This window comes from Mesorhizobium sp. ISC11, from assembly GCF_037162595.1.
Lineage (GTDB): Bacteria > Pseudomonadota > Alphaproteobacteria > Rhizobiales > Rhizobiaceae > Mesorhizobium > Mesorhizobium ciceri.
Window position 1 is genome coordinate 1,858,002 of record NZ_JAVSPW010000001.1, and the last position, 53,884, is coordinate 1,911,885.

Consider the following 53,884-nt stretch of genomic DNA (forward strand, 5'->3'; position numbering starts at 1 on the left):
GCAAATCGGTGCTCGAAGATCCAAAGGTGCGCGAAGGTGTCACCATGCCGGCAAGCTGGCTCGATGCGGTGGTCGGCTCCGGCAATGTCAGCCGGCTGTCGCTGCCGGTCATCATCCCCGTCACAGAGTTCCGCGACATCTACGGCGTGGCGCTGACCAATTTGATCGCCGGCGCCGATCCCGCCGAGGAGTTGAAGAAGGCTACCGACCAATTCCAGCCGGTCCTCGACAGGAGCGAGCAAGGCTGATGTCCGCCACCACCCCAGAACGCACCGGGGTGACGACGCAAGCCATCGAAGGGAGCCAGACGATCCGGCTGGCTCCCAACTACTGGCCTTTCGTCGTTCCGGCGCTCGTCGTCGTCGGCGCCGTGATCGTCTTTCCCTGGGCCTTCACGCTGTGGATGAGCGTCAACCGCTGGACGCTCGGCCAGTCGCGAAGCTTTGCCGGGATGGAGAATTATCTGCGGCTGGCGTACGACCAACGCTTCTGGGAATCGCTTCTCCATACGTTGAGCTACACCTTCCTTTCGGTTGCCGCGCCGATGTTGCTCGGCACCATCGCCGCCCTGATCTTCGACGCCAGGTTTCCGCTGCGTGGCCTGCTGCGCGGCGTCTTCGTGATGCCTATGATGGCAACGCCCGTCGCCGTGGCGCTGGTCTGGACGATGATGTTCCACCCCCAGCTCGGCGTCCTCAACTATCTTCTGTCGCTGGTCGGCATTCCGGCGCAGGAATGGATCTTCAACGCCAACACGGTCATCCCGTCGCTGGTTGCGGTCGAGACCTGGCAGTGGACGCCGCTGGTGATGCTGATCGTGCTCGGCGGCCTGGCGTCCGTGCCGCGCGAGCCGTTCGAAAGCGCCGAAATCGACGGCGCCAATGCCTGGCAGCAATTCCGCTATCTCACCTTGCCGATGATCGCGCCGTTCCTGATGATCGCGGTGATCATCCGCACCATCGACGCACTGAAGAGTTTCGACATCATCTACGCGATGACCCAGGGCGGGCCGGGCACGGCCTCGGAGACCATCAACATCTATCTCTACAACACCGCCTTCTCCTACTACGACATCGGCTATGGCTCGGCCATGGCCGTGGTGTTCTTCATCGTCATCGTCGCCCTGTCCTTCATCCTCCTGATGTTGCGCCAGCGCTCGCAGTGGATCGGCGTGGAGGGCAAATAGATGAGTTCACGACTGCTCAACCGGATCGGGCTGTTCTTCGCGGCCCTGGTCTTCGTCTCGCCGGCGATCCTGTTCTTCCTCTGGATGATCTCGCTGTCGCTGAAATTCGAGATCGACAACGGCGCCTATCCGCCGATCCTGATCCCCGAACATCTCGCCTGGTCGAACTATGCAAAAGTGTTCGAGGAGAACAATTTCCTGCTCTATCTCTGGAATTCGGTTCTGGTGACCGGCACGGCGACGCTTTTGGCGCTGCTGATCGGCGTGCCGGCCGGCTATGGCATCGCGCGGCTCAAGGCCGAGCGATCGGCGGTGGTCATCATGATCGCCCGCATGACGCCGGGGCTTTCCTATCTCATCCCGCTGTTCCTGCTGTTCCAATGGGTCGGCATTCTCGGCACGCTGTGGCCGCAGATCATCATCCATCTGGTGGTGACCGTGCCGATCGTCGTCTGGGTGATGATCGGCTATTTCGAGACCACCCCGATGGAACTGGAAGAGGCCGCCAACATCGACGGCGCCAGTTCCTGGCAGGTGTTCCGGCTGGTCGCCTTGCCCATCGCCAAGCCGGGCATAGTGGTCGCTTTTATCCTGTCCGTCATCTTCTCATGGAACAATTTCGTCTTCGGCGTGGTGCTCGCCAGCCGTGAGACGCGCACGCTGCCGGTCGCCGTCTACAACATGCTCTCCTACGAGCAAGTGAGCTGGGGGCCGCTCGCCGCCGCGGCCCTGGTGGTGACACTGCCGGTACTGGTCCTGACCATGTTCGCACAAAGGCAGATCGTCGCCGGACTGACCGCGGGCGCCGTCAAGGGCGGCTGAAGGCACGCTACGGCATCGCACTCTTTTTCGAGGAAAACCCAATGGCATCGGTCACAATCAACAACGTGCAAAAGGCTTTCGGAACGGCCAGGATTATCCACGATGTCAGCGTCGATATCGCTGACGGCGAGTTCGTCATCCTGGTCGGCCCGTCGGGCTGCGGGAAGTCGACGCTGCTGCGCATGATTGCCGGACTTGAAACGATCTCGGGCGGCAGGATCGCCATTGGCGATCGCACCGTCAACAATCTGCGGGCGCGCGACCGCAACATCGCCATGGTGTTCCAGAACTACGCGCTCTATCCGCACATGACGGTGGCCGACAATATGGGCTTTGCCCTCAAGATCAAGAAAGCCGATCCGGCCGACACCGCAAGCCGCGTCGGCAGGGCCGCCAGCATCCTGGGCCTCGACAAGCTGCTCGACCGCTATCCGCGCCAGCTCTCCGGCGGCCAGCGCCAGCGCGTCGCCATGGGCCGCGCCATCGTGCGCGACCCGCAAGTCTTCCTGTTCGACGAGCCGCTCAGCAATCTCGACGCCAAATTGCGCGTCCAGATGCGCGGCGAGATCAAGGCGTTGCACCAGCGGCTGGGCACCACCACCATTTACGTCACGCATGATCAGATCGAGGCCATGACCATGGCCGACAAGATCGTCGTGCTGCATGACGGCCTTGTCGAGCAGGTTGGTGCGCCGCTCGACCTTTATGACCGTCCGGCCAATCTGTTCGTTGCCGGCTTCATTGGCTCGCCGGCCATGAACTTCATTGCCGGCCGCGTCGAGGAAGACGTTTTCCGCAGCGCCGGCGGGCTGACCCTACCGCTGCCGGAAGGCATCAACCTGGCAAAAATTCCCGTGGGTGAACTCATCTACGGCATCCGTCCTGAACATATCCGAGCAACGATTTCCCAGGGTATTGCCGGCACGATCGTGCTTCTGGAAGCCACGGGTTCGGAAATCTTCGCCAAGGTCGACTGCGCCGGCGAGGAAATCTCCTGCCTGTTCCGGGAGCGGCTTGCGCTGAAGCAAGGCGCGCAGATGCGCATCGAGATCGACCGCACCTGTGCTCATCTGTTCGACGCCAAGACCGGTCGGCGATTCTAGCGCAAAGGTCTGATATCCCCGCGCAAAGGTCTCAAGCCACGGTTCGCTCTTGCCACTCGCATCGCTTGGCAGCAATCTCGGATCAAAGAGCCGCTCATCGGGTGGATGTCGGCGTCCCGGGGTTTTGCCATGACACGCGATCAGATGCTCGCCCACCTTCGATCCGCCGACGCGGTCGCGCGCGAGGCGGCGGCACATGGGCATCATCCCTTTGGTTGCGTTCTGGTCGGGCCGGATGACCGCGTGCTGATGCGGCAGGGCAATCTCGACACGGTGCGCCATGCCGAGACGGAGCTCGCCCGGCGCGCCGCGGCTGCCTACGCGCCGGAGTTCCTGTGGCAATGCACGCTGGTCTCAACCTTCGAGCCGTGCGCGATGTGCGCCGGCACGATGTATTGGGCCAATATCGGGCGGCTGGTTTACGGGGTCGAGGAGACCGAGCTCCTGGCGCTCACCGGGGATCACGCGGAGAATCCGACGATGAGCCTCTCTTCGCGCACCGTCCTCGACTCCGGCCAGAAAAAGATCGAGGTCTTTGGCCCCTTCCCCGAAATCGCCGATGAGATGCTCGCACCGCACCGCGATTTCTGGAAGCGCTGACGGCTTCGTCCCGGTTGGTAAGGTCGATCAATGGCAGCAGTGACTGTCGGATCGCGGTGGGAGTCGCCGCCGCCGTTCAACAAAATCAAAGACTTGTAGAATCAACGATCCGAAGTGGGACGATCTTGTCATGCGTTGCCCGTGGCGAGATCCTTGAGAAGGGCGTGCAGGCCGTGAAAACTCGGACAGTCGCTGCTTTCTCAAAGACTCAAAGGCCCTAAGTGGCTGATATTTAACGCTAAAACCATGGTGAGCGCGATGGGATTCGAACCCATGACCTACTGATTAAAAGTGCCAAAATCGCGAACAAGGCAGGACAATCGCGAACGCACTGGTATACATAAAGCCGTTCAAAACCAACTGTTTGCATGTAATCGGCCGTTCGGTTATGTTCGGGTGAGTTTGGGTTCTGTGGAACCCTGTCGGAACCCCGGCGTAATTTTCTGTTTTTTCATCAGTAGGTCTGAGCATGCCTCGCAAGAATCTTACGGCCCGGTTTGTCGAGTCGATCAAGGTCGACATCCGTACAGACTTCTTTGACGACGTCGTGCGTGGCCTCGTCCTCCGCGTCTCCCCTACAGGTGTGAAGGCCTGGACCGTCGTTTTCACTCGCGAGAGCGACCACGCGAAGCAACGTGTGACGCTGGGCAAGTTCCCTGCCATCAGTTTGGAGAAGGCGCGTGCCAAGGCGTTGGCGACCGTTACAGCTGTTGCGGAAGGCAAGGACCCATCCGCCGACAAGCGGGCCCGCCGTGAGGCCATGACGGTTGAAGATTTAGGCGACCTCTACATCAAAAAGTACGCGAAGTTGCAAAAGAAGACGTGGGCCGAAGACGAGCGGCTGTTGAAGCGCGAAGTCTACCCGACGATAGGCAGCATGAAGGCCGTTGCCGTGAAGCGCCGCGACATTCTCGACATCATCGAAGCGAAGGCCGATGCGGGGCACGTCGCACAGTCGACGAATATCCTCGCCGTCGTTCGGAAAATGTTCAACTGGGCTGTTGATGGCGTTTACCTTGAGACCTCCCCCGCGACCGGTATCAAGCCGCGGGGAAAGGCTGTGAAGCGTGATCGTGTTCTGTCTGACGAGGAGGTTCGCGACATTTGGAACGCCCTCCCCGGCGCCGCTGTTGCCAAACAGACGGCCGACATTCTCAGGCTCCTATTCCTGACCGGACAGCGAAGCGGTGAGGTGTCTGGCATGCAGCGATGCGAGGTCGACTTAGCGTCTGCCACTTGGACCATCCCCGGCGCCAGAACCAAGAACGGCCTTACTCACGTCGTTCCTCTCTCCCCGGCCGCGCTTGCGATAGTGTCGGCGGCCACGGACAGCGCCGACGAGGACGACCCGGCCGCCCCGCTCTTCACAAAAATAGGTGAACCGATCGAAAGCAATGCCATCGCTCAGGCGGTGCGAAAGAAGCTTCAGGTGGTGAAGCCATGGACACCCCATGACATCCGCCGAACCGTCGCAACCGGCATGGCTGGCTTGGGTGTGCAGCCTTATATCATTGAGGCGGTGCTAAACCACATTTCAGGCTTTCGGGCTGGCGTAGCCGGGGTCTACAACCGCGCCACCTACGAACCCGAGAAGCGCCGCGCGCTGTTGATGTGGGCGGATCACCTTGATTCGGTCGTGACCAAAAAACCGGCCGTTGTTCTGCCGATCACGCAGGCTGTACGCGTATAACCGAAAAAAATTGCGACAAGGCGAAAGTGCCTGCAATCATTGAAGCGTCGACCGATCTGCGGTCGCGGCTTGCCTGTTCATAGAATATTTCGTTGTTTACAGCGCGATTTTTGAGCGTATTTGACCAGTCCGACCAACAACAACAATGGCGGACGAAGAATGCAAATCATAGCAATTAAGGAAGTTTGCAAGCGTGTCGGGATATCCCGCACGACTGTTTGGCAGTTGACGAAAGACGGCAAGTTCCCGCGGCTCGTCAAGATCACTCCAAAGCGGAAGGGCTACGTCGCCGAAGAAATCGATGCCTGGATCAAAGCTCGCATTGATGAGCGTGACGCTGAGGCGGTGTCATGACCGGCGCCGACGAGCTCACCCGCTTGGAGCAACAAGCGTTGAACGCGCGTCTGCGGCTGGAGAACCTTCTGCGGCAGCGTGAAGCCGCACAGGAGGGCTGCGGCCTGGTGCCTAAGCCTGCCGAGATCGACCGAGCCCGCGAGATGGCGGAGACGGCAGAACGGCTTCGCAGAGCCCACGAGCGCACGGTGTCTGCCACTCATGCTCGGTGACCATATGGCCGTGGCCAAGCAGCCTTGGCGGTGGCGAGTGCTGCTGCGCAAGGCTGATCTCCCCGCCAGTGCCTACAAGGTTGGTCTTGCGCTCGTAGACAAGTTTTTGAACAGCGACGACGGCCGATGTTTTCCAAGCGCGACGACGCTCGCTGATGAATGCAGCATTCTTGTCCGGACCGTCTATGACGGCATTGCCGCTCTCAAAGAGGTCGGGCTCTTGGAGACCACAAGGCGATTTGACGGCTCGTTGGACTTCCGTTTTTTGCTACCCCCTTTAACGAAAAAACGTGAAAGCCAATCACGGAAATCCGTGAGTGCCTCTTACGAAAATCCGTTACTTAACTTGACTAAGGAACTTGCCAACCCAACTAGACCAGGCCGTAGCGCCGGCTCGGGTGCGCCTTCGGCGGACCTACGGTCTGCCCCTGCGGGGCCCCTCGCTAGTGATGGGCCTTCAGATGATCTGTTCGAAGAGAGCAAGAGGGGGTGCGCATGACCGGCCACACCGACCTTCCACTTTTTGCCTGGCAACCGAGGTGTACGATGATCGCATTTCCGACAGAACGGCGTGTCGGCAAGATTCGAGACGTCGCGCAAAAATGGCTTGCTCAGCGGACTCCAAGGCTTGCAGACCGGTATGAAAAGCAGATCGATGCCGATTTGCAGAAGCATTTCGATTTGCTCGGGATCCTTCCCGACGATCGAAAGCGCCTGACTTCAGAGTTTTGGAATGCGGTGCGCTCGGAGATTGCCAGGCAGCGGCCAAGCTCGAGGCCGGGAGGCAGCGCGGCCTAAAATTTCTTTTGGCGGCTAACCCTTTGGCTGCGTTATGGTTTCGATAGGCACTAAATATAGTGTTAACAGAAATCTTTTCATCTAGGGGTGGTGTATGTGACCATTGCGAGTCAGTATCGCTGAGAAAGATCGATTTGAATCACCAGCCGAATCAACCCGTCCTGCCTCACCGGGCAGCGGCGGGTTTTCATTTTCGGAACAGGCGGGCGAATGAAGGACCGCGCTCAGTACGAGGCCAAGCGCCGGGCTTCGCAGCCGTGGCGAGCGTGGTATCGAACCAAGGAATGGTTTGTAATTCGAGCTCGCCAGTTGAGGCGGGAGCCGCATTGCGCGTTTTGCGCTCGGGCTGGTGTGAGGACGCCCGCCACTGTTTGCGATCACGTTCAGCGTCATCGAGGCGATCGGTTTCGGTTCTTCGGCGGGCCGTTCCAGTCGCTTTGCAAGGTGTGCCACGACAGCGCCAAGCAGTCAGAGGAGCGCAACGGCTATTCCAGCGACGTCGGCGCCGATGGCCTGCCGCTGGACGCTAGACACCCGTTCAACGCTACGTGACGATCCGGAAGGCGTTTCGGTGATCCTCGCTCATGGCGAGGTTCTTGGGCGGATAGAGGCCTTTCGACCGCAGAGAGACGACGTGCATCCGGTGGCGCGCGGCGCGCGCGTCGTCGTACAGGATCTCCTCATCCGGACAAGCGTCGATCCAGCCAATGAAGGTCTTGGCTGCATCACGCCCATGCGCGGCCGCGAGGCCGATGGCAACTTGACCCGCTATCTGGTTGATCTGGTCTCGATCCATCTTGCCGCCGCTCGCAACGCATTGGTCGGACGATAGCCGGCGCAGCTGGACGAACGCCTTACGAATGGCGATCGCCGCCTCTGTCTCGCGGAAGTCCATCCCGTCGGCTCGGCACTGGCGGCGGAACTTGAGCGCAGCGTCTTCGGCGTTCTCTGGGATCAGGCCGATCACCACCACGATGGCAATCACTGCGAGCACGATCATCGGGCCATATTCAAGCATCGGAGTTGGTCCCCTGGTTCAGGTAACTCGGAGCAGAGTACGTCCCGAACCGTGGTCTCGTCAACTAATAACATGTTGAAAATACACGAGAAATCATCGTCGGCGGCGCCGTCGTTCCGCTCGCCCAAGGGCGGGGGCGGGTCAAAAGTCGCCAGCTTTTTCGCCGCTTAGACCGGCGTGCCTCTCGCGCGCAGAGTTAGTTTTGCCATCGATAGTTCTTTTCACCTCATTGGAGCGCCACTCCAGAGGCCTCTTCGATCAGGCCGCCAACGGAAGTCACCTCCCCGGCGCTCCATGCCCACACGCGGGCTTTGGTGGGGTCAAGGTCGGCGCGATCGAGAGCGGGCGGTCACGGTGCCGTGATCGTCCGCCATAACATCAGTGTGAGGTTTCGGCATGGGGCTGCGCGGACCGGGCGCGGCTCGCCAGCGCCTTGCTAAGGAACAGGCCGCAGAAACCAAGCGGCGCTTACCTTGGAAAAAGAAGGGGCTCTCCCGCTCGAAGCGGATGATCGCTTTCCTTCAGTGGCTCCCTGTCACCAAGGGCATTCGCCGCGGCAAGAAAATGCGGTTGTTGCCGTCACAGCGGGAGTTCATCGAAAACGTCTTTGCGACGGACGGAGCCGGCAAGCGCAAGATATCGCTCGCGATTCTCAGTCAGCCGAAGGGCAACGGCAAAACAGGCCTGATCGCCGGCATCTGCCTAGCAGCGCTGCTTGGACCCGAGTCCGAAGAGCGTGGCGCCGTGTTTTCGGCGTCGATCGACCGCGGCAAGGCTGGACTCATCTTCGACGAGATGAAGGCGACAATCCTTCGCGTCCCCGAATTCGCCGCCCGGGTGAACATCCAAGACTTTCACAAGAAAATCACGGTTTTGGCAGGTGACGGCCTCGATTCAGTTTACGAGGCCCTATCTGCGGACGCCCGCCGCTCACAAGGGTTGGCGCCATCGTTGTGGGCCTATGACGAGCTCGGGGAAGCGCCAGACGGCGCATTGCTCTCCGTCCTGATGGAGAGCGAAGGCAAGCGTGACGAGACGCTTGGAATCGTCCTTTCGACCCAGAACGAAACCGATGATCACCCACTATCCCGCTTGATCGATGACGCACTGACCGGCGCGGAGCCTTCCACCTACCTCCAACTTCACGCCGCGGCTGATGACGCGGATCCGTTCAGTGATGAGACACTGAAGGCCTGCAATCCTGCCTACGGCCATTTCCTCGACCTCAAGGCGCTTCAGAAGTCCCGCGACCGCGCCCGGCGTATGCCGGCGTTCGAAAGCTCGTATCGACGTCTGCGGCTCAATCAGCGCGCCGACGCCAATCCGGAAAGCCGGATCATAACGATAGGTGTCTGGAAACAGAACGCCGGCCCGGTCGATCGGGCAGCGTTGAAGGGTCGCGCCTGTTTCGGCGGGCTCGACTTGAGCGGCAAGAATGATCTCACCGCCCTGGTGCTGGTCTTCCCGTCTGACGATCCGGATCCGACATTCGATGTTTTGCCGCTCTTCTGGACGCCTGAGGGCCAACTCGAGGCGCGCCGCCCCGCCGAACAGGAGCGATTTCGCCGATGGATCGGCGAAGGTCACATGCTCGCTACTCCTGGCCCGACGATCCGCTACAGCTTCGTCGCTGCCGAATTGGCAAAACTCGCCAAGGAATTCGACATCAAATCGATCGGCTTCGACACCTACCGGTGCGACGATTTGAAAGTCGACCTGGCTGACATCGCCTGTGAACTGCCATTGGAGCCTTTCCGGCAGGGCTTCGTCAGCATGGGGCCGGCCTTAGAGCGCTTCGCAGAGCTCGCCCTATCCGGGAAGCTACTACACGGCGGGCACCCTGTCCTGACCGCCGCTGTAGCCGGGGCAATCACTGTTAGTGACGCCGCCGGCAATTTGAAAATCGACAAAGAGAAATCCAACGGCCGCGGACCAGTTCGCGTGGACGGCGCCGTGGCGCTCGCCATGGCGTTGCAAGTCGCCAATCGCTTCGAACCTCCGCCAGTCAAGCCTTCGCTGAAGGGCTTCCTGAACAACCCCGTCATGGTGGTCTAATGAATTTCAAATCTTGGATTGGCCGGACTTTCGGCCTCACCGATACGGCGCCGTGGTCCTACTTCTACGGCGGCGCCAGCGCTGCGGGAAAGGCCGTCACCGACACCACAGCGATGCAACTCGCAACTGTGTGGTCGTGTGTTCGCCTCAACTCTGAGGCCGCCTCCTGCCTGCCGCTGCAGGTCTTTGAAAAGGACGGTCGCGGCGGCCGCAATGCCGTCGATCACCCCTTGGCGGAGATCATCGGCGAGAGCCCTAATGCCGACCAGACCGCCTTTGAATTTTGGGGCGCAATGGTCGCCTGGCTGATGGTGCGGGGCAATGCCTACGCCGAGATCGTCAAGCTTGGTGATCGTGTCATCGCGCTGAATCTGCTTCCGGCCGACCAGGTCAATGTGACCCGAGAGACTGGCGAGCTTCGCTACAAGTTCACCGATCGCGGCAAGCCAGTCGATCTCCCAGCTGAATCAGTCCTCCACATTCGAGGCTTTGGATTCGGCGGTGATCTTGGCCTTTCACCAATCAGGTTCGGCGTTCAGACATTCGGCAGCGCCATCGCTGCGGACGAAGCCGCCGGTAAGATCTTTGGAAATGGAATGATGCCGTCGGGCATCCTCACCACTGAAGCCGAAATCGTAGGGGAACAACGTCCGCAACTTGAAGCGATCATGGCGAAGTACGCCGGCTCGACCAATGCCGGGAAGATTATGATCTTGGAAGCGGGGTTGAAGTTCGAACAGCTCAGCCTGAATCCCGAAGACATGCAGATGCTGGAGACTCGGCGCTTCAATGTGGAGGAAATCTGCAGATGGTTCGGCGTGCCGCCCGTTGTGATCGGCCATGCTGCGCAAGGCGTAACCGCCTGGGGAACGGGCATCGAGCAACTGCTTTTGCAGTGGCTGACAACCGGACTTAACCCGGTACTTACGCGCATCGAAAAGCGCATCTCCAAACAACTGATCGGGCCTGGCGAACGCCGGCGTATTTACCCGGAGTTCAACCGAGAGGCCCTGTTGCAGGCTGACAGCGTGGCTAAGGCGTCGTTCCTGTCGACCATGGTCCAGAACGCGCTCATGAGCCGCAACGAAGCCCGAGCGAAACTCAATCTGCCGCACGCCGGCGCCGTCGCCGATGCTCTGACCGCGCAAACCAATCTGGCACCACTGGACCGTCTTGGCGGCGACAACACCGCCGCGGCGAAGGCCGCTTTCCGGTCGTGGCTTGGCATCGAGGAAAACAAGAATGTCGATTAAGATTCGCGACTTCGACCTGTCCATTAAAGCCGTCAAAGATGACGGCTTTTTTTCTGGCTACGGTTCCGTGTTCGGCGTGGTCGACGTCCAAAATGAAATCGTGGCTCCGGGTGCATTTGTGGACAGCCTGGCCAGCCGGAAGGCGACGGGCCGCAAGATCCCTGTTCTATGGCAGCATCAGTCCAATCGCCCGCTTGGCGTTTACGAGACGGTGCAGGAAGACAGCAAGGGCCTGTACGTCGAAGGCAAATTGCTGACGAAAGATGTCGCGTTGGCGCGCGAAGCCCATGCCCTAATGAAGGCCGGAGCCGTATCCGGACTCAGCATCGGCTATTGGACCCGCGAAGCCTCCTACGATGAAAAGACCGGCATCCGCACTCTGACAAAATTGGACCTCGAGGAAATCAGCATCGTCACGATGCCGGCCAACGAGGAAGCCCGGATCGATGCCATCAAGATGAAGCTCGCTCATGGCGGGCTCCCCACACTTCCCGAATTCGAGAGGCTTCTGCGAGAGGCAGGATTCTCACGTTCACAGTCCGCGGTGATCGCCAATCGCGGCCTGAAGCATTTGCTGAGCGAGTCAGCGGACCCGGCGAATGCAATGGCCGCCAGTGACCTTGTGAAGGCGCTTTCCGGCTTCAATCTTCCCAAAATCTGAGGAAATCAACATGACAATTCATTCCCGCGAATTCAGGCGGAAGGCCGCCGGCGATCGCCTTGACGACCAGAACGAGTTCAAAAGCGTGATGGAAGCGCTCAAGGCGCGCGACACTGAAATCCAGACCTTCGCCACCAAGGCGAGCGAGGAAATCAAGACTCACGGCAAGGTGCTGGACGAAACCAAGTCGGCGCTCACCAAGCTTTCGACCGATGGCGCCAGCCTTCAGGATCGTCTCCTCCAGGTCGAACAGAAACTGTCCCGTCGCAGCTTCGGCGACACTCCCGCAAAGTCGATCGGCGAACAACTGACCGAGACCGACGACTTCAAGGCGCTGCAGAGCAAGGGACGCGGCACCGCGCGGCTGAACCTCAAGGCGGCGACGATCACCTCTGCGACGACTGATGCCGCTGGCTCCGCCGGCGATCTCATCCGGCCTGAGCGTGCGCCTGGCATCATCACGCCAGCCGTCCGCGAACTGACGATCCGGGATCTTCTCCTGCCGGGTCGCACGTCTTCGAACGCTATCGAGTTTATGCAGGAAACCGGCTTCACCAACAACGCTGCGCCGGTAGCGGAAGGGGCAACCAAGCCTCAGTCGGATCTGAAGTTCGAGCTCGTCACGACCAACGTTCGCACCATCGCGCATTGGTTCGCAGCCTCGAAGCAGGTTCTTTCTGACGTCCCGATGCTGATGTCCTACATCAACGGCCGGGCGACGTTCGGCCTGAAGTACGTGGAGGAGAACCAGCTTCTCGCCGGCGACGGCACTGGGCAGAACCTTCACGGCATCATTCCCCAGGCGACGGACTTCAGCCAGTCGACGCTCAGCAACGGGACCACTGACACGCGGATAGACACGATCCGCCGCGCCAGCCTTCAAGTCCGCAGTGCGGAATATCGTCCGACTTTCGCTGTCCTCAATCCCAACGACTGGGCAGCGATCGAACTGACGAAAGACCAAGACGGCCGCTATATCTGGGTGCAAGTCCAGTTGGGCGGCACGATGCAGCTTTGGCGCCTTGCGGTTGTCGAAACGACAGCCATCTCTGCGGGCGAATTCCTGGTCGGTGCGACCATGGGCGCCCAGGTGTTCGATCGCGAAGACGCCGCGGTGGAGGTCTCCACCGATCACGACGATTTCTTTGTCCGGAATCTCGTCGCTATCCGCGCCGAAGAGCGGCTCGCCCTTGCGGTGAACCGCCCGGAGTCGTTCGTGCACGGCTACTTCGATTTGGGCGCCTCGCCCCCGCTCAACGCCTAATTGGCGCATCATTTGACCTCAAGGGCGGCTTCAGGGCCGCCCTTTCCACTTTGCGAGAGTCGACCATGAACCTTGTGCTGGAAACCCCGCCTGAATCGCTTGCGGACACGCTGTTCCAGCCTGTTTGCAATCATCTGCGCATCGAACCGGCTAACCCGGTGCCAGTCGATGCCGCCTACATCAAGGCTTGCATCGGCGCTGCAGTCTCGCGCCTGGACGGCAATCAAGGACGCCTTGGGCGCTGCCTACTTACTCAAGAGTGGACGTTGTATCTTGATTGCTTTCCATCATGCATCGAGCTCCCTCTTCCGCCATTGCAGGAGATCATTCACCTCAAATATCTCGATACCGACGGCACGCTGCAAACGCTCGATCCCTCTGCATATCGGGTCTCTGGCGCCGGTTCCTGGCGGCCTGAAATAACGCCGGCCTATGGCGAGACGTGGCCCGATAGCCGGTATATTGCGGACGCTCTGCAGGTTCGATTCCGCGCCGGCTACGGCGAAGATGAAGACAGCATTCCGCCGCCAATCTTGCAAGCAATCAACGTCATGGCCGCCCACTACTATGTCGAGCGCCAGCCGGTGACGTTCACCACGCCGCACGAGATTCCGCTCCTGGCCTGCGATCTGATCGCGCCGTTCAAGATTTACCGGTGAAGCATGCGCATCGGCAACATGAACCGACGTCTGGTCATACTTCGGCGGGTTGAGACCGGCACTGATACGCTGAACGCGCCCGTGTTTGAGTGGCAAACGCTGCGCACCATTTGGGCGGAGAAGATCAACAAAAAGGAAAGTGAGCAGTTCGCGCCTGATCTGCATCAGCGCTATGCGGTGCGCCTGGTCATCTTCCGCACTCGTTATTTCGCCGACATTTCCGAAGTCGACCGCCTCGAATGCGAGGGGGTGACTTACGACATCAAAGGGTTGCGCGAGCTCGGCTTCCGCGAGGGAACTGAGATCACGGCGGAATCGCAGTCCTAATCACCCATGGCGCAGGACATGCTCGCCATTACGCTCGGCTTTCGGGCGCAGAAGAAGCTTGCAAAACACCCGATTTTCGGGGCCGACAAACGAAAGCACATCGTCCGCCAAATGATGGACGTCTTGGCGGACTGGCGGCTCAGCCCCTTCGAGCTCGAGGGCGCCTGCCGTGCCGGACTTCGTTCTGCATTGTGCCTTGATGGCCATTCATGGCAGCGGGCAGACGACGAAGCCGCGTCGATCATCGAAACATGTTTGAGAGGTCACCAGCGTCCGACCTGGCTGCAGGGTCAGCCGGAGGGCGCCGACCGGGAGAATTGTCTCGGCTGTGGCCAATTGCTCGACACGTCAGACCGGCAGATGCGACGCGTGTCATGGTGTTCCGACCTCTGCCGGTTGGCAACAAAAATCAGGCAGGAACAAGCGGACGATTACCGCGGCAAGGAAGTCTCACAGCGGGCCTTCTACCTCGCCCAAAAACAGCAGATGCGGAAGCGCAATTGCGAGTTTTGCAGCACGTCGTTTCGGCCTTCGGTAGAGGAATCCCGGTTCTGCTCGTCGTCGTGCGCACGACATGCTCGGGGTGACATCCTTGAGCAAAAGGAGTGCGCGACGTGCAGGAAAGAATTCCGACCGTCTAGCCGCTCAAAGGCCGGTCTCTATTGCTCACCGGTGTGCGCATCGACGGGCAGAACAACGAAGCCGGCGCGGCCGTGCGCCCATTGCCAGCACGTGTTCAAGCCGCACCGACATTCACAGCTTTGGTGCTCGCCAACGTGCAGGGCAGCAGGGATGAAAGCGACCCTGGCGCCGCGCATTTGCGATCATTGTCACGAGACGTTCCAGCCTGCCAGAACGAAAGCCAAGTTCTGTTCCGCCAAGTGCCGGAATCGAGCGGCTTACGAGCGCTCCCAAGCCACATGAGCCGCAGCCGCTGCCTTCGGGCGGCGGCTTTTTCGTCTCTCCGAAAGGCTCATCCCGAGGATCGATCTAGTCGTTGCCGTTTTCCCAGCCCTCGATCATCTTTTTCGCACGAGCGAGGCACATTTGCTCACCCTCTTCGATTGTCGCTTCTGCGACCTCGGTTCTGCAGCGCGTGCTCCCTGGCGCCCACATAAGCGCATGCCAACCAGAGGTCTGTTGCGTCTGAATTCTCCAGCCATTGTGCTGATATTTAGGCATTGCAGCCCTTTCCAAACTAATGATCGCGCATCAGATCACTACCAAATGACCGCGCACAGGGAGACTACTCCAAGTCTTATAAACAAATCTTCCGGCTTCGTTCCCCTTCGACAGCGGCATTGGCCGGCTAGGAAAATTTGCCGCATTCAAAGCGTTCCGCTATAGACTTCCAACGAGTCGTCCACAAGTTAAACACCAGAGTTCGCTATCGTCCGTTGACGAATCGCAGTAGCGTCTTCGCCCGAGGCGAAGCTAGCAAACGCTGGGGAACGTGTTGCTGCAACGTATGGCAAATAAAAAACGAGACAGCGCCGATCTGAATTCTGGTCGCAGATCACCATATGTGCGACCGATTTCTGTCGAAACCATTCCGCTTCAGCGACTTTTGGCTTACACTGGGCGGCCATTTCCTGAGACACAGATCAATCTCTTCCGCGAGCAAGATGACGCGGACCTTGAGGTTTACTACTCCGGCGATCTTTCGCTTCTGCTTCGTAAATGCGTTTCCGTAATCGGGGCGAGAGATGTTTCGCCCGATGGCCAAGCCCGGGCGAAACGTGTCGCAAAGGAACTAAGTGATTTCGGCATCGTCGTAACGAGCGGGTTGGCCAAAGGCGTCGATATCGCAGCGCATCGAGGCGCCATTGATGCCGGCGGCAAGACCATTGCTGTGATTGGAACTCCAATCGAAAAAGCATATCCGATCGAGCACGCGGAAACGCAGATGGAAATCTATACGGATCACCTGCTCATTTCCCAGTTTCGGCCAGGGCAACGCACTTTCCCTTCCGACTTTCCAAAGAGGAACCGCCTGATGGCGGCGCTGACCGACGCAAGTGTAATAGTTGAGGCGTCAGACACTTCGGGAACGTTGCATCAGGCGGTCGAATGCACGAAGCTTGGCCGGTGGCTCTTTATCGCCAATTCCGTCGTTGAGGATCCTCGACTGAGTTGGCCCAAGAAATTTTTGGAGTATGAAAACTGCGTTCCGCTTAAAAATATTTCGGATATTACAACCAGATTGCTGTAATGGCGAGCCGGTTGGGCGGATTGAGACATTATGAAGGTTCATTTTCGGGCGCAGTATCTGACTAGTTCTGTCGGTCAGATGCGTCGGGAAGATTACAATGCAACGTTGTTGGTCCATGCGGTAAAGGGCAAACCCATCGGTTCCAGCCAGTATGCGCATGTGAGAATCGGCGGATCGTCGGTTATGATCACGGACGCCAGCAAAGATAGGGCTATGGACTGGTTTGGCGAATGGGCCGCCCCGTTCGTTAAAGCGCAGGGATGGGCGCCGAAAGTATTGGTTCCAATTCCAAATAGATCGGCGGTGGCAGGAAATTCCGCCGTCCCGAGGACCGCGTTGATCGCCCACGCCGTCCGCCGTGCCACCGGCGGAGCCGTTGTCGTCGCAGATGTGTTGCGATGGAAGAGGCAACTACCGAAAAGCACGGACATGGCCTCCCGCAGACCAGAGGTGTTACTGCCTGATTTGATCCTGACCGGCAAGGTCCCGGTCGGGACAGTAGTCCTCATCGATGATGTGTTCACATCCGGCGGTCATGCCATCGCCAGCACGTGGCGACTCGCCGACCAGCTTAAAACGCCTAGTTGCGTGATCTCGTGCGGCCGGACTCTGCATATCCAGTTGGACGATCCATTCAAGGTGCCGGACGAAGAACTCGTCATCCCGAAGCGGCCATGATGCGGCAAGCAGTTGAATGCAACGGCGCTTGCCGACGCTACCGACGAGCTAGGCTGGCTTCTTTTGGCGCAACGCCTCCGTGCCCTTCGGCCGGCGGTATTTCCCCACCAGTTCGACCGTTACGGCATCGACCGTGACGCGTCCGAGCACCTGCACAGTCACACGGTCCAGATCCTCGTCTACAAAGACGACATCGCCCTCAAATCTCATCCTGTCGCCAGGCTTCGCCTTTGGGTCGATGATCGAATAGGGATTGTTGGCCGTGAGGATGTGCAGGGTCACGCGATCCTCGATACGCTTGCCCACAGTGGCGGTGATCACCACCTTGTCGCCTATGTTGATTTCCCGCGCCATGCTGAAGATTCTGGCGCGGTCCGTCGCTTAGTCAAGGGGTTGCTAATGTAGGCTTGTCGAATGCCGCCATGTCGCGCGAAAGGCCGACCAGCGGTGTATGCATATCATGGATCGTGTCGCACAGACGATAGAAGTAGTCCGACTCCTCGTAATCCGGAAGGGTTCCGTCCATGACGTGAACCGCAATGGGTCTTAGGGACTCCCTATACTCATCCTTTTCGAAGTCGTTATCCTTTAGCGAGATGAACTGGAAGTTCGTCTCTGTCGAAGCGTCAAAAAAATGAGCGGGCCTGGCGCATCGTCTCGGAATGCACCGATTGGTGCAGCAAGATCAGAAAGTCCGAGGCCATCTTCAGCAATTGCTTGTTGATGTGTTTGGGGCCTCTGTCTTCCCTCGTAAGAAGGCCGATATTCTCGGCTATTTCTGCAAGGTAGCTGAAGAAGTGCGGGTATACCTTTGCAGCTCGCCGCCGGACAAGACGCTCAGGTTCTTTGACATGCGCCATCTGCTCAGCGTGCCGTCGCCTCTGCTCCTGGTCCGATCGGTTCATTGCGTTGACCGTGATGAACGCGGCGGCGACAGCCATGAAGCCTGTGATCAGAGTTTGATAAGTTACCAGCTTATCCGCCGAGTGCCCGTTATCCATCCAGGCCATTCCGGCCAGAAAGCCTAATGTCGCCGCGACCACCGCGATGAACCAGACGTCGCTGCGTTCCATGGATGCCCCTCCGGCTGCCTTCCTAGCTTGACCAGGCTTATTATTAAGCACTTCCGTCAGTGGCGCCCTCTTCGTCAAGGGTGTACGGCACGGGCAGATAGGCGTTGGCGATGAGCCAATCGCCTATGATGGTCCTAATGAGATCCGTCTTGGATAATCCCATCTCAACGGCCAGCCCGGTTAGCGATTCATCGACCTTTGGGTCTAGATCAATGCCTCCCACGTTCCTGAGCATCAGAGCGGCCCGACGTAGCTTTTATCTGAAGGTCCGCACGGGAGACGTCCGCAATCGTATCAGCGGCGTTCTCCAGGTCCACTGCAACGCTGATGCGGCCCATGTAACTTCCCCTAGTGCCGAACGCCGGCCTTCGTGATTTCCCGGAGATAGATGTCAGTCTGATGGCGTATTGCCTCCGAAAGAGATAACGCAAGATCGGGGTCGTCTGGATAGTTTGCCAATGCCCAGGTTGCGGTAAGCTGGGCAATGGCCACTTTCTGACTCACATCGGAAAGGCCACGCATCTGCTTGGCCATCTTGTCGACCGCCCTGTTAATCGCTGGACGCTCACGCTTTACCAAGGCGTAAAGCTCGGGCTGTTCGGACTCGGTAGCGATGATCGGTTTCATGGCTGTGTCTCCATTTTGCCAACAGTGAACAAAATAGGAACATCAGAGTCAAGAGGGCCTTGACCTCAGAGGAATATGTTCCTCATTTAGGTCCATGGCGCACGCTGGGCAAGGCGACCCGGCACAACATGCTTGTGAAAGCCGAGTGTAGCTGCGGCAACGTCCGCTACTGCCGATCAGCCGACCTGATGATGGTCTATGGCGGCGGTGTCGATCCGATGTCGCTCAAATTCGACTGCAGTCGATGCAAGCCGCAGATCAAAATCACACTGCTGGAGGTGCATCCCGAGCATCTGCCGAAACGGCTGATGATCCACAAGCCGATGAAGCTGGATGGCAAAATCGTTTGGCACACAGAGAGGTTTCGCGGATGATTGGCGGCCGCACTTACGCAGCGCGTTCAATCAGTCCTCCCACTTCTCATCCAGATTGATACCCTTGATATCACCAGCGTTATAGAAAGCCTGGATGTGTAGATGGAGGTTCACCCGGGCCGCGACATTCTTTTGTGGTGTATTTATGCCGAGTGCAGGATTGATAGCTGTCTGTCGGATCATGAATTCCCCCCAGATGCCGAGTCCGTCGACCTCCTTCCATTGCTCACTGTTCATGATCTCGTGGGCAGCATCGTCAAAGCCCCATTCTTCCGGTTTGTTGCGCGCCGAAAGCCATCCGTTGCGGATAGCAAGGTCGATGCGCGGCTTCGGCCGGCTGGCTATCCCTTTTTCCCTTGGCCTGGTGCTCCCCCAATCCCCGTAGGCGATCCGTTGCCGGTTTGTGACCTGGATCAGTTCGGCCAAAAACTCTCTGTTGTCGAACGTCGCGAAGTCGACACCTTCGACTTCGGCGAAACCTTTCGGGATCGTGGTGTAGGAAATTACGAATGGGATCTGGGCATCAATTTCGTTCAGTTGCGTAGTAATCAAGTTCGCGATTCGGAGCCGAGTCGGCTGGGTGTCCACAATCCAGCCCGCATCTACGATGATGGCGTAATCCGCCGAACCCACTGCATTGATCGCCGCGATCGCATCTTGAAGGTTTGGGGGAAAGCGGTTTAGTTCGATTCTGAGAGCGAAGGAGCGCCCCATCTCTTGAAACGCCGTGATCTGGTTTGTGATCTGAGCTTGGGATAGGCCAGCGATTTGTAGGCAAGGGCTCGCGTTCGGTATGGTGTCGATGAAACCGACCCAGTTCGAATATGCGTTGGCAGGGTCTTGCAAATCCAGCCACTGCTGTTGGGCGAGAAGTTCGACGTTTGTGACTTGGTAATCCTTGTCGATATCCAGGAAGAACGACCTGTCCGGGAACGCGTTTTGAACCCGGTCAATGGCGCGCATCAATTCCGTCGCATTTGGCCATGGAGCAAGCAGGAAGACCGGCTGGAGCCGATCTTTCGATGCAGCCGGCAACCTCTGCAAACCGTTCATTTCACTTGCCCTGACGGCAAGGGTCGGAACGTAGTTGAGTTGCGATACGTCTACTGCCATGGCTGCCCCAACCCATTCGTCTGCTTTTAGGCGGCCATCCGAATTTCCATTGCCGCCTTCGACACCCCAAAGTGCTCAGCGAGCAGGTCAACCATTGCCTCGCTGATTTGATCGCCGTACTTCGAATATTCCTGGCGGAGCGCCTCCTCAGGCATGACGATCTGTGCGGCAAGCCTGTTTGCCTCGAATTCAATCTGCTCTGAGGCACCTGACCTATACAAAACGTTGTCAGTCAATGTTCCGCCGAGCCGGTCGATGGTATCGCGGTGGATCAGGAAATGAGCCAATTCATGCGCCAGAGTGAAGCGCTGACGCTGGCGACTCTCATGCCGATTTATTTTGATCTCATAACCGGCAGGTGTCTTCGAAATCTGCCCAGAGATGTTGAGAGGTAGCGACGATATCTTTACATCCACACCTAGGGCGGCTGCGAGCGCTCCGAGCTTTACCGGAACCTCGTTCAGATATCTTTCCACAACCTCACGATCCTCCGTTCGGAGTTTTTGCCATTCTTTCGATGACGTGGCCATGGTTGTATCCTTTCGTTTATTCCGGGCCCGACTGACTACCGTCGTCGTCTTTTGCCCCACCAGAATATAGGGCGCGCTCCATTGCTCGGCTAAGTCGGCCATCATTTTCCATGCGGCCAAGTTCCCGCTCCAGCATATCGGGCAGCTCCTGCTTTACGCGACTTTCTGCATTCGACACCGATTCCGAACGAATGACCTGGAAGCCGAAGACGGCCGCGACAGCCACGATGAGCCCAACGCCGCCCAGAACGATAGTTGCGACGGTAAGATTTATGACCGCCAAGTCGGAATAGCTGAGATCGAGCGCCTTTTGAGCTGAGGTGCCTCCAAAAAGATGGAGGTTGACGTTCAAAAACATAACCAGCGCTGCGCCGACCAGAAGCGCGATCGTAATCTTGACGAACTCATAGAGGAACTTCACTGCCCCACCCCTCGGCCGTGATCAATCAATATAGAGTCGGCAACTTTTACCTCGTAATGCCGGCCTTCGGATAGGCCCCCCGTGCAATCAGACAGCGGGAGGCTCTTTCATCTGAATATAGTCAGGCTTCAGAAGCCATGCACCTCTTTTGAAATCCGCTGGTCCTAATGACAGAGTTCCAAGCTTGGGCCGCATGTTTTCTGCGCTGAGCGAGTACCGCAGCACAAAAGTGGCGCTCTCAATCGAAACTCCACTCGCCTTGAACATCGGCAAATCGTAAGTGAACTCCATTCCAAGATATTCGAAAATTTGCGTTTCACTAGGGTTCACTACGAACCCTTCTGGAGCGATGTAGCGTTGATCTTGGCCGAATGCTTGAAACTTTGTCAGGGGTTGCCTATGGGAAGCCCCATTCTTGGTCTTCACTCCCGAGAGTTCGATCACCATTAGCGAGATGTGCTTTGCCGTCGCCAACCCGGCGTTTCTAATCGCAAGCCTGATCGACGCATGGACTGTCGTTCCCGAGGACATTCCGCTCGCAAAATCACTAACAAGCTCCAGGTCAGGAGAACCATTTCGACGAAAAGCGTCCTCGATGTCGAAGTGCTCCATGGCATAGCTGCCCGAAGCCGACCGTTTGAAATACTGCTTCGTGATGTTGCACATGTGCGGACGACGTTCCGATCGCGGAACGTCTATCACCAAGTAGCCTCCCGTCTGATCATTGACGGAGGCAAAGCCGTCGACTCGAATCCCGTCGTTCTTTGGTTGAAGCAGGTCTCCAACCGCGGAGCTGACCGCACTGAGGGCTGCCTTCCAATTGGGTATAGGATCAAGCTCCTGCGCGGCGTCGACACCGTCGAGGTTTGCTCTGCAATCCACGCCAATCACGACGATCCCTCCAGCTGAGTTGCTGAAGGCTGACAGCGCCTTTGATATCGATCGCCGTCCGTCTTTGGTCAGTTTTCCCTCATTTGTGAAAAGTGCACCTGGCTTTCCGATTGCCGAGCCCTTGAAGTCGAGCTGCAACGTTTCTTGCGCTTCCTGCAGGATCGATTCCTGCAATAGCGCCTCCCCTCCAGCAATTGCCTCATCGAACGTCATCTTGCCAGAACCCCTTCGGAACCCCGCGGCGCGCCCGGCGCTGCATCGTAAGTAGGTCTATCTTACATCATATTGATTTTATTTATATTTTTGGTGAGCGCGTCGGGGTTCGAACCCGAGACCTACTGATTAAAAGTCAGTTGCTCTACCGGCTGAGCTACGCGCTCCCGCGGGCGAAAGGCGGCCCTCGAAATTGCGCGGAACATAGGGAGAGTGCCTCGACCGGTCAACCGGAAAAAGAGGTCTCGCAACACGGGCGGCTTCGCCCTGTCGCGGCACTTGTCCCACGTGCTGTCGGGGGAGAACGGCCAAGGAACGCTGCCATTTATGCCTGAGGGTGGCATCCAGTCTGGGGAACAATTGTATGCGCCGCTCGTTTTTCGGGCACAGGGACGTCCGCCAAACCATCGAGGAGAAGACCAATGAACAGAATCACAACGAGCCTGCTGGCGACCGCTCTCTCCGCCACATTCGTTGCGGCGGAGGCGGTGTCGGTTAATGCCCAACCGAACTATGTGCCGCAGTCCCAAGTCGCGGTGCCGGATGTACAGACAGTCCAGTACCGGGAGTGGCGCAAGGACCGCTACAATCGCAATTTTTCGCGTGACCGCAGTTTTTCGCGTGACCGCAATCGCGGCGCGTATTGGAACGGCCATCGGGGCTATCGTGAATATCGACCCGGCTACCGTCGTCACGGCGATTATTGGTTCCCGCTTGCGGCCTTCGCTGCCGGCGCGCTGATTACCGGGGCAATCATCAACAACGAAAACAACCGCGTCTACGGGGGCAACGCCCACGTCCAGTGGTGCTACGACCACTATCGCAGCTACCGTGCTTCGGACAACACGTTCCAGCCGAATTACGGCCCTCGCAGGGAGTGCCGCTCGCCTTACTGATCCGAAGTGTGAGTACCGAGTAAAAATGGCCTGCGCCGGCAACAGCGCGGGCCATTTTTCGACGTGCCCAGGCGCGAGAGTGCTGGTCAGTTCGCCCAGCTGATACTTTTGAAAATCAAATAGAGCGCTCCACCCTCACCACGCGGTGAGCGATACGCACCGAGAGCATGGCAAATTCGAACCATTGTTCCCGTCAATTCCCAACCCAGCGCTTCCAGGTCATTGCCGGCGTTGGGCACATAGGCCTGGGCCAACTCATCTATGCTGTTCTTCTCGCCGAAGGAGCGAACCAGCTTGGCGTCGCTGAGAAGCTCGCTGGGCAAATTCGAATTTGCCCAAGCCCACAGCCAATTGCTGGCCTTGGCGCTCGTGGAGCCTGCAATCTGGATCTCAGTGACGATCTTGACGCCTCCTTCATCCGAGAACAGAAGCTTTCCGGCCGTGAGGTCATAGTCATAGCGTGACCAACTGCCGAGGCGAAAATCTCTATGCAAGCGGTCATTCTTGGCATGCAGTTGCTCAACGGCCGTCGCGCCAAGCAGGATACCAGTCTGGCTTCATTCTCCCCTCACCCTGATGGCTGCTCACTACACGCTCAGCGTCCGGCGCACAGCATCGCGCCAACCAGCAAGTTTGGCTGCGCGCGCGGAGCCATCCATGGCCGGCTGGAACCTCCGCTCCAGCGCCCAGCTCTTCGCGAATTTCTTGGCATCCGGCCACACGCCTGCCTTCGACCCGGCGAGCCACGCGGCACCCAGCGCCGTCGTCTCCAGGATGGTCGGACGGTCGACCGGCGCGTCGAGGATGTCGGCCAGCCTCTGCATGGTCCAGTCCGACGCAACCATGCCGCCGTCGACCCGCAGCACGGTCTTGGCCGAAGCTCCCTTCCAGTCCTTTCGCATGGCGTCGAGCAGGTCGCGCGTCTGGTAGGCGACGGATTCGAGTGCCGCGCGGGCAAACTCGGCCGGACCGGAATTGCGCGTCAGCCCGAAAATGGCGCCGCGTGCCTCGGCGTCCCAATGCGGCGCGCCGAGCCCGACGAAGGCCGGCACCAGGTAGACGTTTTGCGTTAGATCAGCCTCGGCAGCCAGCTTGCCGCTTTGCTCGGCCTTGCCGATCACCTTGATGCCGTCGCGCAGCCATTGGACCGCGGCGCCGGCAATGAAGATCGAGCCCTCCAGCGCATAAGTGGTCTTGCCGTTCAGCCTGTAGGCAATAGTGGTCAAGAGGCGGTTCTTCGAACGCACAAGGTCGCTGCCGGTGTTGAGCAGCGCAAAGCAGCCCGTGCCGTAGGTGGATTTCATCATGCCCGGCTCGAAACAGGCCTGGCCGATGGTCGCCGCATGCTGGTCGCCGGCAACACCGAGGATTCTTATTTCGGCGCCGAAGAGATTTTTCTCCGTGATTCCATAGTCATCGGCGCAGTCTTTTACCTCGGGTAGCATTTTTGCCGGGATGTTCAGTATCGACAGCAGTTCGTCGTCCCAGGCATTCTCAGCGATGTTGTAAACCAGCGTGCGCGAGGCGTTGGTGGCGTCCGTGGCGTGGACTTTGCCGCCGGTCAGCCGCCAGATCAGAAAGCTGTCGATGGTGCCGGCGAGCAACTCGCCCTTCTCGGCACGACGCCGCGCCCCTTTTAGCTTGTCCAGCATCCAGGCGATCTTGGTACCGGAAAAATACGGATCAAGCAGCAGGCCGGTTTTTTTGGTGAACTTTTTCTCCAGTCCCTGCTTCTTCAGTTTCTGGCACAGCGGCGTGGTGCGCCGGTCCTGCCAGACAATGGCATTGTGGATCGGCTTGCCGGTCGCCTTGTCCCAGATGACGATGGTCTCGCGCTGATTGGTGATGCCGAGCGCGGCCACCTCGGAAGCAGCCCGGCCGGCATTCTTCAGCGCCGCCTTCACGGTCGTCACCACGCTCGCCCAGATGTCTTCGGGATCGTGCTCGACCCAGCCGGAGGCCGGATAGTGCTGGGTGAATTCCTTCTGCCAGCTGCCGGCAACCTTCATATCGCCGTCGAACAGGATCGCCCGGGTCGAAGTCGTGCCCTGGTCGATGGCAAGGATGTATCCGGTCATTCTGCTTCCCCGCTTAATGCATGTCGCCCAAAAATGACCTCGGTTTTGGGAGAACGACATGCACAAAAACAAAGACCTAAAGCGCGTTGCATGAATCCGTCTCAACGCGACGCGCTTTAGTCTTTTACACAAACAGGGGAGACGGCAAGATGCCGCCTCCCCCTATTCTCATGATGCTGGCGCGAGCGCCGACACCAAGGCTACTTCTGCCAGCTCTTCACCAGTTCGTCGTAGTTGATGGTGATCGGCTTTTCCTTCTCGTTCTCGATCTTCAACTGAGGAGCGAGATTGCCCTTCTTGACCGCGTCGGCGTTCCAGTAGGCGAGGTCATGCTCTTCGGCCATCTTCGGGCCGATATCGCCCTGAACGCCCGACTTCTCGATGCGGCTCATGACCTTTTCCTGTTCGCCGCAGAGCGAGTCCATCGCTTCCTGCGCGGTCTTGGCGCCCGACGACGCATCGCCGATCGCCTGCCACCAGAGCTGTGCCAGCTTTGGATAATCAGGCACGTTGGTGCCGGTCGGCGACCACTGGACGCGGGCCGGCGAACGGTAGAACTCGATCAGGCCGCCGAGCTTCGGAGCCCGCTCGGTGAAGCTCTTGTCGTGGATCGTGCTCTCGCGGATGAAGGTCAGGCCGACATGGCTTTTCTTCACGTCGACAGTCTTCGAGGTGACGAACTGCGCGTAGAGCCAGGCGGCCTTGGCGCGGTCGGTCGGGGTCGACTTCATCAGCGTCCAGGAGCCGACATCCTGATAGCCGAGCTTCATGCCATCCTTCCAGTAGACACCATGCGGCGACGGCGCCATGCGCCACTTGGGCGTACCGTCGTCGTTCAGCACCGCCTTGGCGCCGGCATCGACCATCGAAGCGGTGAAGGCGGTGTACCAGAAGATCTGCTGGGCAACCGCGCCCTGCGCCGGAACCGGGCCGGATTCGGAGAAGGTCATGCCCTGGGCTTCCGCCGGAGCGTAGGCCTTCAGCCAGTCGAGGTATTTCTGGATCGAGTAGACGGCGGCCGGGCCATTGGTGTCGCCGCCGCGCGCCGTGCAGGAGCCGACCGGACGCGAATTCTCGTCGACCTTGATGCCCCACTCATCAACCGGCAGACCGTTCGGCAGGCCCTTGTCGCCATTGCCGGCCATCGACAGCCAGGCGTCGGTGAACCGCCAGCCGAGCGACGGGTCCTTCTTGCCGTAGTCCATGTGGCCATAGACCTTCTTGCCGTCGATCTCGCGGCCGGTGAAGAACTCGGCGATGTCCTCATAGGCAGACCAGTTGACGGGAACGCCAAGGTCGTAGCCGTACTTGGCCTTGAAGTCCGCCTTGTTCTTCTCGTCGTTGAACCAGTCGTAACGGAACCAGTAGAGGTTCGCGAACTGCTGGTCGGGAAGCTGATAGAGCTTCTTGTCCGGAGCGGTCGTGAACGAGGTGCCGATAAAATCCTTCAGGTCGAGGTTCGGGTTGGTGACATCCTTGCCCTCGCCCGCCATCCAGTCGGTCAAATTGCGCACCTGCTGGTAGCGCCAGTGGGTGCCGATCAGGTCGGAATCGTTGACCCAGCCGTCATAAAGGTTCTGGCCCGTCTGCATCTGGGTCTGGATCTTCTCGACGACGTCGCCTTCCTGGATGACGTCATGCGTGATCTTGATGCCGGTGATGGCGGTAAAGGCCGGCGCCAGCACCTGCGATTCATACTGGTGCGTGGCGATGGTTTCCGAAACGACCTTGATGTCCATGCCGGCGAAAGGCTTCGCGGCATCGATGAACCACTGCATTTCGGCTTCCTGGCCAGCGCGGTCGAGCGTCGAGAGCGGGCCGATTTCCTTGTCCAGGAAAGCCTTTGCCTCGTCCATCCCGGCATAGGCATTGCCCACGCCCAGCAACAGGACAAGGGCCGTCGTTGATGTTAAAAATTGCCTTCGCATGTGTTTCCTCCACAGTTTTAAGGTTCAAGTGCGATCTGGAGCGGCCGCCGGCACGCGGTCGCTCCAACAGTTTCCCCCTCTATACGTAGCGGAACACGCCAATGGCGTAGACCACGGAGAGAGCGAGAGCCCACCACAGGTTGGATCCGACAAGACCCAACCAAGCGAGATGGATAAAGGCGCTGCCAAGCAGCGACAGGAAAAGACGGTCGCCGCGCGTTGTCTCGAAGCGCAGCACGCCGACGCGCGGATTGCCGCCCGGCGAAGCGTATTCCCAAGCCGCCATGCCGCACAGCAGCAGAAGGATGGTCCCGAAAAAGGCCGCCGTCGGCCACGTCCACGCCATCCAGGTGAGGTCGAAATTCATCGTCAAACCCTCCCCAGGGCGAAGCCCTTGGCGATATAATTGCGCACAAACCAGATGACGAGCGCGCCGGGGATCAACGTCAGCACGCCGGCGGCGGCGAGCAGGCCCCAGTCCATGCCAGCGGCCGAAACCGTGCGGGTCATGGTGGCGGCGATCGGCTTGGCGTCGGTGGTGGTCAGCGTACGGGCGATAAGCAGTTCCACCCACGAGAACATGAAGCAGAAGAAGCAGGCCACGCCGATGCCGCTGGCGATCAGGGGCATGAAGATTCTGACGAAGAAGCGCGGGAACGAATAGCCGTCGATATAGGCGGTTTCGTCGATTTCCTTCGGCACACCCGACATGAAGCCTTCGAGGATCCACACCGCCAGCGGCACGTTGAACAGGCAGTGCGCCAGCGCCACCGCAATGTGCGTGTCGATCAGGCCGAAGGCCGAATAGAGCTGGAAGAACGGCAGCGCGAACACCGCCGGCGGCGCCATGCGGTTGGTCAGCAGCCAAAAGAACAGGTGCTTGTCGCCGAGGAAGCGGTAGCGCGAGAAGGCGTAGGCTGCCGGCAGCGCGGCAGCCACCGAAATCACCATATTCATCACCACATAGGTGATCGAGTTGATGTAGCCCGAGTACCAGGAGGCGTCGGTGAAGATGGTGACGTAGTTGGCGAGCGTCGGCTGGTGCGGATAGAGCGTCAGCGAGGAGACGATCTCGGCATTGGTCTTGAAGCTCATGTTGATGAGCCAGTAGATCGGCAGCAAAAGCACGACGATGTAGACCGTCGGCACGATCCACCACCAGCGCGATTCCTCGCCGCGTTTGCGCATCAGCCGGGCGACCTGATCCTGCGACAGTGTGCTCGCCAGTTTGCCCGCTGCTGTGGTCTCGCTCACTCTATCGGCTCTTTCGTTGGCGCCGGTCATCTCAGCGCTCCGCGTCGTAGTTGGTCATCACGGTGTAGAAGACCCATGACAGCAGAAGGACGATGAGGAAGTAGACCAGCGACATGGCTGCGGCCGGACCGAGGTCGAACTGGCCGAGCGCGGTCTTGACGAGGTCGATCGACAGGAATGTCGTCGAGTTGCCGGGACCGCCTCCCGTCACCACGAAGGGTTCGGTATAGATCATGAATGAGTCCATGAAGCGAAGCAGCACGGCAATCAGCAGCACCCTGTTCATCTTCGGCAGCTGGATGTAGCGGAACACCGCCCAGCGCGAGGCGCCATCGATCTTGGCCGCCTGATAGAAGGCATCCGGAATGGAGACCAGGCCGGCATAGCAGAGCAGCACGACGAGGCTGGTCCAGTGCCAGACATCCATGATGATGACGGTGACCCAGGCATCGAACGGATCCTGCACATAGTTGTAGTCGATGCCGAGCGCGTTGACGTAGTAGCCGAGCAGACCGATGTCGTTGCGGCCGAAGACCTGCCAGATGGTGCCGACGACGTTCCACGGAATCAGCAGCGGCAGCGCCATCAGGACCAGGCAGACCGGCACGCCCCAGCCCTTTTTCGGCATGTTGAGCGCGATGAAGATGCCGAGCGGCACTTCGATCGCCAGGATGATGAAGGAGAAGATCAGGTTGCGGACCATCGCTTCCCAGAAGCGGCTGGAAGACAGCAGTTCCTCGAACCACTCGGTGCCGGCCCAGAAGAAGACGTTGTTGCCGAACGTGTCCTGCACCGAATAGTTGACGACGGTCATCAGCGGGATGACGGCCGAGAACGCCACCAGCACCAGCACCGGCAGCACCAGGAACCAGGCCTTGTTGTTCCAGGTCTTTTCCATCTATGCCCCCATCTCGACGCGCCAGGAATCGGCATAGATGTTGATGCCGGCCGGCTCGAACCGCACCTTCGGATCGGCCGGCACGGTCTCGTCCTCGCCGATGACGGCCGCAATCTCGCGGCCTTCGAGCTTGGCGCGGACCACCTTGTGGCGGCCGAGATCCTCGACCTTGCTGACCTGCACGGCCATGCCGTCGCGGCCAAGCCGGACATATTCGGGACGGATGCCGAGTTCGATGGCGCCGCTGCCCGCTTTTGGCGCGCCCGGCAGTTCGATGCGCTGCGAGCCGAGCGTCGCCGTCTTGCCGTCGATGGCCACCGGCATGACGTTCATGCCGGGCGAGCCGATGAAATAACCGACAAAGGTATGGCGTGGCCGTTCGAACAGTTCGGCTGGCGTGCCGATCTGGACGATGCCGCCGTCATACATGACCACAACCTGGTCGGCGAAGGTCAGCGCCTCGGTTTGGTCGTGGGTCACATAGACCATGGTATAGCCGAAGCGGCGGTGCAGCTGCTTCAGCTGCGAGCGCAGCACCCATTTCATATGCGGGTCGATGACGGTCAGCGGCTCGTCGAACAGGATGGCGTTGACGTCGGAGCGCACCAGCCCGCGGCCGAGCGAGATCTTCTGCTTCTGGTCGGCGGTCAGCCCCCTCGCCTTCTTCTTCGCCCAGGACGCCAGGTCGATCATCTCCAGCGTCTCGCGCACCTTGCGGTCGACATCGGCTTCCGGCACGCCGCGATTGCGCAGCGGGAAGGCCAGATTGTCGTAGACGGTCATGGTGTCGTAGATGACCGGGAACTGGAACACCTGCGCGATATTGCGCTCCTGCGTCGACAAATTGGTCACGTCCTTGCCGTTGAACAGCAACTGACCGTGCGACGGGTGCAGCAATCCCGAAATGATGTTGAGCAGCGTGGTCTTGCCGCAGCCCGATGGCCCGAGCAGCGCATAGGCGCCGCCGTCCTCGAAGGTGTGGTGCACTTCCCTGAGCGCGAAATCGGCATCCTTCCGAGGGTTCGGCAGATAGGAATGCCTGACATGGTTGACGTCTATGCGTGCCATATCTTTCCCCTCAAGCCGCCAGCTTCGGCGCGGCCACGGCACGGCCGTGCTCGTCGAAGACCATGATGTGGCGCGGATCAATGAACACCTCGATCTCGGCGTCGGGTTCGAAGTCGCGGATGCCGTGGCTCAGCATCACCCAGCGTGCATCCGCGAAATCGAGATGGATGAAGCTTTCCGAGCCAGTGATTTCGGTGATCGTCACCTTGGCGCGCACCGGCACAGCGGTGGCATTGGGCCGATCGAGCGACAGGTGATGCGGCTGAAAACCGACCGTGTACATGGCATCGGCAATGCCGGCGAGATCGGCGGGCACCGGCAGTTTGACCCCACCTTCGAGCAGGAAATCCCCCCCTTTCTTGGCCAGCACGATGGTGTTGAGCGGCGGGTCGGCGAAAGTCTTGGCCGTCACCAGATCGACCGGTTTGCGGAACACGTCGATGGTCGGTCCGAACTGGGTGATGCGCCCTTCGGAAAGCGTCGCCGTGTTGCCGCCGAGCAGCAGCGCTTCGTGCGGCTCGGTCGTGGCGTAGACGAAGATGGTGCCGGCGGCGGCGAAGATCCTGGGCAATTCGGCGCGCAGTTCCTCGCGCAATTTGTAGTCGAGATTGGCGAGCGGTTCGTCGAGCAGCACCAGGCTGGCGTTCTTGACGATGGCGCGCGCCAGTGCGGTGCGCTGCTGCTGGCCACCGGACAGGCTCAGCGGCGTGCGGTCGAGATAGGGCGTCAGCTTGAGAAGTGCTGCGGCATGGCGCACTTCCTTGTCGATCTTCGCCTGATCGGTTCCCGCCACCCTGAGCGGCGAGGCGATGTTCTCGTAGACGGTCATCGCCGGATAGTTGATGAACTGCTGGTAGACCATGGCGATCTTGCGCTTCTGCACCGGCACGCCGGTGACATTCTGGCCGTCGAACCAGATCGAACCGGAGGTTGGCACGTCGAGGCCGGCCATCAGCCGCATCAGGCTGGTCTTGCCCGAAAGCGTCGGTCCGAGCAGGACATTGAGCGAGCCGTGCTGGAGCGTCAGCGACACATCGCTTATATGCGCGACAGCACCGACCGTCTTGGTGACGTTTCTCAGTTCCAGCATGACGCCTCCTCCCAGGCCTTCCGCATCAGCTCAAACCCCTCTTCATTCGGCAGCCGCGACATGGCGCCGGCTTATGCCGTGCATGAATTCATCGAGAGCCGCCACCTGCTCGCGGCTGAGATGCAGACCGCGCTTGGTACGGCGCCACAATACATCTTCCGATGTGACGGCCCATTCGTTTTGAACGAGATAGCGCACCTCGGCCTCGTAGAGATCGGCGCCGAAGTTGCGGCCGAGATCGACGTTCGATTTGGCCAGCCCCAGCAGCATCCTTGCGCGGGTGCCATAGAGCCGGGTCAGCCGGCGAGCCAGGCGCGCGTCGAGGAACGGATAGGCAGTCTTCAGTTTCGCCACTTCGGCATCGAAACCGGTGGCCGGGAAATCGCCGCCCGGCAACGGCGCGTTTGCCGTCCACGGCTTGCCGCGTTTACCCAGAAAACCCTCGATCTTTTCCAGCATCGATTCCGACAGCCGGCGATAGGTGGTGATCTTGCCGCCGAAGGCGTTGACGATCGGGGCGGCACCCTCGCCGCCATCGGCCTTGAGCACATAGTCGCGCGTCGCTTCCTGCGCCTTGGAGGCTCCGTCATCATAGAGCGGACGGACGGCGGAATAGGTCCAGACGATGTCCGAGCGCTTGACGGCTTCAGCGAAATATTCGCTTGCTGCGGCGCAGAGATAGTCGATCTCGGTGTCGCTGATCCTCACGTCATGCGGATCACCGGGATAATCCTGGTCCGTGGTGCCGATCAGGGTGAACTCTTCCTCGTAGGGAATGGCGAAGATGATTCGACCATCCCTGTTCTGGAAGAAATAGGCGCGCGGATCGTCGAACTTCCTGGCGATGACGATGTGGCTGCCCTGCACGAGGCGGACATTGTGCACATCGTTGAGGCCGACGACGCCGGAAAGCACATGATCGACCCAGGGGCCGGCGGCATTGACCAGCAGGCGCGCCTTGATCTCCTCGGTCTCGCCGGTCTGCAGATCCTCGACCTGGACCGTCCACAAGCCGTTTTCGCGGCGCGCGCCGGTCACTTTCGTGCGGGTGCGGACCGTTGCGCCGCGGTCGGCCGCATCACGTGCATTCAGCGCCACCAGCCGCGCATCATTGACCCAGCCATCCGAATATTCGAAGGCCTTCTTGAATAGCGGCTTCAAAGGCTTGCCGGCCGGATCCCTGGCCATGTCCAGCGTCCGGGTCGCCGGCAGCAATTTGCGCCCGCCAATGTGGTCGTAGAGGAAGAGACCGAGCCTGATCAGCCAGGCCGGGCGCAGGCCCTTGGCATAGGGCAGCACGAAGCGCATCGGCCAGATGATGTGCGGCGCGTTCTTCCACAGAACCTCGCGCTCCATCAGCGCTTCGCGCACCAGGCGGAATTCGTAGAATTCGAGGTAGCGCAGGCCGCCATGGATCAATTTGGTCGAGCCCGAGGAAGTCCCGCTGGCGAGGTCGTTCATCTCGGCGAGAAAGACGGAAAAGCCACGCCCGACGGCGTCGCGGGCTATACCGCAGCCATTGATGCCGCCGCCTATGACGAAAATGTCACGGATCGGAGATGCGTCCACAAATTCCTCCAGCGATTTCGCATTGCACCATTTTTGGGCTTTTACGAAACCGTGTCGGAATTATTTCGAAATGATAACGAATGTCAAACGAAATATCACGGGCGCGTGATATCAGCTGAAAACCGCCTAGGCGAGCGACGTCTCGATCAGCTGAACCTCGGCCTCCTGGCAGATCTTGCGCACCGAGGGGATATCGCAGCGGTCGGTGATGAAGGTGTTGACCTGCGACAGATGGCCGATGCGCACCGGTGCGGTTCGCTCGAATTTGGTCTGGTCGGAAACCAGGATGACATGCCTTGCATTGGCGATGATCGCCTGCGCCACCTTGACCTCGCGAAAATCGAAGTCGAGCAAGGCCCCGTCATGGTCGATGGCGGATGCGCCGATCACCGCGTAATCGACCTTGAACTGCCTGATGAAATCGACCGCCGCCTCGCCGACCACACCGCCATCGGAACCGCGCACGACACCACCGGCGATCACCACTTCGATCGACGGATATATCCGCATCCTATTGGCAACATTGATGTTATTGGTGATGACCATGAGACCGTTGTGATCGAGCAACGCCTTGCTGACCGACTCGGTCGTGGTGCCGATGTTGATGAACAGCGAGGCGTTGTCGGGGATCAGCCTGGCTGCCGCACGGCCGATCGCCTCCTTCTCGTCGGCGGCAATCTTGCGTCTCGCCTCATACTCCATGTTCTCGATGCCGGAGGGGTACAGCGCGCCGCCATGGATGCGCGAGAGCAGCCGCTGATCGCACAAATCGTTGAGGTCCTTGCGGATGGTCTGCGGCGTCACATTGAAGTGGTTGGCCAGATCATCGACCAGCACGCGGCCGTGATCCTTGGCCATCTGGATAATCTCGGCATGGCGCGGCGACAGATACATGGGCAACCTCCCGTTTTCGTTTTTCTTGTCTATAGTCGAAAACGAAACCGATGAAAAGGCATAAGCCGGCTAACGAAATCAGCGACCCAGGCCACGTGCGATTTCAGTAATCACCACAAAAGCCGTTTCGACATCGGCGGCGGTCGCCTCGAACTGTCCGACCTGGAACCGGATTGCGATCAGTCCATCAACCTTCGTCTGCGTCAGGTAGATGCGGCCATCGTCGTTGATCGCATTGACAAGGCGCAGATTGTGCTCGTCCCCGTCGGTTGCGGTCTTGTGCCGGAACGAGAACAACGACAGCATCGGTTCGCTGACGATCTGGAAATCCGGCTCCCTTGCCAGCCGCGCCGCCAGCCCTTCGCTCCACGCGACATGATTGCGGATCATCGTGCGCAGGCGTTCCAGGCCATGGGCGCGCAGCAGGAACCATAATTTCAACGCGCGAAATCGCCTGCCGAGCGGTACCGACCATTCGGAATAGTTGATGATGCCGTCATGACCGTGCGTCTTCAGATAATCCGGCTTGATGGCCAGCGTCCTGACATGGCTTTCAGGGTCGCGCAGGAACTGGATCGAGCAGTCGAACTGAGCGCCCAGCCATTTGTGCGGATTGAAAACGATCGAATCGGCGCCTTCGACGCCTGTCCAGAAATGCCGATATTCCGGACAGATCATCGCCGATCCCGCCCAGGCGGCATCGACATGGAGATAAAGCCCATGCCGCCGTGCCACCTCGGCAACCGCAGCAATGTCGTCGGTGCCGCCAGTGCTGGTGCCGCCGACGCAAGCGATGATGCCCGCCGGCAGCATGCCGGCTTCCCGGTCGGCGACGATTGCCGCCTCGAGCGCGGCCGTGTCCATGGCGCGAAAGCGGCCGCTGACGGGAATGCGCACGAGATTGTCCTCGCCGATGCCGGACACCCAGATCGCCCGGTCGATCGACGTGTGCACCTGGTCGGAGGAGTAGATGCGCAGCCGCGCCTGCCCTGCCAGGCCCTGTTTGTTGCCTTGCCAGTCGAGTGCCCGTTCGCGCATGGTCAGCACCGCGGCCAACGTCGCCGATGAGGCTGAATCCTGGATTACGCCCGAGAAGCCTTCCGGCAGACCGAGCGCCTGGCGCATCCAGTCGACGGTGCGCGTTTCGAGTTCGGTCGCCGCCGGCGACGTCTGCCACAGCATGCATTGCGCGGCCATCGCCGAAACAAGATATTCCGCCACCACCGAAACCGGCGCCGCATTGGCCGGGAAATAGGCGAAGAAGCGCGGATGCTGCCAATGCGTCATTCCCGGCAGGATCTTCTCTTCGAAATCGGCGAAGATCCGGTCCATCGGTTCGGCGTCTTCGGGCGGCGAAACCTCGATGCTTCTAGAAATGGCGCCGGGTTCTACCAGTGGCCGCACGGGGCGGTCGCGCAGATTGTTGCGATAGTCAGCGCCCCAGTCGGCGGCCCGCCGCGACCATTGCCGGAAATCATCATTGTTCATCCTGTCCTCCCGACATGATCCATCGCTACCATCCGTCGCGGTTGGTCTCTTATTAATTAACGCGTGAAATATATGCAACCAGCAAGAGATGCCGCACGCCTCAGCCCGGGAAATCCGGCAGGCTGGCAAAAGCCGTCTTCAGCGCATTCGACCAGCCATCGGAGATCGTGCGGTAATACTGGTCGTCCTGGCCGATCCGCTTCTTCAATCCGACCTTGAAAGCGTCCTTCTCCAGGAAGAGCAGGTCGAGCGGCAAGCCGACAGACAGGTTCGACTTCAACGTCGAATCGAACGACACCAAAAGCAGCTTCACCGTCTCGGCGAGGCTCATCGTCTTTTCGTAGGCGCGGATGATGATCGGCTTGCCGTATTTGGTCTCGCCTATCTGGAAGAACGGCGTGTCATCGGTCGATTCGATGAAATTGCCTTCGGGATAGATCATGAACAGGCGCGGCTCGCTGCCCTTGATCTGACCGCCGAGGATGAAGGACGCATTGAAATAGGAATCCGCCTTCTCGCCAGCGGGTGACGAATTGGCGATGACCTCCTTGACCGTGTCGCCAACAATGCGGACCGTTTGGTACATCGACGGCGTTTCGAGCAGTGTGGAATGTCTTTCGGAGATTGCCTTGGTGCGCTCGTCGAGCAGGCTGACCACGGCCTGCGTCGTCGCCAGATTGCCCGCCGACATCAAAACGATGACGCGTTCGCCCGGCTCTTCCCAGACATGCATCTTGCGAAAGGTGGAGATGGAATCCATGCCTGCATTGGTGCGCGTGTCGGACATGAACACGAGCCCGCGATCGATCTTCAGGCCAACGCAATAGGTCATGGAATCTCTTCTAGAGCAATTCCAGGAAAAGTGTGAAGCGGTTTTCCGTCCGGAATTGCGTTAAAACAAAGGGATAGAGCGGTTCGGGGTTCCTTGAAACCATGGATCGCTCGGCAGCAATCTTGCGGAGGATTACTGCTCCACCGTAACGGTGACCGCAAGCTGTTCTTCCGCCTGTCCCAGCCGAATTCCCGACACCGGCGTCGCGTCGCGGTAATCGCGGCCCGTCGCCACCTTTACATAACGCTCGTCGGGCGAGATGCCATTGGCGGCATCGAAGGCAACCCAGCCGAGTCCAGAAACATGCGCTTCGGCCCAGGCATGGCTTGCGGCCTGCTCGACCGTCGCATCCAGCATCAGATAGCCGCTGACATAGCGGGCCGGAAAGCCCATGGCGCGGGCGGCGGCGGCAAAGATATGGGTATGATCCTGGCAGACCCCGGTCTTGAGCGCCAAGGCTTCCTCCGCCGGCGTCGTCGCATTGGTGGTGCCGGGCGTGTAGACAACGCGCTCCCCGATGACAGCCATTAGCCGGTGCAGCCTTTCGATGTCGCTGCCCTTGCCAACCGATGCGGCGAGTTCGCGGATACCGCTGCCGATCGTCGTCAATGGCGTCTCATGGCTGTACAGCCAGAGCGGCGTAAAGCCCTGGTGTGGCCCCGAGACACCCGCGGTGTCGCGCGTCACCACTTCGCCCGAGGCCTCCACCGTGATGAAGTCGCGCTCGCCCTCGACGCTCAACAGCCTTGTGTCGTTGCCGAAATGGTCGACAAAGCGGACCTCTTCGCGCGCGCCTTCGATCGCCAGAGCCCAGGACAGAACGGTCTGCGTCGACCCGCTGACCGGAAGCAGCCGCAGCCGCTGCAACAGATAGTGCACCGGCGTATCGTAACGGTACTCAGTTCGGTGGGTAATCTTCAGCCGCATGCTTCTATTCCGTTTGTGAGCGCGATCTCCGGACAAACGGCTTCCGTTTGTCTAAGAAAACCGGCTCCACCTTTCGGGACCATGCTCAATTGAACCGATAATCTTGTGCGATTTCGTCGCCCAGCTTGGTGTTGTCGCGAATGAAATTGGCCAGGAATTCATGCAGCCCGGTATCGAAGATATCCTTGATCGACCCGGCTCTCAGCATTGTCTGCGTCTTCTCGGCCGTTGCGTGGCAGGCATGGCGCTCGCCGTAATCGTCGCCGAGGAATTTCAGATGCTCCGACAGGAAGCGATAGCAGAACATCAGCGAACGCGGCATGCGGACATTGAGGATCAGATAGTCGGCAATGTTGGTCGGCTTGTAATCAGCATCGTAGACCCAGCGATAGGAGCGATGCGCCGAGACCGAACGCAGGATCGATTCCCACTGATAATTGTCGAGCGTCGAGCCAACCCAGGAGATCGACGGCAGCAGCACATAATATTTCACGTCGAGGATGCGCGCCGTGTTGTCGGCGCGCTCGACGTAAGTGCCGAGTTGCGAGAAGTCGAAGATCTCGTTGCGCAGCATGGTGCCGTAGAACGAGCCGCGGATCAGCGCCGTCTCGCGCTTGATGGCGTCGAGCACGCTTGGCAGGTCGCGCTCGTCGATCGGCTTGGCCAGCATCCGCTTCAGCGCCATCCAGGCTTCGTTGATGCTTTCCCAGGTCTCGCGCGTCAGCGCGGTGCGCACCATGCGGGCATTGTTGCGGGCTGTCTCGATGGACGACATCGCGCTCGATGGGTTCGACGTGTCGCGCAACAGGAAGTCGGCGACATTGGCGGCGGTATAGTCGGAATATTTCTGGCTGAAGGTGACGTCGGAACCAGCGCTGAGCAGCACCGAATTCCACTCTTCCGAGGCGCTTTGGGTGCGGGTCAGCGCCATGCGCAGGCCGGCATCGACCAAGCGCGCCATGTTTTCCGCCCGCTCGATATAGCGGTTCATCCAATAGAGCCCGTTTGCGGTGCGGCCTAAAAGCATGAAGTGGCCCTTCGGGCTAGTGAGTAGCGAATAGTGAGCAGTGAATATTAAGCAATTGAATCTCAATGAAATATGGCATTTCCTGTCCCTCTATTTCCGCTACTGACTACTGACTATTCCCTACTCACTCGTCTCAATCATCCAACACCCAAGTATCTTTCGTCCCGCCGCCCTGCGACGAGTTCACAACCAGCGAACCTTCCTTCAACGCGACGCGTGTGAGGCCCCCAGGCACGATCTGGATGCGGTCGGAGACCAGCACATAGGGCCTGAGATCGACGTGGCGCGGCGCCAGCCCTTTTTCCGTCAGGATCGGGCATGTCGACAGCGCCAGCGTCGGCTGGGCAATATAATTCGATGGCTTGGCCGCCAACTTCTTGGCGAAGGTCTCGCATTCCTTCTTGGTTGCCGCAGGCCCGACCAGCATGCCGTAGCCGCCGGAACCGTGCACTTCCTTGATCACCAGCTCGTCGATGTGTTCGAGCACGTATTTCAGGCTGTCGGGCTCCGAGCAGCGCCAGGTCGGAATGTTGCCCAGGATTGCCTTGCGACCGGTGTAGAACTCGATGATCTCGGGCATGTAGGAATAGATCGCCTTGTCGTCGGCTATGCCGGTGCCCGGCGCATTGGCGATGGTGATGTTGCCGGCGCGATAGACATCCATGATGCCGGGTATGCCAAGTGCGGAATCCGGACGGAACGTCAACGGGTCCAGGAAAGAATCATCGACGCGGCGGTAGAGCACATCGATCTGCTTGTAGCCTTCCGTCGTGCGCATCGCGACATGGCCGTCGACCACGCGCAGGTCCTGGCCTTCGACCAACTGCACGCCCATCTGGTCGGCAAGGAAGGCGTGTTCGAAATAGGCGGAGTTGAAGCTGCCGGGCGTCAGCACCGCAATGGTCGGCGCACCTTTGGTGCTTTGCGGCCGCACCGCCGCCAGCGACTGGCGCAGAAGCTGCGGGTAGTTTTCCACCGGCCGCACCTTGATCTTCTGGAACAGCTCGGGGAACAGCTGCATCATCGTCTCGCGGTTCTCCAGCATGTAGGAGACGCCGGACGGCGTGCGCGCATTGTCCTCCAGCACGTAGAACTCGTCCTCCGAGATGCGGACGATGTCGACGCCGATGATGTGGGTATAGACGCCGGCCGGCGGCCTGACCCCGATCATCTCCGGCAGGAATGCCTCATTCCTGGCGATCAATTCCCTGGGGACGCGCCCTGCCCGCAGGATTTCCTGGCGATGATAGATGTCGTCGAGGAAGGCGTTCAGCGCCTGCACGCGCTGCTCGATGCCCTGCGTGAGGCGCCGCCATTCATTGCCTGAAATGATGCGGGGAACGATGTCGAACGGGATCAGCCGCTCGGAGGCTTCTTGCTCACCATAGACGGCGAAGGTGATGCCGGTCTTGCGGAAGACGCGCTCAGCGTCCTGCATCTTCTCGGTCAGCCTAGCTGGATCCTGCTCCTTCAGCCAGCGATCATACGCCGAATACGGTCTTCTCAATCCGGAGACTTCCGGAAGCATTTCATCGAACGCTGCCAATCGCATACTCCCCTGTGACGCCATTTCACTGGCGTCGCCGGAGAAAATCAAGCGCAATCGGTGATTTGGGAGATACGGGCGATCAGTATGTTGCGCCTGCCTAAAATTGAGGCAGCTGAAATATGACCTTGATCAGCCTTTGCCTCGTGCCCGGGCAAATGCGTTTACCGGCTAGAAAGCACGGAACGTGACGACGGTGAACGTGTCCTTGATGCCGGGGAGAATCTGCACCTTTTCGTTGACGAAATGGCCGACGTCTTCCTCGTCGTCGACATAGAATTTGGCGAGCAGATCGTAGTTGCCGGCGGTGGAGTAGATTTCCGAGGCGATCTCGGCATCGGCAAGCGCGCTGGCAACCTCATAGGATTTGCCGAGCTCGCATTTGATCTGCACGAAAAACGCCTTCATGGCTTCGTCCCGCTAAACGTCCAAGTCCAGCGGCCCTTCTGGCAGACTGGAGGCGGGCTTTCAAGCGCTGGAATCCGTACTCTGCCGGCCCAGGCCTGGGCTGCGACCTGCCGCAGCTCTCCGCCAGCATGCAACCTGCCGCCGAGCGCCACCGATTATTCGCGATCGCTGAAACCGCGATGCGCTGCCAAGCGTATGTTATGATGCGTCTTCGGACAGCACCATTTCAAGGGAAGATGTTTCGCGGGACAACGGAGACAGGCCATGCGCCGCGCCTTTTTCGCATTCGCAGTCGTTCCATTCCTCTGGGTGTCGTCGGCATTGGCCGGCGATGCCGAGATCAAGGCAGGCCAGTCCGTCATCGACGGTCAGCTAAAGGCCCTCATCGCCAATGACGGCGCCACCGCCTACAGCTTCGCCGCCCCGAATGTGAAGCGGATCTTCCCGACCGTCGATGCCTTCATGAACATGGTGACCAACGGCTATCCGCCGGTGCGCAAGCCGCAGACTTATTCCTTCGGCAAGGTCGAGGAGACCGGTCCGGGTTCGATCGTCCAGCAGGTGCTGATCGTCGGCCCCGATGGCAAGGATTACGAGGCGGTCTATACGCTGCAGCAGCAGCCCGACGGCACGTTCCAGATCACCGGCTGCAGCCTGCGCGCCTCGAATTCGCTCAGCACTTGAGGCCTTACAGCAACGGGATATCGCCCCTCGCCCAGCCCTCGGTGATTTCGGCGCCGCGCGCCTCGAAGGTGCCAGCCTCGATCGCAGCGCGGATGTCCTGCATCAGTTTCTGGTAGTAGGACAGGTTGTTCCACGTCAAAAGCATGGCGCCGAGCGCTTCCTGCGAGCGCACCAGATGATGCAGATAGGCGCGTGAGTAGTCCCGGGCGGCCGGGCAGTCGCTTTCCTCGTCGAGCGGCCGCGGATCGTCAGCATGGCGGGCGTTGCGCAGATTGACCTTGCCGCGCCTTGTATAAGCAAGGCCGTGGCGGCCGGCCCGTGTCGGCATCACGCAGTCGAACATGTCGATGCCGCGCGCCACCGATTTCAGGATATCGTCAGGCGTGCCGACGCCCATCAGATAGCGCGGCTTGTTATCAGGCAGCTCCGGACAGGTGATGTCGAGCATCTCGAGCATCACCGCTTGCGGTTCGCCGACGGCCAGGCCGCCGACCGCATAGCCCTTCAACTCCATCGCGCTCAGCGCCTGCGCCGAACGCACCCGCAGCGCTGCGTTGTCGCCGCCTTGCACGATGCCGAACATCGCCTTGCCCGGCTGGTCGCCGAACGCCGTCTTGCAGCGCTCGGCCCAGCGCAGCGACAGCTCCATGGCGCGCTCGATCTCCTTCATTTCGGCCGGCAGCGCCGTGCATTCGTCGAGCTGCATCTGGATATCGGAATCGAGCAGCCCCTGAATCTCGATGGACCGCTCCGGCGACATCTCGTAGGCGGCGCCATCGATATGCGAGCGGAAGGTGACGCCCTTTTCGGTCAGCTTTCTCAGCTTCGACAGCGACATTACCTGGAAACCGCCACTGTCGGTCAGGATCGGATGCGGCCAGCGGGCGAATTCATGCAAGCCGCCGAGCCGCGCCACACGCTCGGCGCCTGGCCGCAGCATCAGATGGTAGGTGTTGCCAAGGATGATGTCGGCGCCGACGCCGCGCACCTGGTCCATATACATCGTCTTGACGGTACCGCCGGTGCCGACCGGCATGAAGGCCGGCGTGCGGATTTCGCCGCGCGGCATGTCGATCACGCCGCGCCGCGCCTTGCCGTCGATTGCCAAAACCTTGAAGCTGAACTGCTTAGCCATTGAATTCCTTGTCGTGGACCGGGGCGTCCGGCGCCTGCTTGTCGAGCGACTGGCGGTAGTGGATGCAGCCGCGCATGAATTTTGGCCAGGGCGGCACGGCGATCGATGGTTCGGTTTTTTCCGGCAGCAGGTCCCACAGATCGGGGTGATGCCAGCACAATTCATGGCCGGTGGAATCGCGGTGCTGGCGAATGCCGGCGCGCAGTTTTTTCACTTCCGCGATCAGCGCATCGCGGTCAAAGGCTTGCAGATCATCGTCCATCGCTCGTCTCCGCTCGGAAAAGCAGGCTTGCGTCTCCATAGGAGTAGAACCTGTAACGGTTCGCGATCGCATGCGCATAGGCCGCGCGCATCGTGTCGAGGCCGCTGAAGGCCGAAACCAGCATGAACAGCGTCGAGCGCGGCAGATGGAAATTGGTCATCAGCATGTCGGCGGTGCGAAAACGGTAGCCGGGCGTGATGAAGATATCGGTCGGGCCGGACCACGCAGCCAGAGTACCGTCCTCACGCGCCGCACTCTCCAGCAGACGCAGCGAGGTCGTGCCGACAGCAACGATGCGCCCGCCCCTTGCTCTTGCGGCATTCAGGGCGTCCGCAGTGGCTTCGCTGACCGACCCGGTCTCGGCATGCATCTTGTGGTCGGCGGTGTCGTCCGCCTTGACCGGCAGGAACGTACCGGCGCCGACATGCAAGGTGACGAAGCGGCGTTCGACGCCTTTGGCGTCAAGCGCTGCAAAAAGCTCCGGCGTGAAATGCAGGCCCGCTGTCGGAGCCGCGACGGCGCCCTCCTCGCTTGCATAGATGGTCTGGTAATCGGCCCGGTCGCGTTCGTCATCGTCGCGTTTCGAGGCGATATAGGGTGGCAGCGGAATATGGCCTACCGCGTGCAGCGCCTCGTCGAGGAACGGCCCCGACAGGTCGAAGCCAAGCAGCGCCTCGCCGCCCTCGCCTTTCTCGATCACCGTGGCGTCGAGCTGGCCGAGGAAACAGGAATTGCCGTCATGGCCGAAATGGATGCGGTCGCCGGCGGCAATGCGCTTGCCCGGCCGCATGAAGGCCAGCCAGCGGTCCGGCGCCATGCGCATATGCAGCGTGGCTTCGACCTGCGCCGTCGCCTCGCCCCGCCGCCTTATGCCTTTGAGCTGCGCCGGAATGACCTTGGTGTCGTTGAACACCAGCACGTCGCCGGCACTGAGCAAGGACGGCAGGTCGCCAACCGTCCGGTCCTCGAGCTCTTCGCCGGGCTTGACCAGAAGCATCTTGGCGCTGTCACGCGGCTGCGCCGGGCGGAGCGCGATGCGCTCCTCCGGCAGCTCGAAGTCAAAGAGATCGACGCGCATCAGTAGAGCCGGACGAGCAGCGCTCCGGCCAAGAGCAGCACCGCGCCGGCAACGCGTCCCAGCGAGATTTCACGCACCGCGACGCCGGGGAAGCCGACGCGGTCGATGAGCATGCCGGCCAGCAACTGGCCGGCGACCAGAAACGCCATCAGCGCGGCAGCACCTATGCGTGGCGTCAGGATCGTCGACAGCGTGACATAGAAACCGCCGAGCATGCCGCCGGCCACGAACAGCCAGGGCGCCGGCGCTTTCCAGTCGAGCGAGATGCCTTGCAGCTTCACCACCGTAACGGAGATAATGCCGAGCACGATCGCGCCCGACAAGAACGAAAACGCAGCCGCCGCGACCGGGAGACCCAGGCCGCGCGCCAGCTGCGAATTGATCGGCGCCTGAATGGCAATGAAGGCGCCGGACAGGATGCCGAGAAGCGACCAGACGACGCCCATCATTGTCGTTTGCCCTTACTTGACGTCGGCCGCGACCTTCAGCGACACGATCTTGTCGGGATCCTGCACCGGCTCGCCGCGCTTGATCTTGTCGACATTGTCCATGCCTTCGATGACCTGGCCCCAGACCGTGTACTGGCGGTTGAGGAAGGCGGCGTCGTCGAAGCAGATGAAGAACTGCGAATTGGCCGAGTTCGGGTTCTGCGAACGGGCCATCGAGCAGGTGCCGCGGCCATGGTTGGCGTTGGAAAATTCGGCCTTCAGGTCCGGCTTCTCAGAGCCGCCCATGCCCGCACGGGACGGCGCGAAGGAAGGCTTGCTCGAATTGCCGAACTTGACGTCGCCGGTCTGGGCCATGAAGCCTTCGATGACGCGGTGGAAGACCACGCCGTCATAGGCGCCTTCCCTAGCCAGTTCCTTGATGCGGGAGACGTGGCCCGGCGCCAAGTCGGGGAAAAGTTCGATGACGACCGTGCCCTTGGTCGTTTCCATGATGAGCGCGTTCTCGCGGTCCTTGATTTCGGCCATGTCAGATATCCTTTTGAGAAAACAGAGTTATTTGACAATTTTACTTGTCTGCGGCGATGCGCACCTTGATCATCCGGTCGGGGTCGGAGACCGTGCCGTTGTCCGCCTGGTCGCCCTTCTTGACGTGATCCACCAGTTCCATGCCGCTGACGACATTGCCGACGATGGTGTACTGGCCGTCGAGCGGCGGTGCCGGAGCGAACATGATGAAGAACTGCGAATTGGCCGAATTGGGGTCCTGCGAGCGGGCCATGCCGACCACGCCGCGCTTGTAATGTTCGGTCTGCGAGAATTCGGCCGGCAGGTCGGGCAGGTCGGAACCGCCGGTGCCGACGGCCTCGGCGCTGAAACCCTTTTTCATATTGCCGAACTTGACGTCGCCGGTCTGCGCCATGAAGCCGTCTATGACGCGGTGGAAGGCGACGTTGTCATAGGCGCCTTGGCGCACCAGCTTCTTGATCTGCTCGACATGCTTTGGCGCCAGATCGGGCCGAAGCGCAATGGTGACGTCTCCGTCCTTCAGCGTGATGACCATGGTGTTTTCCGGGTCGGCGGCGAAGGCCGAGACCGATGCGGTCACAAGGCCGGCAAGCACAACGAGGAACGAGGCGAGCTTTTTCAGCTGCATATCTATCTCCGGAATCTTATTTCGCGAATTTGGCGGTGAGCGCACCGGCAACCGCCGCCGGCACGAAGGGGCGGATGTTGCCTCCCATAGAGGCAATCTGGCGGACAAGTGTGGCGGTAATGGTGCGCACGGACGGGCTGGCGGGCAGAAAAACCGTCTGCAACTCAGGTGCCATAGTCTCGTTCATGCCGGCCATCTGCATCTCATAGTCGAGGTCGGTGCCGTCGCGCAGGCCGCGGATCATGATCGAGGCGCCGTGCTTCCTGGCGGCGTCGATGACCAGCCCGTCGAAAGCGACGACCTTGATACGGGCACCATCGCTGCCGAATTCCGCCTTCGCCGCGGTCTCGATCAGCTTCACCCGCTCCTCGAAGGAAAACAGCGGCTGCTTGCCCGGATGGATGCCGATCGCCGCATAGACGATGTCGGCCACGGCCAGCGAAGCCTTCAGCACATCGAGATGGCCGTTGGTCAGCGGGTCGAAGGAGCCGGCATAGAGGGCGATGCGTTCGGTCATGGCAGGTGCTTCTAATGCATGATCCCAAAAAGTGGAAACCGGTTTTTGCGGACAAACGGTTTTTCGTTTGTCCTAGAGATCATGCTCAAATGAAAGCTAGAGCCTGTTCCATCTTCCGTCCACCAAGATGGAAGAGGCTCTAGCGAGCCTCTCTCGCAAAGGCAAATCCGATCGGCGCGCCGGCCGTGAACCTTTTCCGGCACATGAACGACAGATGAACACGCTGATCACGAAGCCTTCACGCAGCGTTCACTAGGTTGCACCTTAATTAGATGAAACCAAAATCCCATCTATCCGTTGTTAGGCGCAGGAGAACACGCACATGCTGATCTACATGCTCGCCACCGCAATGACCGTCGCCATGCTGATCGCCACCGTATTTGGGCTGCATCAGGAGGCACAACGCATCCGCGTCAAGGCAAACACCAAGCGCTTCGAAGGCTTCGGCCCGCGTAAGCCATATCGCCACTACTGATAAAGCCTGAACTTGCTGCCGCGCCGGCCAGCTGGCCGGCGTTGCCATGTCAAAACCTGGTGCCGGACTTAGTCCGCCCCCTCCGGACCGGCGTCAGACGCCGCAGCGGCATCGGCACCGCCCTCGACGGTTTCTTCGCTTTCTTCGTCCGCTTGCGGTTCAGAGATCCGCTCGACCGAAACCACCTTTTCGCCTTCAGCCGTGTTGAAGATGGTCACGCCCTTGGTGGCGCGGCTGGCGAAACGAATGCCGTTGACCGGCACCCGGATGACGGTGCCGCCGTCCGACACCAGCATGATCTGGTCGTCATTGCCGACCGGGAAGGTCGCCACCAGCCTGCCAATCTCGGCCGCCTTCGACACGTCGGTGGCGCGGATGCCCTTGCCGCCGCGTCCGGTCAGCCGGAAATCATAGGACGACGAACGCTTGCCGTAGCCGAATTCGGTCACCGTCAGCACGTACTGTTCGTGCGCCTTGAGTTCTTCGTATCGGCTGTCGGAAAGCTCTGTCTCCTCGCCGATCTCCTCATTGGTCAGCGCGATCTCTTCCTCTTCTCCGGCCGTTTCCGTGGCAAGCCGCCGCTCCGCCGCCGCGCGCTTCAGGTAAGCGGCGCGTTCCGCCGGCGAAGCATCGACATGCTCGATCACCGACATCGAGATGATGCGGTCGGTCTCGGCCATGGTTATGCCGCGCACACCGACCGAATTGCGGCTCTGGAAGACGCGCACGTCGCCGACGGAGAAGCGTATGCACTGGCCGGAACTGGCGGTCAGCAGCACGTCGTCCTTGTCGGTGCAGGTTTCGACGCCGAGGATCTCGTCGCCTTCTTCCTCCAGCTTCATGGCGATCTTGCCGTTGCGGTTGACCTGGACGAAGTCGGATAGATCGTTGCGGCGCACGGTGCCGCGCGTGGTGGCGAACATGACGTAGAGTTCGCCCCAGCTGGCCTCGTCCTCGGGCAGCGGCATGATGGTGGTGATGCGCTCGCCCTGCTCCAGCGGCAGCATGTTGATCAGCGCCTTGCCGCGTGACTGCGGATTGCCGATCGGCAGCCGCCAGACCTTTTCCTTGTAGACGATGCCGCGCGAGGAGAAGAACAGCACCGGCGTATGGGTGTTGGCGACGAACAGCCGGGTGACGAAATCCTCTTCCTTGGTCGACATGCCGGAGCGGCCTTTGCCGCCGCGGCGCTGTGCCCGGTAGAGCGACAGCGGCACGCGCTTGATGTAGCCGGAATGGCTCACCGTCACGACCATGTCTTCGCGCTGGATCAGATCCTCGTCTTCCATGTCCGAACCGCCGTCGGTAAGCTCGGTGCGGCGCGGCGTGCCGAACTCGTCGCGCACGGCGGCAAGCTCGTCCTTGACGATCTGCTGGACGCGTGCGCGGGAAGACAAAATGTCCAGATAATCGATGATCTCGGCGCCGATCGTGTTCAACTCGTCGGCGATCTCGTCGCGGCCGAGCGCGGTCAGGCGCTGCAGGCGCAGCTCGAGGATGGCGCGCGCCTGCTCCTCGGACAGATTGTAGGTACCGTCCTCGTTGATCCGGTGGCGTGGGTCATCGATCAGGAGGATCAGAGATTCCACGTCGCCAGAGGGCCAGCGCCGCTCCATCAACTGCTCACGCGCCGTCTGCGGATCCGGCGCGGTGCGGATCAGCTTGATGACTTCGTCGATGTTGGCGACTGCGATAGCGAGACCGACCAGCACATGGGCGCGATCGCGCGCCTTGCGCAGCAGGAACTTCGTCCGCCTTGTGATCACCTCCTCGCGGAAGGCGACGAAAGCCTTCAGCATATCGGTCAGGTTCATCACTTCCGGCTTGCCGCCATTCAGCGCCACCATATTGGCGCCGAAAGAGGTCTGCAGCGGCGTGAAGCGGTAGAGCTGATTGAGGATGACGTCGGCAACGGCGTCGCGCTTCAGCTCGATGACGACCCGGTAGCCCTGGCGGTCGCTCTCGTCGCGGATATCGGAAATGCCCTCGATGCGCTTGTCGCGCACCAGCTCAGCCATCTTCTCGATCATCGACGACTTGTTCACCTGGTAGGGAACTTCGGTGATGATGATGGACTCGCGGTCGTTGCCGCGCTGTTCGATGTTGACGCGCCCGCGCATGACGATGGAGCCGCGGCCGGTCGAATAGGCGCTGTAGATGCCCGAACGGCCAAGCACGATGCCACCGGTCGGAAAATCAGGGCCAGGAATGATCTCCATCAGCGCCGGCAGGTCGATCGCCGGATTGTCGATGATGGCGATGGCGCCATTGCAGACTTCACCGAGATTGTGCGGCGGGATGTTGGTCGCCATGCCGACGGCGATGCCGCCCGAGCCATTGACCAGAAGGTTGGGAAAACGTGCCGGCAGAACCTTCGGTTCGCTGCCGGAAGCATCATACGTGTCCTGGAAATCGACCGTATCCTTGTCGATATCCTCCAGGAGCTCGTGCGCGACCTTGGTCAGCCGCGCTTCCGTGTAGCGCATCGCCGCAGGCGGATCGCCGTCGATGGAGCCGAAATTGCCCTGCCCGTCGATCAACGGAACGCGCAACGACCAGTCCTGCGCCATGCGCACCAAGGCGTCATAGATGGAAGCATCGCCATGCGGATGGTATTTACCCATCACGTCGGCGACAGGACGCGCCGACTTCACATATTTGCGGTTCCAATGGTAGCCGCTCTCATGGGCGGCGAAGAGAATGCGGCGATGCACCGGCTTCAGGCCGTCGCGCACGTCCGGCAGCGCACGGCTGACGATCACGCTCATGGCGTAATCGAGATAGGAGCGCTGCATCTCCTCGACGATGGATATCGGCTCGATGCCGGTGGGGCCGCCGTCGGCGCCGCGCGGTGTCTTCTGGTCGGTCAAATCGGATCACAATCTAATCAGGAATCACTTGGTGCTTATATAGGAAGCAAGCCCGAAACTCCAACCTTCACGGCACTTTTCCAGTGTCATTTTTGATGGTAATTTCAAATGGATACCGATGATTGCGACGATATGGCCAAGGCGGTTTTCGCCGCCTTGACGCAAAAGCCTGCGCGTCTGCCTTTGCGGTGCACCGGGCCGATTCACCAAGCAGAAACGACCTATGCGCCACGGCGGCTGCGATACTGGCTTGGCGTCTGCCCCATGATCCGCCGAAAACGACGATTGAAGGTCGACAGATCGCTGAAGCCAGCGCCGAAAGCGATCGCGGAAACCGTATCGTCCGACATGCGTAGCCGCACCGCGGCCCTGTGCAATCGCGTCTTGAGCAGGAATTGGTAGGGGGTCATGCCCGCCACCTGCCGGAAGATGCGCAGGAAATGATACGGACTGGTCGCCGTCCCATCGGCAAGCGCTGAAAGGGAAACCGGCCCGTCTGCATCGAGTTCGATGCGCCGCACAGCTTCGGCAACCCGTTTTTGATCGCGGCGGCTCGGCGCGCGCCTGACATGCGTAGCGCCGGAGGCTGTAGCTACGGCAGCACCGGCCATGCGCAGGGAAAGTTCCTCGAAGGCGTCGATGTCGGCCATCTCGCGAGCGGTTTCCGCCTCGGCCAGGAGTGGCGCCAGGACCGGCAAAGGCGGCAGGCGCGCCGCCTCGAAAGCCAGCTTCCTGGCGCCCGGCACGCCAGCCGCGATCCGCTCCATGTAGGACGGCCTGAAATGGAACGAGAGGCAACGATCGCCGCCGCCATGCTCGTGCCCGCATTCGTAACATGTGCCGGGATTGCCGAGCAGGAGCGCGCCGGGCGCCAGCATCGCCGTTCCTTGTTGGGCGCGGTAGCGGAACGTGCCGCTGGTGACTGCAGCCACACAGAAATCCTGATGCGCCTCCTCGAACGGCCGGCCGGCGCCGGCCGTGCAGATCACATCCGTCACATGCCAACCGGCTCCGGATGCGAGACTATGCGTGGTCGTCGTCATGGTCGAAATATAGCAATTTTTCCCAAGCCCAGAACCCCGTAACCGCCTATTCCCTCCCAATCTCCTGACAAGAAGAGGCCACAACCATGTTCGATCAATCTTCGTTTGCCGATGCCCTGCATAGCCCCGGACCGATCGAAGGCCTTGCCGAAAAACTGAGCCTTTACGGCCGCTTCGTCGGCGCCTGGACTTTCGACGCCTCGCGCCACCTCGAGGACGGAACGGTGCTGACAGGGCGCGGCGAGGTGCATTTCGGCTGGGTGCTGGAAGGCCGGGCGATCCAGGACGTCTGGATCCTGCCCGCGCGGGACACTGGTTCCCAGCCTTCGCTCGGCAAATGGACTTTTTATGGCACGACGCTGCGCGTCTATGATCCCGGCGCGGATGCCTGGCACATCTTCTGGAGCGACCCGCGCAACCAGTATTTCAGCCGCCAGCTCGGCCGCGCCGAGGGCGACACGATCGTGCAAGTGGGCACCGACGGCACCGGCAGCTCAGTACGCTGGGGCTTTTCACGCATCACCGAAAACGCCTTCCGATGGCTGGGCGAGCGCTCGCACGACAATGGCGCGACATGGCGGCTGGAGGTCGAGTTCCTGGCGCGCCGAGCGGTTTGATCGCCGAAGAATGCAGCAGCCCGGAATAAAAGCGTCGCGACCCTTTGCGCCCTCCGCTGTCCCGCCGGCATCAACCACTTTCTCACGAACAGTTCCCACCGAACGGGCTTTGCTCTACCAATTATCCTGGTACGGGCACGGCCCGGCGGGAGGGTCAGAGATGCCGAGTTTCGACAGCCTGTTCAACGCGTTCGTCACCATTCTCGTGACCATCGATCCGCCCGGCCTGGCGCCGCTGTTCCTCGCCGTGACGCGCGGCATGAACCGCGAGGAGCGCCAGCAGGTTTCCGTCCGCGCCTCGATCATCGGTTTCCTGGTGATGGCGCTGTTTGCGGTTGCAGGCGCCTCGATCCTGTCGGTGTTCGGCATCACGCTGCCGGCTTTCCGCGTCGCCGGCGGTTTCCTGCTGTTCTTCATCGCCTTCGAAATGGTGTTCGAGCGCCGGCAGGACCGCAAGGAGAAGATCGGCGACGTCGCCATCACCAAGGACATGATCCACAACATCGCCGCCTTCCCGCTGGCAATCCCGCTGATCGCGGGTCCCGGCGCCATTTCGGCAACTGTGCTGCTCTCAGGTTCCTTTCAAGGCTTCGCGGCGCAGGCGGCGCTGGTCGGCATCATCTTCGTCTGCCTTGCCATCACCTATCTGGTGTTCGTGCTGTCGGAACGCATAGACCGCATCCTCGGCCAGACCGGCCGCTCGATCCTGACCCGCCTGCTCGGCGTCATCCTGGCAGCACTGGCCGTGCAATTCGTCGCCGACGGCATCAAGGCGCTGATAGCGGGCTGACAGGCTGACGCGGCGAGAATCTCGAAGCCGGCTCTATCTCGCCGTCGTGTCGACGACCTCGAAATCGTGGGTAATCGTGGCGGTCTTGGCAAGCATCGCGGAGGCCGAGCAATATTTTTCGATCGAAAGGTCGATCGCGCGTTTCACCTTGTCGCTGGAGAGTTGCCTGCCCTTGACGACGAAATGCATATGAATGCGGGTGAACACTCTGGGTTCGGTTTCCGCCCGGTCGGCCTCGAGCTCGACGACGCAGTCCTCGACCGCCTCGCGCCCCTTTTCGAGGATGTGCACGACATCATAGGCCGAACAGCCGCCGGTGCCGATCAGCACCAGCTCCATCGGGCTCGGTCCCGGCGTCCTGCCTTCCGGTCCGGGCGCGGTTCCCAGCACCAGTTTGTGGCCGCTACCGGACTCGCCGACGAAAGTGCGTTCCTCGACCCATTTTACGCGTGCTTTCATCGAACTCGTCCTTCGCCATATTTCGTTGATCGCCATGTCAGCGTTCAGTTCGACAATGCAAAACCCCGAAAGTCCATGAGGGACTCTCGGGGCGCAATGTTTGACTTAAGCCAAAAATAACATCTGCTGTTGCGATCAGAACGGGATTTCGTCGTCCAGTTCGCGCGACGAACCGCCACCGCCGCCGCTCTTGGCACCGCCACCACCGCGATTGAAGCCTTCGCTCGGGCTGGACTGGCCGAAATCGGAACCACGGCTGCTGCCGCCACCGGCATAGCCGCCGACTTGGCCGCCTTCACCCTGCCCGCGCGCGTCGAGCATCTGCAGCTCACCGCGGAATTTCTGCAGCACGACTTCCGTCGTGTACTTGTCGGCGCCGGTCTGGTCCTGCCATTTGCGCGTCTGCAACTGGCCCTCGACATAGACCTTCATGCCCTTCTTCAAATACTGCTCCGCCACCTTGGCGATGCCCTCATTGAAGATGACGACGTTGTGCCATTCGGTCTTTTCCTTGCGCTCGCCGGAATTCTTGTCACGCCAGCTTTCCGACGTCGCAATGCGAATGTTGACGACCGGCTCGCCCGAGTTGAGGCGACGGATTTCGGGATCCGCGCCGAGGTTGCCGACCAAAATGACCTTGTTGACGCTACCCGCCATGATATTTCTCCGCGCTCATCCGAAACAAATTTTTTTGTCGCAGCACCTTACAGGCTGCAGGCGTCAGCCGCTTGCCGTGGCTGCCTTTACCCACAAGGTTTTTGTTCCCTGTTCGTTCTATGGTGCAGATCACGTTCTGTCAATGTTTGTCAGCAAGATGTAGTGTCCCGGCCGGAAATTTCCATGAAATCGGATCTGACCGGGGGCGATCAAATGAAGTCTGTCGCACATGAGGACCAGCAGCGCGAGCAATGGCGAGCAGGTGTGGAAACACGCATGCATGTGTCGGCCAGCAATGGTGCATCGCAACTTTGCATATTCGAGCAATGGGTCGAGCCCACGGTCGGCGCCCCAACGCATTGGCATCCCGTGGAGGAAGTGCTGACCGTTATCGCCGGTAGGGCTGAGATGTGGATCGACGATGAGCATACAGTCGTGACATCGGGCCAGTCTCTCGTTGTCCCCGCGAACAGGAAACACGGGTTCAAGAACGCCGGCACTGGAACGCTTCACATCCACGCCGTCCTTGCGTCGCCGATTTTCGAGGCGACGTTCGATGGGCCTGCCGGAATGGTGAGACGCTGGCTTCCGACAATCTCGTAAAACAGTGCTTGCCAAATCAATAAGTATTAACTTATGCTTTTGACATGATCGAAGCAGAGATTTTTCGTGCACTGGCCGACCCGACGCGCCGCGCCGTCTTTGAGCGGCTGGCCGCAGGCGAGATGAGCGTGTCGGAATTGCGCACCGGTATGACGGTGTCGCAGCCCGCGGTGTCGCAGCATCTGGCGGTGCTGCGTGGCGCAGGCCTGGTGGTCGAGCGGCGAGCCGGCCGCAACGCCTATTACCGCGCCGATCCGCAGGGGCTAGCTCCCTTGCTCTCCTGGATCGAACGCTACCGGACTTTCTGGCCGGAACGCATCGAAAGGCTGAAGGCGGTTTTGAAGGACATGGATCAATGAAGAAGGCGGGATCAACGACCAACGAGGGCCAAATCGACGCCGCGGATGCGCTCGAGTTCGAGTACGACCTTGCCGAGCCGCCGGAAAAGGTCTGGCGGGCCCTGACCGTACCGGAATTGCTGGCCGCCTGGATGATGCCGAACGACATCAGCCTCGAGATCGGCAACCGTTTTGCCTTCGCCGGGACGGGCGCGCCGATCGAATGCGAAATCCTCGACGCCGAACCCGAGAAGTTGCTGCGCTATTCCTGGCGGGAGCAGCCGGGCGACGCAGCCAGGCAGGATCCGCTCGACAGTACCGTCACCTTCACACTTGCCCGAACCGTTTCCGGCGGCACGCATCTGCGTGTCGTCCATGACGGCTTTGCCCGCAAGGCCATGCCTGCCATCGCCATGGCAGGCGCCGGCTGCCGTCTTTCGCTCGGTTTGCGCGCAATTGGAAAGCCCATCGCCGCGAACGCACCGCGCCTTCTGCGCGCGGCATAATAGAAAATCGGAGAAGAAAAATGAGCGGTGTTGCCAGTCTGGTGCCGATGGTCATCGAGCAATCGAGCCGCGGCGAACGCGCCTTCGACATCTTTTCGCGGCTGCTGCGCGAGCGCATCATCTTCATCAACGGCGAGATCAACGACGACATCTCGGCGCTGGTCTGCGCGCAGCTTTTGTCGCTGGAATCGGACAATCCGGACAAGGAGAT

65 protein-coding genes and 1 tRNA gene (2 of these 66 only partly in view) are annotated in these 53,884 nt (G+C 60.2%); 29 read left to right on the plus strand and 37 right to left on the minus strand.

Annotated elements, in window-relative coordinates:
* The 10 genes from RPF88_RS09270 to RPF88_RS09310 all read left to right on the plus strand — a co-directional run.
* A protein-coding gene (locus tag RPF88_RS09270) for an ABC transporter substrate-binding protein (RefSeq protein WP_027161536.1) crosses the window boundary here: on the plus strand, positions 1-248 show its final stretch. Its footprint begins 1,090 nt before the window's first position; only the last 248 of its 1,338 coding nucleotides appear in the window; its start codon lies beyond the left edge, outside the window; its stop codon occupies positions 246-248.
* Complete coding sequence (locus tag RPF88_RS09275; protein ID WP_013531801.1) at positions 248-1,186, plus strand: carbohydrate ABC transporter permease; 939 nt, start codon at positions 248-250, stop codon at positions 1,184-1,186. Before RPF88_RS09270 ends, RPF88_RS09275 begins: the two co-directional genes overlap by 1 nt.
* Positions 1,187-2,008, plus strand: a complete 822-nt coding sequence (locus RPF88_RS09280; protein ID WP_013531802.1) for a carbohydrate ABC transporter permease — start codon at positions 1,187-1,189, stop codon at positions 2,006-2,008.
* A gap of 41 nt (positions 2,009-2,049) precedes the next feature.
* Positions 2,050-3,111 (plus strand): ABC transporter ATP-binding protein, encoded by a 1,062-nt coding sequence (locus RPF88_RS09285; RefSeq protein WP_337122228.1) that lies wholly within the window; start codon positions 2,050-2,052, stop codon positions 3,109-3,111.
* A gap of 129 nt (positions 3,112-3,240) precedes the next feature.
* Entirely contained in the window at positions 3,241-3,711 is a 471-nt protein-coding gene (locus RPF88_RS09290; RefSeq protein WP_337122229.1) for a nucleoside deaminase, read from the plus strand.
* A gap of 469 nt (positions 3,712-4,180) precedes the next feature.
* Positions 4,181-5,401 (plus strand): tyrosine-type recombinase/integrase, encoded by a 1,221-nt coding sequence (locus RPF88_RS09295; RefSeq protein WP_337122230.1) that lies wholly within the window; start codon positions 4,181-4,183, stop codon positions 5,399-5,401.
* A gap of 159 nt (positions 5,402-5,560) precedes the next feature.
* Positions 5,561-5,755: a helix-turn-helix transcriptional regulator gene (locus tag RPF88_RS09300; protein WP_337122231.1), complete on the plus strand. Its 195-nt coding sequence runs from the start codon at positions 5,561-5,563 to the stop codon at positions 5,753-5,755.
* Positions 5,752-5,967 (plus strand): hypothetical protein, encoded by a 216-nt coding sequence (locus RPF88_RS09305; RefSeq protein ID WP_337122232.1) that lies wholly within the window; start codon positions 5,752-5,754, stop codon positions 5,965-5,967. Before RPF88_RS09300 ends, RPF88_RS09305 begins: the two co-directional genes overlap by 4 nt.
* Positions 5,968-5,971: 4 nt before the next feature.
* A complete protein-coding gene (locus tag RPF88_RS33385) occupies positions 5,972-6,466 on the plus strand; it encodes a helix-turn-helix domain-containing protein (protein ID WP_442921273.1) in 495 nt (164 codons plus the stop codon).
* Positions 6,463-6,765, plus strand: coding sequence for a DUF6074 family protein (locus tag RPF88_RS09310; protein ID WP_337122233.1), 303 nt, complete (start codon positions 6,463-6,465; stop codon positions 6,763-6,765). The genes RPF88_RS33385 and RPF88_RS09310 overlap by 4 nt, the downstream gene beginning before the upstream one ends.
* Before the next feature lie 544 nt (positions 6,766-7,309).
* Here RPF88_RS09310 and RPF88_RS09315 read toward each other — a convergent pair.
* Positions 7,310-7,783, minus strand: a complete 474-nt coding sequence (locus RPF88_RS09315) for a hypothetical protein (RefSeq protein ID WP_337122234.1) — start codon at positions 7,781-7,783, stop codon at positions 7,310-7,312.
* 396 nt (positions 7,784-8,179) lie between these two features.
* Here RPF88_RS09315 and RPF88_RS09320 point away from each other — a divergent pair, with 396 nt between their 5' ends.
* The 9 genes from RPF88_RS09320 to RPF88_RS09360 all read left to right on the plus strand — a co-directional run bounded on the left by RPF88_RS09320 (position 8,180) and on the right by RPF88_RS09360 (position 16,892).
* Positions 8,180-9,838: a terminase large subunit gene (locus tag RPF88_RS09320; RefSeq protein ID WP_337122235.1), complete on the plus strand. Its 1,659-nt coding sequence runs from the start codon at positions 8,180-8,182 to the stop codon at positions 9,836-9,838.
* A complete protein-coding gene (locus tag RPF88_RS09325) occupies positions 9,838-11,091 on the plus strand; it encodes a phage portal protein (RefSeq protein WP_337122236.1) in 1,254 nt (417 codons plus the stop codon). Before RPF88_RS09320 ends, RPF88_RS09325 begins: the two co-directional genes overlap by 1 nt.
* Positions 11,081-11,752, plus strand: coding sequence for an HK97 family phage prohead protease (locus RPF88_RS09330; RefSeq protein WP_337122237.1), 672 nt, complete (start codon positions 11,081-11,083; stop codon positions 11,750-11,752). Before RPF88_RS09325 ends, RPF88_RS09330 begins: the two co-directional genes overlap by 11 nt.
* Before the next feature lie 88 nt (positions 11,753-11,840).
* A complete protein-coding gene (locus RPF88_RS09335) occupies positions 11,841-13,016 on the plus strand; it encodes a phage major capsid protein (RefSeq protein WP_337123869.1) in 1,176 nt (391 codons plus the stop codon).
* Positions 13,017-13,081: 65 nt separating this feature from the next.
* On the plus strand, positions 13,082-13,675 hold the full coding sequence (locus tag RPF88_RS09340) for a head-tail connector protein (protein WP_337122238.1): 594 nt from the start codon (positions 13,082-13,084) through the stop codon (positions 13,673-13,675).
* A 3-nt stretch (positions 13,676-13,678) separates the two neighbouring features.
* Complete coding sequence (locus RPF88_RS09345; protein WP_337122239.1) at positions 13,679-14,002, plus strand: phage head closure protein; 324 nt, start codon at positions 13,679-13,681, stop codon at positions 14,000-14,002.
* Between the two features lie 6 nt (positions 14,003-14,008).
* Positions 14,009-14,926, plus strand: a complete 918-nt coding sequence (locus tag RPF88_RS09350) for a hypothetical protein (RefSeq protein WP_337122240.1) — start codon at positions 14,009-14,011, stop codon at positions 14,924-14,926.
* A gap of 532 nt (positions 14,927-15,458) precedes the next feature.
* The gene (locus RPF88_RS09355; RefSeq protein WP_337122241.1) at positions 15,459-16,214 is read left to right on the plus strand and encodes a DNA-processing protein DprA; all 756 of its coding nucleotides are present in this window, start codon (positions 15,459-15,461) and stop codon (positions 16,212-16,214) included.
* Positions 16,215-16,244: 30 nt separating this feature from the next.
* A complete protein-coding gene (locus RPF88_RS09360; RefSeq protein ID WP_337122242.1) occupies positions 16,245-16,892 on the plus strand; it encodes a hypothetical protein in 648 nt (215 codons plus the stop codon).
* 48 nt (positions 16,893-16,940) lie between these two features.
* On the opposite strand, the gene RPF88_RS09365 is transcribed toward RPF88_RS09360, so the two are convergent.
* The 4 genes from RPF88_RS09365 to RPF88_RS09380 form a co-directional block, all read right to left on the minus strand.
* On the minus strand, positions 16,941-17,246 hold the full coding sequence (locus RPF88_RS09365) for a hypothetical protein (RefSeq protein ID WP_337122243.1): 306 nt from the start codon (positions 17,244-17,246) through the stop codon (positions 16,941-16,943).
* Between the two features lie 31 nt (positions 17,247-17,277).
* Positions 17,278-17,418 carry a hypothetical protein gene (locus RPF88_RS09370; RefSeq protein ID WP_337122244.1) on the minus strand — a complete coding sequence of 47 codons (141 nt, stop codon included), beginning with the start codon at positions 17,416-17,418 and terminating at the stop codon, positions 17,278-17,280.
* A gap of 100 nt (positions 17,419-17,518) precedes the next feature.
* Entirely contained in the window at positions 17,519-17,965 is a 447-nt protein-coding gene (locus tag RPF88_RS09375; protein WP_337122245.1) for a hypothetical protein, read from the minus strand.
* 348 nt (positions 17,966-18,313) lie between these two features.
* Positions 18,314-18,592 (minus strand): hypothetical protein, encoded by a 279-nt coding sequence (locus tag RPF88_RS09380; protein WP_337122246.1) that lies wholly within the window; start codon positions 18,590-18,592, stop codon positions 18,314-18,316.
* A 59-nt stretch (positions 18,593-18,651) separates the two neighbouring features.
* On the opposite strand from RPF88_RS09380, the gene RPF88_RS09385 reads away from it, so the two are divergent.
* A complete protein-coding gene (locus RPF88_RS09385) occupies positions 18,652-18,966 on the plus strand; it encodes a hypothetical protein (RefSeq protein ID WP_337122247.1) in 315 nt (104 codons plus the stop codon).
* Positions 18,967-18,996: 30 nt separating this feature from the next.
* Here RPF88_RS09385 and RPF88_RS09390 read toward each other — a convergent pair whose 3' ends face one another.
* From RPF88_RS09390 to RPF88_RS09410, 5 genes are all read right to left on the minus strand, one after another.
* The gene (locus tag RPF88_RS09390; protein WP_337122248.1) at positions 18,997-20,079 is read right to left on the minus strand and encodes a beta family protein; all 1,083 of its coding nucleotides are present in this window, start codon (positions 20,077-20,079) and stop codon (positions 18,997-18,999) included.
* A gap of 26 nt (positions 20,080-20,105) precedes the next feature.
* A complete protein-coding gene (locus RPF88_RS09395; protein WP_337122249.1) occupies positions 20,106-20,609 on the minus strand; it encodes an ImmA/IrrE family metallo-endopeptidase in 504 nt (167 codons plus the stop codon).
* A 16-nt stretch (positions 20,610-20,625) separates the two neighbouring features.
* Positions 20,626-21,030: a hypothetical protein gene (locus tag RPF88_RS09400; RefSeq protein WP_337122250.1), complete on the minus strand. Its 405-nt coding sequence runs from the start codon at positions 21,028-21,030 to the stop codon at positions 20,626-20,628.
* A gap of 87 nt (positions 21,031-21,117) precedes the next feature.
* Positions 21,118-22,134 carry an AlbA family DNA-binding domain-containing protein gene (locus RPF88_RS09405; protein WP_337122251.1) on the minus strand — a complete coding sequence of 339 codons (1,017 nt, stop codon included), beginning with the start codon at positions 22,132-22,134 and terminating at the stop codon, positions 21,118-21,120.
* A 91-nt stretch (positions 22,135-22,225) separates the two neighbouring features.
* Positions 22,226-22,301: transfer RNA gene (locus RPF88_RS09410), tRNA-Lys, on the minus strand.
* 255 nt (positions 22,302-22,556) lie between these two features.
* Between RPF88_RS09410 and RPF88_RS09415 the strand changes: the two genes are divergently transcribed.
* Complete coding sequence (locus tag RPF88_RS09415; protein WP_337122252.1) at positions 22,557-23,030, plus strand: BA14K family protein; 474 nt, start codon at positions 22,557-22,559, stop codon at positions 23,028-23,030.
* A gap of 86 nt (positions 23,031-23,116) precedes the next feature.
* On the opposite strand, the gene RPF88_RS09420 is transcribed toward RPF88_RS09415, so the two are convergent.
* From RPF88_RS09420 to RPF88_RS09495, 16 genes are all read right to left on the minus strand, one after another.
* The gene (locus RPF88_RS09420) at positions 23,117-23,524 is read right to left on the minus strand and encodes a DUF6882 domain-containing protein (protein ID WP_224672845.1); all 408 of its coding nucleotides are present in this window, start codon (positions 23,522-23,524) and stop codon (positions 23,117-23,119) included.
* 93 nt (positions 23,525-23,617) lie between these two features.
* The gene (gene glpK / locus RPF88_RS09425) at positions 23,618-25,108 is read right to left on the minus strand and encodes a glycerol kinase GlpK (protein ID WP_337122253.1); all 1,491 of its coding nucleotides are present in this window, start codon (positions 25,106-25,108) and stop codon (positions 23,618-23,620) included.
* Positions 25,109-25,308: 200 nt separating this feature from the next.
* A complete protein-coding gene (locus RPF88_RS09430) occupies positions 25,309-27,036 on the minus strand; it encodes an ABC transporter substrate-binding protein (protein WP_013531807.1) in 1,728 nt (575 codons plus the stop codon).
* Between the two features lie 79 nt (positions 27,037-27,115).
* Positions 27,116-27,403: a DUF2160 domain-containing protein gene (locus RPF88_RS09435; protein ID WP_013531808.1), complete on the minus strand. Its 288-nt coding sequence runs from the start codon at positions 27,401-27,403 to the stop codon at positions 27,116-27,118.
* A 2-nt stretch (positions 27,404-27,405) separates the two neighbouring features.
* A complete protein-coding gene (locus RPF88_RS09440; RefSeq protein WP_063167946.1) occupies positions 27,406-28,320 on the minus strand; it encodes a carbohydrate ABC transporter permease in 915 nt (304 codons plus the stop codon).
* 1 nt (position 28,321) lies between these two features.
* Entirely contained in the window at positions 28,322-29,188 is an 867-nt protein-coding gene (locus RPF88_RS09445; RefSeq protein ID WP_013531810.1) for a carbohydrate ABC transporter permease, read from the minus strand.
* Positions 29,189-30,256, minus strand: coding sequence for an ABC transporter ATP-binding protein (locus tag RPF88_RS09450; protein ID WP_013531811.1), 1,068 nt, complete (start codon positions 30,254-30,256; stop codon positions 29,189-29,191).
* Between the two features lie 10 nt (positions 30,257-30,266).
* Positions 30,267-31,346, minus strand: a complete 1,080-nt coding sequence (locus RPF88_RS09455) for an ABC transporter ATP-binding protein (RefSeq protein ID WP_064995842.1) — start codon at positions 31,344-31,346, stop codon at positions 30,267-30,269.
* Between the two features lie 42 nt (positions 31,347-31,388).
* Positions 31,389-32,915 (minus strand): glycerol-3-phosphate dehydrogenase, encoded by a 1,527-nt coding sequence (gene glpD, locus RPF88_RS09460; RefSeq protein ID WP_013531813.1) that lies wholly within the window; start codon positions 32,913-32,915, stop codon positions 31,389-31,391.
* A gap of 126 nt (positions 32,916-33,041) precedes the next feature.
* Positions 33,042-33,809, minus strand: coding sequence for a DeoR/GlpR family DNA-binding transcription regulator (locus RPF88_RS09465; protein ID WP_013531814.1), 768 nt, complete (start codon positions 33,807-33,809; stop codon positions 33,042-33,044).
* Positions 33,810-33,887: 78 nt separating this feature from the next.
* Positions 33,888-35,297: a pyridoxal phosphate-dependent decarboxylase family protein gene (locus tag RPF88_RS09470; protein WP_027161529.1), complete on the minus strand. Its 1,410-nt coding sequence runs from the start codon at positions 35,295-35,297 to the stop codon at positions 33,888-33,890.
* Between the two features lie 100 nt (positions 35,298-35,397).
* Positions 35,398-36,129, minus strand: coding sequence for a peptidase (locus RPF88_RS09475; RefSeq protein ID WP_013531816.1), 732 nt, complete (start codon positions 36,127-36,129; stop codon positions 35,398-35,400).
* Positions 36,130-36,261: 132 nt separating this feature from the next.
* Positions 36,262-37,056 (minus strand): transglutaminase family protein, encoded by a 795-nt coding sequence (locus tag RPF88_RS09480; RefSeq protein ID WP_127388793.1) that lies wholly within the window; start codon positions 37,054-37,056, stop codon positions 36,262-36,264.
* Between the two features lie 85 nt (positions 37,057-37,141).
* Complete coding sequence (locus RPF88_RS09485) at positions 37,142-38,083, minus strand: alpha-E domain-containing protein (RefSeq protein ID WP_013531818.1); 942 nt, start codon at positions 38,081-38,083, stop codon at positions 37,142-37,144.
* A gap of 133 nt (positions 38,084-38,216) precedes the next feature.
* A complete protein-coding gene (locus tag RPF88_RS09490) occupies positions 38,217-39,629 on the minus strand; it encodes a circularly permuted type 2 ATP-grasp protein (RefSeq protein WP_024503502.1) in 1,413 nt (470 codons plus the stop codon).
* Between the two features lie 171 nt (positions 39,630-39,800).
* Complete coding sequence (locus RPF88_RS09495; RefSeq protein ID WP_010909609.1) at positions 39,801-40,037, minus strand: Lrp/AsnC family transcriptional regulator; 237 nt, start codon at positions 40,035-40,037, stop codon at positions 39,801-39,803.
* A gap of 264 nt (positions 40,038-40,301) precedes the next feature.
* On the opposite strand from RPF88_RS09495, the gene RPF88_RS09500 reads away from it, so the two are divergent.
* Positions 40,302-40,721 (plus strand): DUF4864 domain-containing protein, encoded by a 420-nt coding sequence (locus RPF88_RS09500; protein WP_013531820.1) that lies wholly within the window; start codon positions 40,302-40,304, stop codon positions 40,719-40,721.
* Between the two features lie 4 nt (positions 40,722-40,725).
* Here the strand turns inward: RPF88_RS09500 and tgt are convergent, their stop codons facing one another.
* The 7 genes from tgt to coaD form a co-directional block, all read right to left on the minus strand.
* Positions 40,726-41,856, minus strand: coding sequence for a tRNA guanosine(34) transglycosylase Tgt (gene tgt / locus RPF88_RS09505; RefSeq protein WP_013531821.1), 1,131 nt, complete (start codon positions 41,854-41,856; stop codon positions 40,726-40,728).
* A complete protein-coding gene (locus tag RPF88_RS09510; RefSeq protein WP_013531822.1) occupies positions 41,849-42,118 on the minus strand; it encodes a hypothetical protein in 270 nt (89 codons plus the stop codon). The genes tgt and RPF88_RS09510 overlap by 8 nt, the downstream gene beginning before the upstream one ends.
* A complete protein-coding gene (queA, locus tag RPF88_RS09515) occupies positions 42,108-43,196 on the minus strand; it encodes a tRNA preQ1(34) S-adenosylmethionine ribosyltransferase-isomerase QueA (protein ID WP_013531823.1) in 1,089 nt (362 codons plus the stop codon). The genes RPF88_RS09510 and queA overlap by 11 nt, the downstream gene beginning before the upstream one ends.
* Positions 43,196-43,645, minus strand: coding sequence for a DMT family transporter (locus RPF88_RS09520; protein ID WP_337122258.1), 450 nt, complete (start codon positions 43,643-43,645; stop codon positions 43,196-43,198). Before RPF88_RS09520 ends, queA begins: the two co-directional genes overlap by 1 nt.
* Positions 43,646-43,657: 12 nt before the next feature.
* Positions 43,658-44,170 carry a peptidylprolyl isomerase gene (locus tag RPF88_RS09525; protein WP_013531825.1) on the minus strand — a complete coding sequence of 171 codons (513 nt, stop codon included), beginning with the start codon at positions 44,168-44,170 and terminating at the stop codon, positions 43,658-43,660.
* A 40-nt stretch (positions 44,171-44,210) separates the two neighbouring features.
* On the minus strand, positions 44,211-44,705 hold the full coding sequence (locus RPF88_RS09530) for a peptidylprolyl isomerase (RefSeq protein ID WP_245268637.1): 495 nt from the start codon (positions 44,703-44,705) through the stop codon (positions 44,211-44,213).
* A 109-nt stretch (positions 44,706-44,814) separates the two neighbouring features.
* A complete protein-coding gene (gene coaD / locus RPF88_RS09535; protein ID WP_013531827.1) occupies positions 44,815-45,315 on the minus strand; it encodes a pantetheine-phosphate adenylyltransferase in 501 nt (166 codons plus the stop codon).
* A 322-nt stretch (positions 45,316-45,637) separates the two neighbouring features.
* Between coaD and RPF88_RS09540 the strand changes: the two genes are divergently transcribed.
* Complete coding sequence (locus RPF88_RS09540) at positions 45,638-45,790, plus strand: hypothetical protein (RefSeq protein ID WP_081714296.1); 153 nt, start codon at positions 45,638-45,640, stop codon at positions 45,788-45,790.
* Between the two features lie 68 nt (positions 45,791-45,858).
* Here RPF88_RS09540 and gyrA read toward each other — a convergent pair whose 3' ends face one another.
* Together gyrA and RPF88_RS09550 are read right to left on the minus strand one after the other, a co-directional pair.
* Positions 45,859-48,660: a DNA gyrase subunit A gene (gene gyrA, locus RPF88_RS09545; RefSeq protein ID WP_013531829.1), complete on the minus strand. Its 2,802-nt coding sequence runs from the start codon at positions 48,658-48,660 to the stop codon at positions 45,859-45,861.
* A gap of 221 nt (positions 48,661-48,881) precedes the next feature.
* Positions 48,882-49,703 carry a helix-turn-helix transcriptional regulator gene (locus tag RPF88_RS09550; RefSeq protein ID WP_337122259.1) on the minus strand — a complete coding sequence of 274 codons (822 nt, stop codon included), beginning with the start codon at positions 49,701-49,703 and terminating at the stop codon, positions 48,882-48,884.
* 86 nt (positions 49,704-49,789) lie between these two features.
* On the opposite strand from RPF88_RS09550, the gene RPF88_RS09555 reads away from it, so the two are divergent.
* Both RPF88_RS09555 and RPF88_RS09560 read left to right on the plus strand, forming a co-directional pair.
* Positions 49,790-50,320 (plus strand): hypothetical protein, encoded by a 531-nt coding sequence (locus tag RPF88_RS09555; protein ID WP_013531831.1) that lies wholly within the window; start codon positions 49,790-49,792, stop codon positions 50,318-50,320.
* Between the two features lie 160 nt (positions 50,321-50,480).
* Positions 50,481-51,110: a MarC family protein gene (locus tag RPF88_RS09560; RefSeq protein ID WP_013531832.1), complete on the plus strand. Its 630-nt coding sequence runs from the start codon at positions 50,481-50,483 to the stop codon at positions 51,108-51,110.
* Between the two features lie 33 nt (positions 51,111-51,143).
* Here the strand turns inward: RPF88_RS09560 and RPF88_RS09565 are convergent, their stop codons facing one another.
* On the minus strand, positions 51,144-51,569 hold the full coding sequence (locus tag RPF88_RS09565; RefSeq protein WP_127367750.1) for an OsmC family protein: 426 nt from the start codon (positions 51,567-51,569) through the stop codon (positions 51,144-51,146).
* Between the two features lie 135 nt (positions 51,570-51,704).
* Positions 51,705-52,226 carry a single-stranded DNA-binding protein gene (locus RPF88_RS09570; protein WP_024503512.1) on the minus strand — a complete coding sequence of 174 codons (522 nt, stop codon included), beginning with the start codon at positions 52,224-52,226 and terminating at the stop codon, positions 51,705-51,707.
* Between the two features lie 183 nt (positions 52,227-52,409).
* Here RPF88_RS09570 and RPF88_RS09575 point away from each other — a divergent pair, with 183 nt between their 5' ends.
* The 4 genes in view from RPF88_RS09575 to RPF88_RS09590 are tightly spaced (at most 44 nt apart) and all read left to right on the plus strand, a layout consistent with a single transcriptional unit that may run on beyond the window.
* Positions 52,410-52,829, plus strand: coding sequence for a cupin domain-containing protein (locus RPF88_RS09575; protein WP_013531835.1), 420 nt, complete (start codon positions 52,410-52,412; stop codon positions 52,827-52,829).
* 44 nt (positions 52,830-52,873) lie between these two features.
* Complete coding sequence (locus tag RPF88_RS09580) at positions 52,874-53,188, plus strand: ArsR/SmtB family transcription factor (RefSeq protein WP_013531836.1); 315 nt, start codon at positions 52,874-52,876, stop codon at positions 53,186-53,188.
* Positions 53,185-53,673, plus strand: coding sequence for an SRPBCC family protein (locus RPF88_RS09585; protein WP_224672855.1), 489 nt, complete (start codon positions 53,185-53,187; stop codon positions 53,671-53,673). Before RPF88_RS09580 ends, RPF88_RS09585 begins: the two co-directional genes overlap by 4 nt.
* A gap of 20 nt (positions 53,674-53,693) precedes the next feature.
* Positions 53,694-53,884: the beginning of an ATP-dependent Clp protease proteolytic subunit gene (locus tag RPF88_RS09590; RefSeq protein WP_013531838.1), read on the plus strand. Its footprint extends 415 nt past the window's final position; 191 of the gene's 606 nt are visible here — the first part of the coding sequence; its start codon is at positions 53,694-53,696; its stop codon lies beyond the right edge, outside the window.

What these genes read in the sequence shown, in the direction of transcription:
- RPF88_RS09275 (WP_013531801.1), top strand. Translation starts at nt 248, where the DNA reads ATGTCCGCCACCACCCCAGAACGCACCGGGGTGACGACGCAAGCCATC.
- RPF88_RS09280 (WP_013531802.1), top strand. Translation starts at nt 1,187, where the DNA reads ATGAGTTCACGACTGCTCAACCGGATCGGGCTGTTCTTCGCGGCCCTG.
- RPF88_RS09285 (WP_337122228.1), top strand. Translation starts at nt 2,050, where the DNA reads ATGGCATCGGTCACAATCAACAACGTGCAAAAGGCTTTCGGAACGGCC.
- RPF88_RS09290 (WP_337122229.1), top strand. Translation starts at nt 3,241, where the DNA reads ATGACACGCGATCAGATGCTCGCCCACCTTCGATCCGCCGACGCGGTC.
- RPF88_RS09295 (WP_337122230.1), top strand. Translation starts at nt 4,181, where the DNA reads ATGCCTCGCAAGAATCTTACGGCCCGGTTTGTCGAGTCGATCAAGGTC.
- RPF88_RS09300 (WP_337122231.1), top strand. Translation starts at nt 5,561, where the DNA reads ATGCAAATCATAGCAATTAAGGAAGTTTGCAAGCGTGTCGGGATATCC.
- RPF88_RS09305 (WP_337122232.1), top strand. Translation starts at nt 5,752, where the DNA reads ATGACCGGCGCCGACGAGCTCACCCGCTTGGAGCAACAAGCGTTGAAC.
- RPF88_RS33385 (WP_442921273.1), top strand. Translation starts at nt 5,972, where the DNA reads ATGGCCGTGGCCAAGCAGCCTTGGCGGTGGCGAGTGCTGCTGCGCAAG.
- RPF88_RS09310 (WP_337122233.1), top strand. Translation starts at nt 6,463, where the DNA reads ATGACCGGCCACACCGACCTTCCACTTTTTGCCTGGCAACCGAGGTGT.
- RPF88_RS09315 (WP_337122234.1), bottom strand. Translation starts at nt 7,783, where the DNA reads ATGCTTGAATATGGCCCGATGATCGTGCTCGCAGTGATTGCCATCGTG.
- RPF88_RS09320 (WP_337122235.1), top strand. Translation starts at nt 8,180, where the DNA reads ATGGGGCTGCGCGGACCGGGCGCGGCTCGCCAGCGCCTTGCTAAGGAA.
- RPF88_RS09325 (WP_337122236.1), top strand. Translation starts at nt 9,838, where the DNA reads ATGAATTTCAAATCTTGGATTGGCCGGACTTTCGGCCTCACCGATACG.
- RPF88_RS09330 (WP_337122237.1), top strand. Translation starts at nt 11,081, where the DNA reads ATGTCGATTAAGATTCGCGACTTCGACCTGTCCATTAAAGCCGTCAAA.
- RPF88_RS09335 (WP_337123869.1), top strand. Translation starts at nt 11,841, where the DNA reads ATGGAAGCGCTCAAGGCGCGCGACACTGAAATCCAGACCTTCGCCACC.
- RPF88_RS09340 (WP_337122238.1), top strand. Translation starts at nt 13,082, where the DNA reads ATGAACCTTGTGCTGGAAACCCCGCCTGAATCGCTTGCGGACACGCTG.
- RPF88_RS09345 (WP_337122239.1), top strand. Translation starts at nt 13,679, where the DNA reads ATGCGCATCGGCAACATGAACCGACGTCTGGTCATACTTCGGCGGGTT.
- RPF88_RS09350 (WP_337122240.1), top strand. Translation starts at nt 14,009, where the DNA reads ATGGCGCAGGACATGCTCGCCATTACGCTCGGCTTTCGGGCGCAGAAG.
- RPF88_RS09360 (WP_337122242.1), top strand. Translation starts at nt 16,245, where the DNA reads ATGAAGGTTCATTTTCGGGCGCAGTATCTGACTAGTTCTGTCGGTCAG.
- RPF88_RS09365 (WP_337122243.1), bottom strand. Translation starts at nt 17,246, where the DNA reads ATGGCGCGGGAAATCAACATAGGCGACAAGGTGGTGATCACCGCCACT.
- RPF88_RS09370 (WP_337122244.1), bottom strand. Translation starts at nt 17,418, where the DNA reads ATGGACGGAACCCTTCCGGATTACGAGGAGTCGGACTACTTCTATCGT.
- RPF88_RS09375 (WP_337122245.1), bottom strand. Translation starts at nt 17,965, where the DNA reads ATGGAACGCAGCGACGTCTGGTTCATCGCGGTGGTCGCGGCGACATTA.
- RPF88_RS09380 (WP_337122246.1), bottom strand. Translation starts at nt 18,592, where the DNA reads ATGAAACCGATCATCGCTACCGAGTCCGAACAGCCCGAGCTTTACGCC.
- RPF88_RS09390 (WP_337122248.1), bottom strand. Translation starts at nt 20,079, where the DNA reads ATGGCAGTAGACGTATCGCAACTCAACTACGTTCCGACCCTTGCCGTC.
- RPF88_RS09395 (WP_337122249.1), bottom strand. Translation starts at nt 20,609, where the DNA reads ATGGCCACGTCATCGAAAGAATGGCAAAAACTCCGAACGGAGGATCGT.
- RPF88_RS09405 (WP_337122251.1), bottom strand. Translation starts at nt 22,134, where the DNA reads ATGACGTTCGATGAGGCAATTGCTGGAGGGGAGGCGCTATTGCAGGAA.
- RPF88_RS09415 (WP_337122252.1), top strand. Translation starts at nt 22,557, where the DNA reads ATGAACAGAATCACAACGAGCCTGCTGGCGACCGCTCTCTCCGCCACA.
- glpK (WP_337122253.1), bottom strand. Translation starts at nt 25,108, where the DNA reads ATGACCGGATACATCCTTGCCATCGACCAGGGCACGACTTCGACCCGG.
- RPF88_RS09430 (WP_013531807.1), bottom strand. Translation starts at nt 27,036, where the DNA reads ATGCGAAGGCAATTTTTAACATCAACGACGGCCCTTGTCCTGTTGCTG.
- RPF88_RS09435 (WP_013531808.1), bottom strand. Translation starts at nt 27,403, where the DNA reads ATGAATTTCGACCTCACCTGGATGGCGTGGACGTGGCCGACGGCGGCC.
- RPF88_RS09440 (WP_063167946.1), bottom strand. Translation starts at nt 28,320, where the DNA reads ATGACCGGCGCCAACGAAAGAGCCGATAGAGTGAGCGAGACCACAGCA.
- RPF88_RS09445 (WP_013531810.1), bottom strand. Translation starts at nt 29,188, where the DNA reads ATGGAAAAGACCTGGAACAACAAGGCCTGGTTCCTGGTGCTGCCGGTG.
- RPF88_RS09450 (WP_013531811.1), bottom strand. Translation starts at nt 30,256, where the DNA reads ATGGCACGCATAGACGTCAACCATGTCAGGCATTCCTATCTGCCGAAC.
- RPF88_RS09455 (WP_064995842.1), bottom strand. Translation starts at nt 31,346, where the DNA reads ATGCTGGAACTGAGAAACGTCACCAAGACGGTCGGTGCTGTCGCGCAT.
- RPF88_RS09465 (WP_013531814.1), bottom strand. Translation starts at nt 33,809, where the DNA reads ATGTATCTGTCGCCGCGCCATGCCGAGATTATCCAGATGGCCAAGGAT.
- RPF88_RS09470 (WP_027161529.1), bottom strand. Translation starts at nt 35,297, where the DNA reads ATGAACAATGATGATTTCCGGCAATGGTCGCGGCGGGCCGCCGACTGG.
- RPF88_RS09475 (WP_013531816.1), bottom strand. Translation starts at nt 36,129, where the DNA reads ATGACCTATTGCGTTGGCCTGAAGATCGATCGCGGGCTCGTGTTCATG.
- RPF88_RS09480 (WP_127388793.1), bottom strand. Translation starts at nt 37,056, where the DNA reads ATGCGGCTGAAGATTACCCACCGAACTGAGTACCGTTACGATACGCCG.
- RPF88_RS09485 (WP_013531818.1), bottom strand. Translation starts at nt 38,083, where the DNA reads ATGCTTTTAGGCCGCACCGCAAACGGGCTCTATTGGATGAACCGCTAT.
- RPF88_RS09495 (WP_010909609.1), bottom strand. Translation starts at nt 40,037, where the DNA reads ATGAAGGCGTTTTTCGTGCAGATCAAATGCGAGCTCGGCAAATCCTAT.
- RPF88_RS09500 (WP_013531820.1), top strand. Translation starts at nt 40,302, where the DNA reads ATGCGCCGCGCCTTTTTCGCATTCGCAGTCGTTCCATTCCTCTGGGTG.
- tgt (WP_013531821.1), bottom strand. Translation starts at nt 41,856, where the DNA reads ATGGCTAAGCAGTTCAGCTTCAAGGTTTTGGCAATCGACGGCAAGGCG.
- RPF88_RS09510 (WP_013531822.1), bottom strand. Translation starts at nt 42,118, where the DNA reads ATGGACGATGATCTGCAAGCCTTTGACCGCGATGCGCTGATCGCGGAA.
- queA (WP_013531823.1), bottom strand. Translation starts at nt 43,196, where the DNA reads ATGCGCGTCGATCTCTTTGACTTCGAGCTGCCGGAGGAGCGCATCGCG.
- RPF88_RS09520 (WP_337122258.1), bottom strand. Translation starts at nt 43,645, where the DNA reads ATGATGGGCGTCGTCTGGTCGCTTCTCGGCATCCTGTCCGGCGCCTTC.
- RPF88_RS09525 (WP_013531825.1), bottom strand. Translation starts at nt 44,170, where the DNA reads ATGGCCGAAATCAAGGACCGCGAGAACGCGCTCATCATGGAAACGACC.
- RPF88_RS09530 (WP_245268637.1), bottom strand. Translation starts at nt 44,705, where the DNA reads ATGGTCATCACGCTGAAGGACGGAGACGTCACCATTGCGCTTCGGCCC.
- coaD (WP_013531827.1), bottom strand. Translation starts at nt 45,315, where the DNA reads ATGACCGAACGCATCGCCCTCTATGCCGGCTCCTTCGACCCGCTGACC.
- RPF88_RS09540 (WP_081714296.1), top strand. Translation starts at nt 45,638, where the DNA reads ATGCTGATCTACATGCTCGCCACCGCAATGACCGTCGCCATGCTGATC.
- RPF88_RS09550 (WP_337122259.1), bottom strand. Translation starts at nt 49,703, where the DNA reads ATGACGACGACCACGCATAGTCTCGCATCCGGAGCCGGTTGGCATGTG.
- RPF88_RS09555 (WP_013531831.1), top strand. Translation starts at nt 49,790, where the DNA reads ATGTTCGATCAATCTTCGTTTGCCGATGCCCTGCATAGCCCCGGACCG.
- RPF88_RS09560 (WP_013531832.1), top strand. Translation starts at nt 50,481, where the DNA reads ATGCCGAGTTTCGACAGCCTGTTCAACGCGTTCGTCACCATTCTCGTG.
- RPF88_RS09565 (WP_127367750.1), bottom strand. Translation starts at nt 51,569, where the DNA reads ATGAAAGCACGCGTAAAATGGGTCGAGGAACGCACTTTCGTCGGCGAG.
- RPF88_RS09570 (WP_024503512.1), bottom strand. Translation starts at nt 52,226, where the DNA reads ATGGCGGGTAGCGTCAACAAGGTCATTTTGGTCGGCAACCTCGGCGCG.
- RPF88_RS09575 (WP_013531835.1), top strand. Translation starts at nt 52,410, where the DNA reads ATGAAATCGGATCTGACCGGGGGCGATCAAATGAAGTCTGTCGCACAT.
- RPF88_RS09580 (WP_013531836.1), top strand. Translation starts at nt 52,874, where the DNA reads ATGATCGAAGCAGAGATTTTTCGTGCACTGGCCGACCCGACGCGCCGC.
- RPF88_RS09585 (WP_224672855.1), top strand. Translation starts at nt 53,185, where the DNA reads ATGAAGAAGGCGGGATCAACGACCAACGAGGGCCAAATCGACGCCGCG.